This window comes from Paenibacillus sp. ALJ109b (assembly GCF_010747435.1).
Classification (GTDB): domain Bacteria; phylum Bacillota; class Bacilli; order Paenibacillales; family Paenibacillaceae; genus Paenibacillus; species Paenibacillus taichungensis.
In genome coordinates, this window is record NZ_JAAIFP010000005.1 from 56,878 (window position 1) to 114,548 (window position 57,671).

The window sequence follows — 57,671 nt, forward strand, 5'->3', positions numbered from 1 at the left end:
TTTCCAAGGAGGAATGTGTCTCTTACTATAAACAATATTATGAACAACCTTAGTCACATCCAACATGTGAGAAATGAGATGATCAATGATGACAAATGCTGATTCCATCCAGGAACAGATGCAGATGTGTCAGAAATATAATGCCGACTATGTACCGAGCGAACTACACCATAAGATCGGAATCGCCTGGAACGTCAAAGAGAAGTTGGAACCGATCCACGGCATGCGTATTCAGCCCGTGGGAGATACAACAGGATGGTATATTTGGGCGGATGAATACTCGGAGGCAGATGACTTTTTTGTCCCATTACATGTCACGCACATCGATGACTGGGACCCCAAAATTAAGAAGTACCTCGGACTTGCGACGGGATGGCGGTTTGTGATTGCAGAAGATTATGAGGATGTATGGTTTGACGAGCAGTTGCTTAACAGATCATAAGCAGAGCAACCAACGAGTTAAAATGGAACATTGAAAGGAGTCATACAATGCCAAGTGTGCACGATAATATCATATTAGGTTACGAAGTCGATTTGGAGTATGAACGCATTAGGATGCGTACCCGTTCGTATCACTCTGATTTGTCTGAAGATACGGATATCCTTTTCTCGGATGTATTGGCACATTCGTTTGATACACCGTTGCAAGGCAGCATTATCTTCGATATTGACGAAGTTGGTTTGGATTGTTTTATTAGTTACAATCGCGATTTGTTGGAGAAAGGGAAAGGTCAGGGCTGGCCTATCATGTATGAAACTGATGAAGAACTGGAAACCAAGTTGATCGAGGGGGAATATCTGTACTTGGTCATTACATCATCATATGGATTAAGTGGCTGGGTATTGGCTAAAAAGGTTGAGATGATAACGAAGATGCGGAATGAACAAGATGAAGAATAGATTTGGTCATGAACCGAACAGGATCCGTAAATTACCAGTAGTTATGGGTCTTGTCACTTTAGTTGTCATTATGATTATTACCAATCCAACCAGAAGTGATTTTTATACTTGGCTGGAAAGCGAGTATGGTATACATGTCTCCTACGATGTTAATGAAGGAACGACGTATACACAGATCACGAACGGCCAGGAAAAAAGTCTTAATTTCAGAAGCGGGCATATACAGCATGTGGGAATCTTTACTACGTATAATGAGACTTTTATGAATGCTGAGGGTAATGAGATCAACATTAAAGCCACTGGTGTAATGAACATGTTTTTTAAAAGATAGTTGGTTGCTGTTCAGATGTTGGAAAGGGGTTATACATACCACGCTTCTTTGTATGATGAAAACATGCAGAGCATCGTGGTTTTTGTGTTGAGCAAAATCCGTAAGGAGGGGGAGGATTACGTTATTTGGTTCATTCGCAAATTCCACATTATGGGTTATGATGTACCTACAGAGAAAATTTAACATACATAGGAAGTTTTTTGGGGATTGAGATTATTCCAGTAGGAGGAATAGAATGAAAGCTATTTTCCTTGATTTTTATGGGACAGTTGTTCATGAAGATGATGATATTCTACCCGTAATTTATAAACAAGTTCAAGCGACAGCGCAGGTGGAATGTACAACGGATGAGATCGGTGCTTACTGGTGGAAGGCTTTTTCTACATTGTTTTATGCAAGCCACGGCAGCCAGTTTACCACGCAAAGAATGCTGAATGTGCAATCTCTGGCAGAAACGCTTCTCCATTTCAAATCGGAGCTACAAGCTGAGTCGCTTAATCAGGAACAGTTGGCACATTGGCGTAACCCTGGCATATTTGCTGATTCAATTCCCTTCCTTCATTCTCTTAAAATTCCAGTATATATCCTGTCCAATATCGATACGGATGACGTGAAAGCTGCAATGAAGGCACATAACATTGAAGTGGCCGGAGTAATTACCAGTGAGGATGTTCGTTCTTATAAACCAAGGTCAGAGATGTTTGATGAAGCGATCAACAGGTATGGTTTGCAGCGAGATGAGGTGATCCATATAGGCGATTCTCTGGTCAGTGATGTACAAGGAGCGCAAAATGCGGGAATTAAGGCTATCTGGTTGAATCGAAAAGGAAAACTCAAACCGCAACAGATTACACCGGATTATGAGTGCAAAGATCTTGGCGAAGTTGTGCATATGTTGGAGGCTTGGATATGAAAAAGTTAACCGTGTTGTCGTTACTATTTCTATTCTTAATCGCCTGTCAGGATAAAACAACCCATGAAGCTGTGCAGAAACCAACGATTCCAGTGACGGAAAGCGTTACTGATGAAGAAATCGAGCAGAAGGACGATGAAGCAGAAGCACCCAAAGAAGACAAAGGCATTCCTCCTGTCTATCTTGATGAAACGAAGTATAAAGGTGATGAACTGGAAATCGTCAAACTGATGAACTTGCGCATGCGTTATATATGGGAAGAGGATGAGGAGGGCTATATGAGCCTTTTTGATCCACAATCGCCAGTCTCAGGCATGCCAGTTTCAAAAGTTCGCAAGGTGATCTCTATGAGCAAGATCAAGATTCGAGAGCAAAAGAAGCTCTATGAGGCACTTGTGATGGTTACTGAATTAAGAGAGAACGGGGAAGAGTTCGGCCCTAGCATGGTGTTTTGGAAGAAGAAAGCGGATGGCGATGCTGCGAAGTGGATTTTTGCAGACATCGATTAACAACAACTGAAGGAAATGAAGTAAAGGGTGATGAAATCATGACAAAACAATTGATACTTATTGAGGGATTACCGGGTTCAGGAAAGTCGACGATTGCCAAGATGGTTTCCGAGATTCTGACTGAGCAAGGCAAAAGGGTACAACTCATCCAGGAAGGGAATCTGGATCACCCTGCTGATTATGATGGTGTGGCCTTTTATTCTGCGGAAGAGTTCAGGTCTTTGGTGGATGCTCACGAGGCATATAAACATATATTGGAGAGCAAAGCTACAGCCTATCAGGATGGTTTCCTGATTCCGTATCGCAAAATGAAAGAGGAATTCGGAGTGGATTTCCCTGATTATGTGGTGCAGGAGATATTTAACAAAGATATTTATGAACTGCCTTTTGAACAAAATTTGAAGCTGATCACCGAAAAATGGCGGAGTTTTACCGAAAGCGTGATAAGTGCGGATGATGATTCCATCACCATATTTGAATGTTGTTTCATTCAAAATCCACTGACCATAGGTATGGTGAAAACCAATCAATCCAGAGAAGAAAACGTGCAATATGTTCTGGAATTGGAGCGCATCGTTCAACCATTGAATCCGCTCCTAATCTATATTCATCAGGAGGATCTTGCACATACCTTTGACAAGGCGATCCAGGAAAGACCCAAGGAATGGTCAGCTGGATTCGTACAATATTACACAAATCAAGGATGGGGACTCGCGAAAGGATATCATGGTGTTGAAGGCACGGTGAAAGTTCTTCAGGCAAGAAAAGAGTTGGAAACCGAGATTTATCAGTTACTGAAGATGGACAAGCACTGGCTGGACAATTCAGAATATAACCGCGCTGCTTGCCAGGAGGAACTGGAGAAGATTCTGAAAATTTCACTTTGAGATACTAAAGTACAAGTACGAGATTTCTTCGTGCGGTAATACAATACATAATGGAGGTTTATTTTCATGTTATTTCTCGAGGCAACACTAATCGTCATTACCGCTATATTGTTCATCATAGGTGTAAGGAGCAAACGCAAAACATGGATTAGATGGGGTATAGGGAGTTTAATTTTGTTGATTGTACTTTTTATTCCATCGTTTGTTAATGGATTTGTGGAGGGATTATCTTCGGGCTGGTCGGCAAAGTAACCTGGAAGCAGTTAAAATTATGGGAGCCTTAAGCATTACGTTCAGAAATAGGAGGAGTTTGTGGATATCACATTTATTCGTCATGGTCATGCTGAACATTTGCTTCATTATCCTCATCAGCTAAACCAGTTGCATCCGGGACTTACTGAACAAGGAAAGAGGCAGGCGACTGCATTGCAAAAGCAGATTAAAATGTTACCGGAAGACATAGTGTTGGTGAGTCCTACGAAACGAACGATAGAAACGGCATCCCTCTTAACATCAAGAGCTAAACTGACAGTCTGTCCACTCGTTGGCCCGAGAATGTTCCCTCAAAATCCGGAGTTCTCTGTTCTGCGCTGTGATCATATCTATTCGAAAGACGAATTAAATGCTCAGTATACAGGGTTGCGAATTCTTGATTTTGAACTTGACTGCTGGTTGGATGGGATTAATCGAATGGAAGAATATCTATTTGAGGTTTATGCTGGACAGCTAATTCAATGGTGCAGGGAGCAGAGCGGAAGAACTTTTATCATTTCACATGATGGTACGATAACAAGTTATAGAGCTTTTCTTGGAGAGCAGGGGTTAACCCGAAGTGACTTTCTAGGCGAAGCGGGTCATTACACGATTAGAGATCTGTAATATAGAAGGTCATTATATACACTAAGGGGGAGTTTTCGTGAGATTATCGGACTATGAATATTTAGTTTTGGCTCTGAAAGAGGCAGATCAGGCGCTAATAGAAGGAACCTATCCGATTGGAGCGATAATTGTGGATGCGGATGGGGATGTCGTGAGTAAAGGAAGAAACCGTGTCTTCTCCGAATGTGATCCCACTGCACATGCTGAAATCGATGCTATTCGTCAGGCAGGGCAACATTTGCTGGATGTAAGTAAGAAACGATACACGAAGAATGACCTGACCCTCTACACCACCTGTGAACCTTGCCCCATGTGTTCATGCATCATATTAATGTCGGGGATCAAAAAGATCGTATGGGCTGCGGATGATGAAGGGTATGGCGGGCTTAGACGTTTTAAGGAGGGCCCTCATTTTATCCATCTGTTCGACACACTTTCCTGTGTTGCAGCACCATATCTTGATTTGGAAAATAGACAGCGAGCATTGCTTGCCCAATGGAATATTGGTAGAGGTTTGCTTAATACAGAGTGGGAGACTCCCAAACAATGAAATCCATTCCGATCTCCATTTTACTAGCCAGTGTCATTTTGGGAATATCGTTCATAGTTGGTTGCCTGTTGCTATCAAATCAGGGGAGAGCTAGTGAATCGGCTCAGGCAGTGGAACAGGATGTGCCGAACAATAACAAAACATTAATGACGATCCAAGAAACGGCGGAGTATCTGAGTATGACTAAAGAACAGGTGATGGACATTATTAAGGCCGAACAAGGAAGTTTCTCGGCATCGGGTTTCTTTGAAGGAAAAATGTTTCCTTTCATCAAGGTTCAAGATCAATTTTTGGTTAGTAGAATCGAGTTGGAATTGTGGGCTCAGGACGCATCTTCAAGTCATAGAAGATATATTAATGGGCAGATGCAATAGTCCTAGGGGAACGACGGCCTAAACAAACAAAGGAGATAATTTGAAATGGAGTTCGCAGGACAGAAGATAAGAATAACACCTGTCACAGAACATGACCTCGACTTTATAAGCAAAATTGAATGTGATGCGAGTATATGGAGTTTTGAGGAGACCGTTGAAACGGATACGGAGAAAGTTCGCGATAAATATCGTAGTCATTTTTTTACTGTGGAGGAAAAGCCGTATGCCTATGATTTCATTATTCGTCGTTTGGAAGATCCAGAAGGTGAACCAATTGGCCTTATCCAAATGTGGAGCTATGTAGGTCATAGAAAAAGCTGGGAACTCGGATTCGCGCTGCTTCCGAATTATGTAGGGGAGGACTACGGAAGTGAGGCTACGAATCTTTTATTAGAATTTGCATTCAACGGGTTACACGCCCATAAAGTGATAGGTATGTGCAATGCTCAGAATGTCCGATCGGCTGCGCTGATGCAGAATGTAGGTATGACACGGGAAGCTGTGTTCAAGGAAGAACTTTGGTGGAACAATCAATGGACGGATCAATATTTCTTCTCCATTTTAGAAAAAGAGTTTAGTGAACAAAGAGGGAGAAATTCAGATGACCAAGTTGGTCTTGTTAAGTGATTTATATTTCAAATCTAACCACGAACTAAATCAGAAAATTTTGAGCTTGTTCAACTCTGACCAGCCTTCCATCGGTTATGTGCCTTCGTGTTCCGACCCGGAACGGAAATATTTCGAGCATACGAGACGTTACTATAATCAACTGGGAATCAAATCAATTGATTATTATGATCTAGACCTAGAATACGAGGAAAACAGATTTAATACGATTTTTGAAACCGACGCGATTCATTTATCTGGAGGGAATACATTTTATTTTCTAAGTTTATTGCAGAAGAGAAATACAATGGGATTGTTGCGTTCCTATGTGAACAAGGGCGGCATTCTGATTGGAGTTAGTGCAGGCAGTATTCTAACTACACCAACGATAGAAATGGCCGGATATGGTAAAGATGCAGACGAGAACCATGTTGGATTAATGGACAAGCAGGCTCTGGCGCTCGTTGATTTTGAATTTTCACCACATTGGGATGGAACGGAAGAAGCTCTGGAGTCATTACGAGATTACGCGCGTGCCAACTCTACAACAATCTATGCTTGCAAAGATGGTAGCGGGATTATTATCGATGGTGAAGTGGTAGAGTCATATAGCGATGCACATCGTATAAACTGAAAATAAGGTGGGTCTACAATGAGTGTAGTCATGGTGTATCATTATGATGCTTTTTCGACGGTTCCTGGTAAAGGAAATCCGGCTGGAGTCGTCTTTCATGCCGATTCGCTCTGTGAGGAAGCGATGCAGCAGATTGCGCATAAAGTTGGCTTTAATGAAACGGTCTTCGTGATGAGATCCAAGTTGGCAGACGTTAGATTACGATATTTCACACCGGGTCATGAGATTAATCTGTGTGGCCATGCAACAATGGCATCCATGTATGGGTTAAAGACTAGAGGGCTACTGGAGGATAAGCAGTCGATCACCATTGAGACTAATGTAGGCATATTGCCGATTCAGTTCCAGCAGGATGGCGATACGATCAACATTGAGATGAAACAGGATCAACCCCGTTTCATGCCATTCCAAGGTGACATAGAAAAGCTGGCAAATTCCATAAATCTAACTATGGATGATCTTGATCTATCCACACCCATCGTCTATGGAAGTACGGGAACCTGGACGTTATTGATACCGATTCGCAAACTGACTTCTTTCCAACAAATGAAACCGGATTCTTCTCTATTTCCTGAGATATTAGTTGAAAATCCGAAAGCTTCTCTGCATCCCTTTACTCTGGAAACTCGTGATTCAGATGCTCTAATGCATGCCAGACATTTTACTTCGCCCTTTTCGGGTACTACGGAAGATCCGGTTACGGGAACAGCATCCGGTGTAATGGGTGCCTATTATTTGGAGTATCTAAATCCTAAGATGAATCAGGCTCATTTTGTTGTGGAGCAAGGGCATGAGGTTGGTAGAGATGGGAAAGTTCATGTCAGTGTGGTCAGAAATGGACAGGACCTGGATGTCAGAATACGAGGAACGGCTGTTTTTGTGGAGGAAATGAAAGTGGAGTTGGATACATAACAACGTAAATAAAGGAGTGGATTTAGGTGGATGAACAGGCGGTACTACATACAGTTACCCATTTGTTTGAAGAAGAATGCTCGGATTCCTTGGTAGGAATTTATTTACACGGGTCCATGGCTATGGGGTGCTTCCATCCCAATCAAAGCGATATCGATATACTGGTGGTATGCCGGGAGCAGCTGTCTGCTGATACCTATCGAAGGATTGCGAAGAGATTGATGCAGACCGAAGATGAAATGCATATTGTCACAGGATTTGAACTTAGTATTGTTTTGGAGTCTACGGTTGCTAAACTAACGTTTCCGACTCCATTTGAATTTCATTATTCTGCGTATCACCGGGAAAAGTATAGAACTGATGATCAATATCTTTGCGGTGGATACGAAGATCCGGATCTGGTAGCACATCTGTCCGTTATTGTTGACCGTGGAATTATGCTTGTCGGCAAACCGATTAAGGAGTTATTCCAGCCCGTAAAACGTGAATATATGTTGGCCTCTATTACATCTGACGTTAGTTCAGCTATGGAAGAAATAACGGAGAATCCTGTCTACTATGTTCTGAACCTATCACGGGTTCTATTGTATGTGAAAGAGTCGGTTATATACTCCAAGCGAGAAGCAGGCGAGTGGGCACTCATTCATATTTTACCGAAGTACAAAGAAGTCATCTCACAATGTCTAGCAAAATATAACGGAGAGCTGGAGAGCGTGAATCTAAGTGATGATTTACTTCTGGATTATGCGAAGTACATGTTGGATGAAATAAAAAGGAGACATCATGATGATTATAACGACAGAGGATCTGGAACTGATTGAAGCAGCAAAGAACGTAATTTCGCGTTTGTATCAGGAGGGCAAGCATCACGTTGGGGCAGCAGTACGAACTCGATCTGGAAAAATATTTACGGCGGTACATCTGGAAGCCTATATCGGTCGTGTCTCAGTATGCGCGGAAGCGATTGCTATAGGTAAAGCCATTTCGGAAGGGGAACATGAATTCGAAACGATTGTGGCGGTAAGACATCCCGAAGTTGATCCTAATGATGCACCGAACGGAGCGGAAATCCAGTTAGACGTGGTATCTCCTTGTGGTATTTGCAGAGAACTGATTAGTGATTATGGGAAGGACACACAGGTCATTTTGCAGGGAGAAGAGGGTTATTCTAAAACAACGATTGGGCAGCTATTACCACAAAAATATACAAGAACATAATAAGGAAGGTAGAGTGTGATGTTTGAGATTGTTGATATTCGGCAAAAGCCGGACATGCTGCAGACAGCTGTACATTATTTTTGGAAGCAGTGGGGCTCGGAATCAAGTTATCATTTTTACCGGGATTGTATAGAGCGTTCCGTGGAAACCGAGAGTGATTTACCCCGATTTTATGTACTGTTGGATGGAGACAGGATTGTTGGAGGATATGCTCTGTTAAGGAGTGATTTGAATAGCCGCCAGGATCTATTTCCTTGGTTTGCGTGCCTTCATGTTGATCCAGAATACAGAGGCAAGAACCTTGGTGGGCAACTACAGAATCATGCGATTAATGAAGTGAAGACGAAGGGCTATAATAAGCTGTATTTATGTACGGATTTGACGGACTATTATGAAAAAAATAACTGGGCGTATATCGGTAAAGGATATTTGCTTGATGATGAAGAGACTCGAATCTATGAACATCAAATTTGATGAAGTTCTTCAACATTATTTCTGTGAAGCGAAGTATGTCTTAAAAGCCGTCCCATTTGGACTGACCAATACAACCCAAGTCCTTGAAATGAATGGGCAGAAGTATATCGTTCGAATCTATAATAAGTACATGAAAACGATCGATAGTAGTGAGCTCGAAACTCAGGTGACGACATTTCTTGATGGCAGACATTTATCGTTTCAGGTACCTGTCTTTCTTCATACCTTATCTGGAGAGAATTTCGTCGTTTTAAACGATGGGTCTCTTGCAGCTATTACTAATTTTATAGAGGGCTCTATACCTCCTTTGTCTGATCTGAAAAAAGCTAAACATTTTGGTAGATTGGTGGGAACGTTCTCTTCTGAGATGAGTAAGCTTCAACCAGAAAAAAACGGCTATCAGGGGATATCATTTAGCAAAATATATGATATTCATCCTTTAGCTAATCGTCAGTCAGTTAAGACTTTTTTTGAAAATTCACCTTTTGAATTATCAGATTCAATGTTCTCTTTTTACCAAAGGATGATTACTGATGTGGAGACATCCAACCTATCTTTGGAAGTGCTGCCGAGTCAACTCGTTCATCATGATTTGTTGATATATAATTTGCTCTCTCGTGACGATGAGATCATAGGCGTACTGGATTTTGATTTTATGGGGATGGATGCTGCGTTCATGGAATTGGCGATTAGCTTCAATCATACGATTCAGGAGTCCGAAGGGTCATTGGATATGATTGAGGCTTTTCTTCAAGGATATTCAACTGAACGTAAACATTCCACTCTGGAAATCAATTGCTTACCGTTACTTACCAAAATCTATTTTATAGCGGTGCTTCATTTTTATATTGGTCAGCATTATGCGGGAGTGACGATTGAGCAAAACTTTAACTTTATGCTTAATCAATTTGAGCGGAATATAAACTGGCTACATAAGCATGATTTAAAAATTCAAGAATTGTTTCATAGATATTTGGTCCGATTTGATAACGATTACTATGAGTCAGAGACTGAGGGTTTCCATAAAGGATCAACCTATACCCAATAAGAATGAAAACATACGCTCTAGCAGATCACCCGATGTACAGTCGGATGCCAAAAGAGCTTTGTCCAGAATGCGGAAAATACGGATCAAGTAACCGAACGGAGTGATAGTCATCGAACAAACCATTCGTTTAGCCCAAGCGATTGCCGAGAGAGTCATTCGAAGAGCCGGAAAAGTTGCCAAAGATCATTTTGATCAGATCACCTGTGCAGAGGAGAAGGGCATCTTTGGCGACGTAGTTACTGAAGTAGATCATGAAGCAGAGCGGATAATATGTGATGAAATTAGCATTTGTTTTCCCAATCATGAGATCCATAGTGAAGAGCGGGGGCATAACGGACAGAAGAGTGACTGGCTGTGGATGATTGATCCGTTAGACGGAACAAACAACTTTGCCATTGGCCTACCGATATTTTCTGTTTCCATTACACTAATGTATCGTTCAGAACCCGTTCTCGGGGTTATTTATGAACCTCTGGTGGATCGTTTGTTTGTGGCATCACTTGGGAATGGAGCAAGCTGTAATCTGAACCCCATGAAAGTTCAAAAGAAAGAGCATATTCATAAAGGGACCATTGGATGGATCCAGGGGCATCAGGTGCAAAATGAGGAGAAGGCTGTACGGCTACGTCAACATCTGGATGTTCGTTTCAAACGAATGATGCGATTATGGGCTCCAACCATACAGTGGTGCATGTTAGCTAAGGGGGATATTGACGGTATTGTGCTCTACAATTCGGAAGGAGACGATTTGTATTCAGGCATATTAATAGCGAAAGAAGCAGGTGCCATTGTTATGGATTTTGAAGGGATTCCCTTTGAAGGCATGAATTCAGAGCCATATTTGATTGCCTGTCATCCGGATCATCGTGAGTATTTCCTGAGTGTCGTTCGGGAGGGAATGAACTGATGATTAGCGAGCTTAATAAGCATGAATTCTATAAGTTGAGGCACTTCACGGACTTATACAGAAATATTGAGGTGAAGGCCGTGGTATCTGGGTTGAATCCTGGCCGAATCTACGTTGATGATGCAGCGAATATCACAGCAGCGTTAATTTGGGTGACGGGACAAAACGGTTTTCAGTTGATCGGAGACGCTCGAAGTGAACCCTTCCTGAACGAATTGGAAGAATTCATGAAAGAACACATAGAACCTGAGTTATTAAGATTAAATATCCACACAGTTGAGGTAGGTGTGGCGGATGAAAGCTGGGAAGATGTACTTCATCATATGGCCGCGAATAAAGAGCTCCATAGCGATATTCAGCATGTATTCACATTGGATTCAGACCAAGGTATGACTGAACATCTAAGTCATCCGGGTATTCATGAAGGGTATGCTTCTCAGAATGAGGTTGTCAGGCTTCTCAAATTAGACGAGGCATTACTGAAATCTGGGAAGTTCAACAATCTATCTTTTCTGAAGGACAAAGTCTCACGCTTTTGGGATAACATGGATGAGTTCTTGGAACATGGCTTTGGATACATTGCAGTACAAGGCGAGGATATCGCGAGTGTTTGCTTTTCGGCGTTTATATCAGATCAGTGGCATGCAATTGATATTGAAACTATCGAAGCATACAAGAGAAAGAATTACGGTGCAAGGGTAGCGCGAGCATTTGTAGAAGAATGCAGGATTAAAGGTATTCATCCGTATTGGGATTGTTCCCCAGATAATGAAGGTTCAATCCGTTTGGCAGAGGGTGTGGGTATGTCTCTGAACTTTGATTACAGAGTTTACTGGTACAATCTCTCTTGATGGGGTTTGGAAAAAAATGCTGAAAGGAGACTTAAATGAACGAATCATTACAGAGTCAGATTCAATTTCTTATTGAGATTGATAAACTGAAAACGATTGAACGAAAAACGAGAATCATCCATGGCGACAGACTTGAAAATGATGCAGAGCATTCCTGGCATCTGGCAATGATGGCCTTGATTTTGCAGAGTCACTCCAACAAGGAGGTGGATATTCTCAAAGTCATTAAGATGCTTCTTGTTCATGACCTCGTTGAGATCGATGCCGGAGATACATTTGCCTACGATACGGTAGGGCATGCGGATAAATATGACCGAGAGATCAAGGCTGCGCATCGACTATTTGGGATTTTACCGGAGGAACAGGCCCAAGAACTGTTGAACCTGTGGCTAGAGTTTGAGGCAAAGGAGACCCATGAAGCGCAGTTTGCTTCGTCGATTGATCGGTTGCAGCCGTTGATCCACAATCATCAGAATGAGGGAGATACGTGGCAGAAATACAATATTACAAGTGAACAGGTGTTAAATAGAAATCGGGAGATTGAGAACGGTTCCGAAACATTGTGGACGTACGCACAGCAGATTATCCAAAATTCCGTAGACAAAGGAATCTTGACTAAATCCAAGTCTTAGAGCACATTGCTGAACTTATCTGATTACAGACGGGGGAAAATCTTTATGGGATATATCATGGAGTTGAGAAAGCTGGTGGGTTCGCGTCCTCTAATCATGGCTGGTTCATGTGTGTTGGTCTTCAATGAGCAGGGCCATCTGCTGTTGCAAAGACGTACAGATAGTCTGGATTGGGGAACCCTAGGCGGATCATTGGAACCGGGAGAATCTTTGGAGGAAGCTGCTGCCCGTGAATTATATGAGGAAGCTGGACTGAGAGCGGGTGCATATAAACTCATTACCGTTTTCTCAGGTCAGGACATGTATTACAAGTATCCGCATGGAGATGAAGTGTATAATGTAATGGCAGTCTATGAAGCTACTGAAATTCAGGGCGAACCAACCGTCATGGATGATGAAGGACTGGAACTGCGTTATTTTGATCTGAGTATACCAATCCCAGAGATTAATCCGTTCACAGAATATGTGCTGAAAAAAGCGGGATATATTAACTAAGTAGTGAAAGGAGATCGTATATGACACAGGATTTTTATTGTGATGAAGTGCTTAGTGGTAATACCAAAGTAAATATCGTTATGGAAACAGACAAGGTGCTGGCTTATCATCATACCCGACCATACTACAAGCATCATATTGTTGTTATTCCAAAGATCCATATCCAATCATTCATTTCACAGGAAGAAGATAATAATGATGAACTATTACTGGAGATCATGCGGGTTATCAAAAAGGTTGCTGCGGACATGGTTGTCCAGACGGGTTCTTCCAAAATTGTAACCAACCTGGGCACTTACCAGGATTCGAAGCATCAACACTGGCATGTGGTAAGCGGTGAACGTATCCAATAAAATAAGTCTTAAGTAGAGTCTTCCTGCCGGATGTTCGGGGGAAGACTTTTTGAATTTAATGATTAGAATTCACTCTATCAAGAATGAGGAATTTGATTGGAGAAAGTAAATGGAGGTAAAATATGCTAAAATAGTTTGGTGAATTAATAAATTGAACTATTTATCAATCATGATGATCATATGAATTATGAATTCAGTACGTTGATAAAAAAGGAGGAAGTGTGATGAGCTTTTCATTCATTTCAACATTCGCAGTTTTATTTAACTTGGTGTTATTCGGTTTGGGTGTATATGCCCTCATTTTATATATCAAACTTGCTAAACGCGGGATTCAGGCGTTGGACATTTATCTATATGAGAAACGAGGAGAACGGTTCTAAGCTGTAGAAATATCACTCAACAATAGAATTATCATTTTTCTCTCAGTGTTTTATTGTTGTTCTATTGATATGATTAATTCATCATTCAACTAAAGAGAGGGTAAATGACATGGATACTTTTTTAGAGCAAATCAACGAATTGCAGGAGCTTCAAAAAGATTTGGTCAGTATACATCCTTTATTCGCAGACTATTATCCCGTGGTTGTGGCATTTGAAACTTTATTATATATCTATGATTATTCGTCCAAGACGCAGCAATATGAATGGGTGAAAACCGTCCCGGATGACCTGAATATTCCCGAAGGATGCCTTGCGGCGTTTCGAGTGCATCACATTGATGAGCGGATGTGCGCAGTGGTGACGGATGCGGCGTTCCAAAATTTTGAGCAGAAAGTCTACCTCTTTCATGAATTTGTCCATTGTTACGTAAATGAGCATTACACCGACATGGGTGACCGACTTGAGATCAAACATAAGATGGAGCAAATCAAACGTGTAACATGGGAACTGGATTATGAGTTTCCTTATGACAATGAGATGGTTGTCCAGCGGATCACTTCGTTGCTGTCAGCCTTGAAGAGTAAGGATCTCTTGCAAGTGAAAGAGGCGAGAGTAGCCCTGTTCAGCTCTTTGAGTGAAGAACAAGGGGAGTACTTCAACTGGCTGGAATGGAACGAAGGTTACGCGCGCTATCTGGAGAATCGAATTCGGGAGAAATTTGGACTGGAAATCAATCATATTGGGGATACAGCTCCGTTTAATCGTCTTGTTTTCTATGAGTGCGGGTCGGAATACATAAGCCTGCTCGTTAACGAACAGCCGGATCTTCATACGGATTTGGAGCAGTTATTTGTGAGGATACAAACAGAGCGAGTGCAGGCTTGAACACTGGTTATATTTACCAAATTCATTACAGACATAAAGATAAGTGCTTTCGTGGCCGATACCACCCAGGGTTTAAAAGTGTTGCTCTAAGGATGGGACACCGAGTTGCAGCATGCCAACATAAGAATCTAGAGCTAAATACAGATGATTACGTTGAGAGTGAGTACTAAGTGTTAGTTGAGCCGGGAGGTATATATGCTAATGAAAAAAGCAGGGATTCTCTTAGGTCTCTTTGTAGTGTTACTTGCAGGTTGCAATCCTCCAAATGGAACTAATTCTATTCCGAAAGAAGCTCTGCCTTCGCTCATTACATTAACCTGCAACCCCAACTTCACGATTGAAGCGTGTGAGGATGTGGAATTCGAAGATCCGGTTGAGATTGGAATCGTAATCGAGGCAATAAACAAAGCGGAGCGCATAGCGGGAAGTCTTGATTATAGCGCGGAGTACAAGATGATCTTAACAGATGCAGATGGGTCCTTAACCAAGTATGATTTTTCCATAGGCAAAGATCCCAAGCAGTCAGCCCTTCTGGTTAACCATGAGGATACCCACGTAGGATACAGCATACCCATAGAGGATGCAAACCGAGTGAGGAAACTGATTCAAAGTTATACGGACTGACATAGAAGATTACAGATTACATCGGTAAGTCAGTTTACTATATAGATTCAACAAAAAATTACACGATAACGGAGAGGACAGAAAAAACCTAAAGAAGCGAAGCGTTCGCCTTTATTCCCGGATTTTACCCTTTGAAAATAGGAATCAAAAAAATCTGGGGATAACAGCGATCGGAAGGTTGTTCTGTCATCGGAGTGGCAAGTGTAAATATTCTTTGGTTTAATTTATATAGCTATTGAAACGGAGAGACGGTCATATGAGTCACCTGATTACCATTCAACCTTTAACATCATCGGATATGGAGGGTGCCTGGCGGGTATTCGAGACATCCATAACGAATGCATTTACACAGGAAGGGCTGGGTTCCCTGCACGAAGACATATGGGATGAAATTGAACACAAAAAAGCGATGCTTCACTCAGCTTTGCATCCTGACAACAAGGAATCAAGTGTCTTCTTTCTGCTGGCCAAAAGGGAAGATACCGTCGTAGGCACTATTTCGTATGGACCTTGCGGCGAGGAGATTCAAGAATGCACAGACCACCAACTGAACCACGTAGGGGAATTGGGTAGTCTCTACGTTCTGCCAGAGGTTCAGGGTCGGGGAATTGGCTCTGCTCTCATTCAGGCATTGGCTACTGAACTTCAGAGACGTGAGATTACGCAATTTTGCCTGGATAGTGGGTACCGGACAGCGCAGAAGAAATGGCAGCGGAAGTTTGGAGAATCCTATGCCGTGGCAAAGAACTACTGGGGTAAAGGCACGGACCATATGGTGTGGTTGTGTAATGTGAAGGATTTTGCTGCAATAAATGACTAAGAGATGACGACCTGAACTGAACAGGGGTCATCTCTTTTACTAAGTCAATCTTTCTGCATCGATAGAGGACTATTCTTCGTACAGTAAGAAAAAGGAGTGAAGATATGCAGTACATACAGAGTACACCCGAGCAACGTTTATCGCCGGATGCCATAACCATATGGAGAATCAGTGCGATTATATCGAACGGAATAGGGTTGATTGTGCTTGCAGCACTGCTGGTTCTGGATTCCATCTATGGATGGAAGGCGTGGATTGGTTGGTTGCTGTGGGGAGTGACTGCCATATCAGTGCTGTATGCGGTGTGGGAGATTATTATCCGGCCTTCATTGTTATACAAGCATTGGTATTACGATGCGAATGAGGAGTTCTTGCAATTGAAACATGGGGCTTTGAAAAAGGTACATCAGATCATTCCCATGGCCAAAGTACAATCCGTCACGACGAACCAAGGTCCCCTTTTGAGAAAATATGGCCTATATTCTGTATCGGTTGGCACGATGGGTTCATCTCATACGATCCCGGCGCTGCCAGAGGAAGTGGCGCTTGAACTGCGTAATCAGATTGCGTCGTATGCAAGGATTAATGAGGTGGATGAATGAACGAGATGAAAAGACAACACCCGTTAGCCATGCTCTGGAGTTTGTGGAAACTGGTGAAAAATTCTTTTGCATTTATCGTTTTTTTATTTATTCTCCGTCATGGCTCGGCGTCCACGTGGATTATGTATGGCAGAATCGTCTTTTATGTGGCTATCGCGTTTAGTGTGATAAGCATTATCTGGAGTTGGTTTACACTACGTTATACCGCAGATGATAAGGCTTTTCAGATCTACAGTGGGGTGTTTAATCGCACAAGAAGAACGATACCCTATACCAAAATTCAGAACGTAAACCGGCATACGTCGCTGTTTCATCGTTTGTTCCGAGTCACATCCATCCGTTTTGAGACGGGCATCAAGGGAGAAGATTCTACTTTTCAGCTGCAAGTCGTTTCACTTACGGAATCGGATCGGCTTGAAAAGGTTGTAGCAGGGCATATGTCGAAAGCGAATGTCGTCAGTGATGCTGTAGAACCAAATGAGGAACTAGTGACGCGACCTGAACACGTAACACTGGAAGAAGATATTCAACTACCTGTAAAAGAAGAGGTTGAACGGAATGTCCATTACAAGTCCACTCGAAAAGATATATTCAAAGCTTCGTTTACGTCGCTCAGCTTTCTGGTGCTTATTCCGATTCTTGGATCGCTCTATTCGTCGATAAAAGATTTCTTTCCCGATGAAAAAGTGACGGAAAGCATCCTATTGACATGGCTGGATACCTGGTGGATTACCGCATTGATCATTACTGGACTTATTGCTGTTTCCATTATGCTAGGTATTGTCAGAACCTTTGTGAAGTATGGTGATTTCCAAATATCCTCTGATCGCAAACGTATCTACATTACGAAGGGTATGTTGGAACAGACCGCATTTTCGATCCTGAAAGAACGAGTACAGGCGGTGAAAATCACACAGTCTCCGATGAAAAGACTGCTAGGATTGGCAGAAGTGGAACTAACGACAGCAGGTGGTGTGGGAGAATCCGAACAGGAAGTTAACTCGCTCTATCCTTTTCTGCCTGTGAAGCAAGCTTACGATATGATCTCAGAGATTCTGCCATCCTATCAGGTTACGCAGGAGATGCAAAAGCTTCCACGCAAATCATTATGGCTGCGCATGCTGACACCAAGCTGGGTGTGGATCATTGCAACAGGGTTACTGTTTTATTTCAAACCAGTGATTCTGGGACAGAGTCAGGCCTGGTGGATGATTTCCGCTATTCTGTTACTGTGGATTGGCATATGCAGAATAACTGATTTTCTCCATACTCGATACGTCCTGAATCAGAACTTTATCCAATTGCGAACGGGTGCATTAACCTCGACACTATACATCTCCAAGCGAGAGAAAGTCATTGAGGTACAGATCACCCGGAATCTACTGCAACGTTGGTTTGGAGTTGCTTCGATTCAAACCGTGAATCGTGCCAAACCTGTTCTGCATCATACGCTAAACGATATACCGCTTGAAGCGGTAGAGGCGTTTCAGCTGTGGTATATGGAGCGGAGCCAGAACGTCCAGACTCGATAATGTAAAGGCAAGTGCAGGAAGACTACTAAGTTTACTGTGCACTTGCCTTTTGAATTGAAATTTTTAATTTCTATATCAATTGAACTAAACATTTACAAGAGAACGGAGAGGACAGAAATAACCTGAAGAAGCGAAGTGTTCGCCTTTATTCCCGGATTTTCCCCTTTGAAAATAGTAATCAAAAAAAATCTGGGGATAACAGCGATCGGAAGGTTGTTCTGTCATCGGAGTGGCAAGTGTAAATATGCTTTAGTTCAATTGATATAGCATAGGAGGTGTTCCATTGATTAAAATCGTATTTATGGACGTGGACGGTACATTACTCAGTGAGAAGGATCGAAGTCTCTCTCCAAGTACAGAGGAGTCGATTCGACAATTGGTTCGTAGGGGCATACAGGTCGTGCTGGTCACTGGAAGACCGTACAATTTATGCGGAGATTTCAGGAAACTCGGTATTGATACCATGATTTCGGCTAACGGGGCATTGATCAAGAGTGGTGAAGAAGTGATACATAAATCGGTGCTTTCTGCACGAATGGTTAAAGAATTCAGTGAATTTGCCGAGCTGAACGGCAGCAGTATTTCTTATTTTACAGAGTCATTCGAAATGAATGGCTTATGCACAACGGATGTGCGTGTCACCGATGCATTGAGAGATACACTCGGTCTGATGGAGTCCCCCTTGAAAATCAGTTCTTTGGAACAGGAAGTGTATTGCATTTGTTTATATGCCGATCAAGCCGAAGCGGAGAAATTCCATTCCAGATTTCCAGCATTAAAATTCGTGAGGTTTCATCCTTACGTGTCTAACGTACTGGAAAAGAATGAAGTATCCAAATCGATAGCGGCAGGGAAAGTGCTCGACCACCTGAATATATCGAAAGAGGAAGCAATGGCTTTTGGCGATGGTGATAATGATATTGATTTGCTAGAGTACGTGGGTCTTGGCATTGCGATGGGAAACGGAGGAGAACGCGTCAAACAAAGTGCCGACTATATCACACTGCGAGCAAGTGAGGATGGCATCACACATGCGTTGAGGAAGTTTAAAATCATAGAATAAGCAAAGTTTGGAGTAATAAGGATATCCTAATTATGGGTTTTCATGTAGAATGATGGAGGATGAATTAAGCCCTAAAGCATAGGGTGTAATCGAAGGGTGACTTATGAAAAAGGCTGTCATTGTAATCTTGTCTTTTGTCGTACTTATTGGTGTATCTTCTTCAGCTTATGCCCATCCAGGTAGACTGGACAAAAATGGTGGACATAATTGTTCCGCGAAATCCAAACAAAAGGGCCTTTGCACAGGCTACCATTATCACAAAAAGAAGAAATGAAAATGAGTTTTACAAGGTAAACCCAGCCCTGGTCTGATCTAAGGTTGGGTTTGCATGTTTATAATTCATGGTAGTCGCAGCTAACAGAATAGAATAAACATTACGTTAGAGGTGAGTAGTATTATGGGGTTTATTGGGATCATTTGTGTAATTATTATGACGGTCACACTCATCAGCATAGAAAGTAATACGAAACGGTTAATTCAAGAGCAGGCCGAAACCAATCGGAAACTGGAGCAACTATTAAGGAAAGAACGTTTTTAAGACCAGACAGGAGGAGTATGACGATGAATCATATTAAAGCAATTATTTTTGATCTAGACAATACGATTCTCAACAGAACAAGTACCTTTGAAGGCTTCAGCCAGAGCTTGATCAACACTTATTTTGCTCATCTTGAGACTACGGATGATATTCTTAAACGAATTATTGAGCTGGATGAGGACGGTTACAAGGACAAAGATGTGTTGTTCAACGAGTTGCTCCATGAATTACCTTGGGCTGAGAATCCGCCTCACGCGGAGCTTATGGAGTTCTATGGCAGAGAGTATGTGAGAAGTGCTGTATTGATGGAGCAGGCGCGAGAAGTGGTTCAGCATCTAAGAGGAAAATATAAAACAGGTTTAATCACCAATGGTAAAACCGAGATTCAGTACGGCAAAATCGATCAACTTGGTATCCGGGATGATTTTGATCATATTATCGTTTCGGAAGAGGCTGGAGTCAAAAAGCCCGATCCTCGTATTTTCAAATTGGCATTGGATCATTTCAACCTCTCTCCCGAGCAGTGTATCTACATTGGAGATCATCCCGTCAATGATGTTGAAGGAGCGGCAAAAGTAGGCATGAGCACGATCTGGATGAAGGTCAATCAGCCTTGGCAGGACAGCATTACAACCAAACCATTACATGCTATTGAGCATCTTGGTGAATTAAAAGGCCTACTCTAAGGGGAGAGCTTCAGGTTAGTTTCAAACAACACTACATAACAGAACAGTGAGGTAGGTGCACATGGAGATCAGACAAATGGCTACGGCATTTTTGAGTAATGGCAACGACATGTTAATGATGAAGAAGACAGGCAGCAGGCTGCTCGATTTTGAGTTCTGGGGTGGTATTGGCGGGCATCTGGAGCACGGCGAGCTTAACTCACCAATGACCGCCAGTTATCGGGAGATCGAAGAAGAGACGGGGTTCAAGCAAGCGGAAATTGAGAATTTCCGTCTTCGATATGTTTTGATGCAGTATAGCGACGGTGAAGTTCGGCAGCAGTTTGTATATTTTGGTGAGACGACACATCGAGCCTTTATTCCATCAGATGAAGGGGATTTATTTTGGGTACCTTTGGATGAGCTGCTGGATTTACATACATCCATTCTGATTAAAGCTGCGATCCGGCACTTTTTGCAGAATCAGGAGACCGACGAGATATGGATCGGTAATGTCCTAAAGGGGGAAGGGGCAGCGGCTAGACCGAGGGTAGAATGGAGTATTATGCAAGACACGATATCCTTTGAACCAGTTGTGTAATGTTAGACGTCTTGACCGGGAAAGGGACCTATCTCTGATCGAAAAAGCTATACGTTTAAACGTCTGTAGGCGACTGTTATAAAGAGCGAGGATATTAACCATCCCCGCTCTTTTTTAATACCTCGTATTGAATATAAATTTCCTCATTGGAAGGAGGAAGGATATGAATATCCAAACTTCAATAGGCGGATCTTGGAGCAGCAGTGATCATCCATTATTCAATTCGGTTATTTTATGAAAATCAAGCTATAATGATTCGATCTTTCGTGCGTCTTCTCCGATTCTCAATGGCTTCCTCATAATCTCCAACTAACCTGTCAAAAATGTGATCCCACGAACGCTGTTCAGCAAGTTTTCGACCTTCAAGACCCATAGTCCTCAGTTGATCCATATGATTTCCCCAGAGGCATATCTCTCGAATCAATGCATCCGCATTACCCGGCTCGAACAGAACACCGCTTCGATGATGTGTGACCAAGTCTTTGACACCGCCACCATTCGCAGCGAGAACCGGCAATCCCGAAGCCATCGCTTCCAGCACCACATTGCCAAATGTTTCTGTTGAGGAAGGAAACACAAAGAGATCTGCCGAAGCATACATAGCAGCAAGATCTTCACCATGTAGATACCCCGTAAAAGTGACATTGGGTGGGGATTGCATACGCATTTTGGGAAGCAATGGCCCATCGCCTACAATGATCCAGTGTACACGGGCTTGCATATGTTCTGGCAACTGCTGCATGGCAAGGGTGAGGGTAGCGATATCTTTTTCCGGGGCAATTCGTCCAACGTAGAGTAAAATTAGAGGAGCCGTTATGTTGTAGCGAGTACGCATATTGGAGCTTCGTTTATCAGGTGAATACAGGCTGCAATCGATCCCGCGGGACCATAACTTCAGACGTTGAATACCTTTTGATTGCAATGAGTTTAAGGTCTCCTGAGACGGTGTCAATGTTGCATCACAGGCTCGGTGGAACCATTGGATATACTTCCAGTACAGAGGAATGACACTTTTCAACTTGTAGTATTCGAGGTACCGATCGAAGTGAGTATGGTAGGAGATGACATGTGGAAGCTGATGCTTGAGCGCATACCTGAGACCGAAAAGACCCATATTGAATGGAGTGGCGATATGCAGCAGATCTGGCTGAAAAGTCTTTAGCTCCCTATGGATGGATGCTCGATTAGGTAAGGCAATACGACATTCCGGATAGAGGAAAAAGGGGATGTTGGTCACCGAACGGACCGGAGCGGCATCGTTGCCTTCAATAACAGACTGCGGTGTGAATAACAGATGCTCAATTCCTTTGCGGTTCAAGTGATTACTCAAGCGGTGCAGCGTACCGGCAACACCATTGGTTTCCGGAACATAGGTGTCGGTGAACAAGGCCAGGCGCATCATAACCCCTCCCAAGACTCTTGATGACAAGATCATAACAGCGGATCATTTTCCAAAGGTCAAGTGCAGGTTAACTTTATCCATATTCCGTGTAAAGTGTGCGGGAAAGTGAATTGATGCAAACTTACATCGGATAAACTTATATAACATATTCTGCTATGATGTATAGGCGTTTAGTTATAGTGGACCCGTGTGAAATCATTCGTCCAACTTATATAGATAGAGAGATACAGGAGGCAGAGAGATGAACAAATTACAGGAAGAATTGCAGCAATTATTACCCTTGGATCAGCTTGACAGCATGTCGGGTGAGGAAGTGGTGGGGAGTGTTGCCATGGATCTGTATCGTGCGGAATTTGCGACCATTCGGGAGTGTGGACCTGAACTTCCACAAGTATTGCGAGATACCATCCTGATCATAGATCTGGATACAGAGCTATCGATGAGTGGCATTACTGGTTTTCTTGAAAATGCGAGTGGGCAGTTTCTGGGTGAAACGACGGAAGCGATGCAGCGCATAGGCAACGATGCAGATGCAGAGATTCTGAAGAACATCCAGCATATGTTATCCGAAAGTGGTGTAACACCTGAGCAGTTAAGAGAAAATGTGAATGCACTCTCCGAGCAGGATGTAACGACGACCCTGAATACGCATGGACAGCAGATCCATGAGGTTTTGCAACGGGTGGAGCTGGAAGCGGGTAATTTAAGCATGCAATCGGATAATGAAGAGGTATTTGAACTCCTTTATCAATATGTGGATACGAACAAAGATCGCCTGAAACAGGAGTTGGAGCACCTCTTGTCTAATTGAATATGATACGCAGGAGGGCGTCACTATGATTGTGATGATTAATGGGGCATTTGGCTCGGGTAAAACCTCTGCTGCAACCAAGCTGCAGCCGCTAATTCCGAACAGCATGATCTACGATCCTGAAGAGATTGGATACATGTTAAGAAACGTGATTGCGGATGACGTCCGAATGGAAGTGGAAAAAACGGACGATTTTCAGGATATGGAGCTGTGGAAAGTCCTTACCGTGAAAGTCGCCCGTGAAATCAGGCAGAAGTATGACAAACATCTGATTGTTCCAATGACCATCTACAAGTCAGAGCAGTTCAGTTACATCCATCGAGGTCTGAAAGAGCTAGATACTGACCTTTTTCATTTTACCCTGATGACATCCATGGAAACATTACATGAGAGATTGTTGAAGCGCGGGGATAAGCCTGATGGATGGACTTTTCAACAAGCGGTTAAGTGTGTCGAAGCATTCCATGGATCACGCTTTGAAGAGTACATTCAGACGGATGGGCAAACAACAGATGATGTAGTGAATTTTATAACTTCCAAATTGTTGTCAAACCGTAAATGAGGAGGCAAAATGATGAGTATCAACAAACGATTAGGTGTGGAATCCCTGTTGGTAACTTTGCTATTCACACTGGGTTTTATGGCTTGGAATGTCGTTCAAGGAATGTTAATGACGCTGAATCATACACCTGAAATGATGAACACCGATTCATCCGTTATGATGTTGCGGTCCAAGGTTGCTTTTGGCACCATCGCCCGTTGGGATTCTACTTCCATTCTAATCGCTGCTGTTGGATTTCTCTTGCTTGCTGCTGCATACTATGGACTTCGATCGGGGATACAGCGCTGGACACAGCGTTCCTGATTGTTTATTAATAAAAGAAAAACATAGCCAAAAACAGTTCTACACCAATGAAAGTTGGTAGGAGAACTGTTTTTTGTTTTTGAATCTATTATCAATAGATTATAGATGTTTGGAGATGACTTCTTCCAGACCTTGGGCAACCGAATCTGCACCCCGTGCAAGGTGTCTCTCGTAGAGATGCAGCCGGACAAAGCTCTCATCCGTCCCCATCGCCTCCGAGAAAATGCCACCGAGTCCACGTGCGCGGCGGTCGATCTGAAGCAACAGTTCCAGTGAATCTCCCATCGGGTAAAACAATACTTCCAACTCATCCAAATAACCGCGGAATTTACTCGTTGGCACGAATTCAAATTCCTGTACAAATGGAAGATTGCCACCAAGCTTTGGAGCATAGTCATTGGTCACTTCACGCAGTTTGAAACCAAGGAGATCAATCGCATCAAGCACAGTGTTCATATCTTTTGTAGGAACTACATGGAGTCTGTCCCGGTCTGAGGGGTCCATGGCGCTGGAGATATCGAGCCCAGTTTCAACCCATACCTCTGCACGATGCAGTGTAATTGGAAGATTTTCTGGTAGATCAAATGAGAAGGATTTCTCCAGTTTGACGCCAGGCTGTAAAATAAAACCTTCGGTAAGCAAGTATTTGGCTACAACGGCAGTTTCATTTACTTTTCGATCATTGTGCTCCCGTATGTAATGGGTTTTGATCGTAAGGTAGATTCGGTCTACATTCTGTTCCACGTCTCCACCCTCGATGTACACGATCCCAGAGATGACTCCTCCAGGCGTAACCTCAGGTGTATGTAATTCTGTATTTACTTTGGCTGCTCCAACACCTACACTGGCTAACATTTTCTTAAAAAAAGACATTCATTCAACCTCCACATCCTATTGGTTTATCCAAGTGGCAAAATACGACTTCGAGCTTAATACGGAGCCTACGAGAGAAGCGTTTCAAATTTTAACAAGCACAAGATGAGAATAGATAAAACTCTTTTAGTGAGAAAAAAGTTAACCTGTGGACAGGAAAATCGACTTGTCTGTGTCGAATGTTGTTTAATATGGGATTTTCTTCTGGAGGGATATCTATTGGGCGTGGAATGGTATGCCATGAACAGCTTTAAGTTAAGCTGAAGGAAAATCAGATTGATGGGAGACTTGCTGTGCGTGAGCACAAATATATCTGGAAGGCCGTAAGGCGTTAAAGAAAGATTATAAAATATGAATGCCTGACTTCGTATTTCAGATCTGGAGGTTGTATTTTGGATAGAGAAACTTTAGAACGAAATTTAGGACCAGATAATGTGAATACCAGCTTCGAGCAGATGGTTAACGGGGAACGGAAATACAAGATGGTTTCAGAGGATGGCGGTTATTATTGCAGAACGATAGCTTCATCTCAGGGAGCATGGCAAAATAGTCATTTTCATAACCATATAACCGAGTTCTATGTTGTGCAGTCTGGTTGGATTGCTTATGCAAATTTTGTAAAAGATCAGACGCTTGAAATCAGAGTTATGGGCGAAGGAAATCACATCATTGTGCAACCAGGAGTACACCATAATTTATATATGTCAGCTAATAGCGTTATCCATACGATTAAATATGGTTTGAATACACATAGTGATTGGTCTGCTTCTCCTGAACTGGACAGCGTTACACAGAAGCTAATGGAGAGTGAATTACTTCAGACTTACGGTTAATCAGCTTGGGGGTTGAATACATGCGAAAAAGTACGATATTTTGGCTAACAGGCATTGCGATTATTATTGTAGCAGCTTTCATTGTATATAATAATCTGGCTCCAAGCATTACAGCGCAGGATGTTAACATGAAGGGCACGATTCGGCAGACAGCTACGGATGAATACGAGGTGCAATTAGCCATTACACGCACAAAAGAAGATAAAGGTCAGCACACTATATATCCCCTTGTAGCTGGCTGGGGTTCAATATCTTTTTATGACAAACAGGACAACCGATTTATTCGACCTACTTCCGTCGGCAGCACAGGTGCAATGGAAGAGATTCTTCGTCAAGTGTTACAGAGGCAGTCATCAACAGCGATTACTGAATTTGCGGGGTTCTCCATACCTGATGCAGTGGGCACGTACAAGGTTCGTTTTACCATTCATCCTTTGGGTGAGGAGGCAGAACTGATTCGGCAACCGATGATCTATTATGTTCATCAGGAAAAATTACTGGGCAAAGACCTGAGCTGGGTCTCAGGAGAGCCTCTGGAAATCATTAAGGAGTATGCAGAGTGATGCTAATCTATCAATGGAATGAGATTACGGTACGTTTACTGGATGAAAAGGATGAACAGCGCCTTGCTCAATGGTTGTCTGACCCAGCAGTACTTCAATATTACGAAGGCCGTGATCGGCCGCATGATCTGAACTTGGTCAGAGAGCACTTTTATAGACAAGAGGATACGGCACATCGTTGTATGGTTGAACACGAAGGTAAACCGATCGGCTATATCCAGTTCTATGAACTGGAGGAGGAAGAACGGAATGAGTATGGTTATGGAGACACCGATGAAATCATCTATGGAACAGATCAGTTTATTGGAGAAGCTGATTATTGGAACCGCGGTATTGGTACACAACTAGTAAAATCCATGTTGGTCTATCTAGTCAACGAAAAGCAAGCTCGGAAAGTGGTCATGGACCCGCAATCCTGGAACGAACGAGCCATATCCTGTTACGAGAAGTGTGGATTCAGGAAGGTCAGACTGTTACCAGAACATGAGCTGCATGAAGGGCAGATGAGAGACTGCTGGCTGATGGAGTATACCCCATAGGCAGTACGCGGTGCTATATAAACCATTTAACCAAGGAGGAATGATCGATGGATTTGAGATACCCGATTGGATCATTTGAACATACAGGCGAGGTCACATCAGAGCAGCGGAAGCAGTGGATTCAGGATATTGCGGAGTTGCCGGAGCGCGCCCGCGAAGCGGTCAAAGGATTGAGTGAAGACCAATTGAGGTTACCCTACCGGGAAGGTGGCTGGATGCTCAAACAGGTCATACACCATATGGCAGATAGCCATATGAATAGTATGGTTCGTTTCAAGCTGGCACTGACGGAGGATAATCCCACGATAAGACCATATTACGAGGAGCGATGGGCTGAACTGAGTGATTCGCGGGAGCTGGATGTCGAGTTTTCCCTGCAAATCCTGGATGCGCTGCATCGACGTTGGGTAGCGCTACTGAACACATTAACAGATGTAGACTATGCCAAAACCTTTTATCATCCCGCTTCCAAAGAAACGACCAGACTGGACTACAATTTGGGCGTATATGCATGGCATGGCAGACACCACGTTGCCCATATTACCTTGCTTAGAAGCAGGTTGGGAATCTAGTGGTGAAATATGTGAGGTGTAATTTCTGATGATAGAGAAACAGTGGCTGGATCTCAGTAAATATGATGAATTGGAACAAGAGATTCAGTATGTCATCATGGTTACTCAGTTTCAGGAGAAATACGTCATTATCCATAACCTTAAACGCCAAGGCTGGGAATTCCCAGGAGGTAATCGTGAACCTGACGAGTCAGTTCTTAGGGCTGCAGAAAGAGAACTGTTCGAAGAGACAGGAGCATTGAGGTTCATGCTAGAACCTTTCGGAATTTACCAAATGAATGGAACGTTTGGTATGGTTTATTATGCGAATATTACAAAATTCCGTGCTCTATCGCTGGAACCTAACTCCGAAATAGGTGCAATGAAAATGGTAGATACACTACCAGAGGGCATGAATTTTGGTGATATGTTTTATTCTTTTTTGCATCAGTGGAAGGTATATTCTGGAAAAGGAATAAACGAACACTTTGTAGATCTGACTTTTTGTGAAAATAACATGTAAATCAATTTCATAACTCACTAAAATGAAGTTTTGTAACTAGATATAGACAAATTGAAACGTTTTGATCTATATCTAGCCTTGATTAAAGCAGCTAAAGGTATTATGAAATTGATTCTTTAAGTATCTAATAATATTAAGGAGATTACATCGATGAATATACATATCAGACTTTTGGATGAGAGCGATCCGGTCATAATTTCACAGGCGTTTCAGGAACAAGGTTGGGCGAAATCGGCGGAGCAGTACATTCAATATCTTACAGAACAGCAGAATGGTGAGCGGGTGACTCTGGTAGCGGAGCTCGCTGGAGCTTTTGCCGGTTACGTGAATGTATTGTGGAATTCGTATTACCCTTCGTTCAGGGAACAGGGTATTCCGGAAATTAATGATTTCAATGTGCTGATCAAGTATCAGCGTCAGGGAATTGGATCACGTTTGATGGACCGGGCAGAAGAAGTTATTCATGAGCGAACCGATACTGCCGGGATTGGTGTCGGGGTGTTCTCCGATTATGGCAAAGCTCAAATTCTGTATGCCCGTCGTGGATATATACCGGATGGTCAGGGCATTCACAAGCATGATCGTTATCTAAAGTGGGGCGATGAAACGATTATCGATGACGATGTGGTGCTGTATCTAACGAAGAAGTTAAGCTGATCGAGTCATGAATACAAATGATTCAAACGACGTCTGGGAGACAGGAAGTTCCTTCTTCTAAACGTCGTTTTTACATGTAAATAGACCATTTTTGGATCGGAATCATACAAGAAAAATAGAGTTGGATTGGGTGAAAATGTTATAATGGAGGGTAGTTGATTTAGCGTATAAACCGTGATGAAGCGGGCAAATGGTGAGCACAGAGATCGAAACATAAGAGGGAATATGAAAGATAATTTATATGGATTTGAGGAGGAATGTAGTTATGGAAAAGACGATTAAAAATGTCCAGGATCTATATGACATGCTTGACGCAGAATTCAGATCAGCGAAGCAATTTTGGGAGCCTTTTTACAAGGATCGAGACCGGCCGATTCCCTTTTTTCCAAACAAACCGGATGAAAATCTGGTAGCACATGTGAACTCAGGAATATTACCTGGGGGCAAAGCATTGGAGCTCGGTTGTGGCCCGGGAAGAAATGCAATATATCTAACACGTCAGGGTTATAAAGTAGATGCTTATGATCTTTCAGAGACAGCCATTGCCTGGGCCAAGGAAAGAGCTGTGGAGGAACAGCTTGAAGTGAATTTTGAATGCAAATCAGCATTTGAACTCACGCCACATGAAGAGTACGATCTGGTTTATGATTCGGGCTGTCTTCACCATCTGCTGCCACATCAGCGAATTCCCTACATACAGATGATTCAGAGTGGACTTAAACCTGGAGGGTATTTTGGAATGACCTGCTTTGCTCCAGGATTTGGCGGTCAGGGTGGACCGGAGAGCGTTATGGACGATTGGGAGGTATACCGTGAGAAGTCGATGAAAGGTGGTCTGGCTTTTACGGAGGAAAAGCTTCGCTATTTGCTTGAAGATCCTTTTGAATGCGTGGAGCTGCGACCGATGAAGGCGATGGATCAGGATGAAGATTGTTTTGGCTTGCCCATCCTGTGGGTGACATTGTGGAGAAAACCAGACGTGTAGTCATAGATGAAGGGTCATAGATTTGATGTTTAACCAATATTGCACAGAGTGAGAGAAAGGCGGGGAAATATGGGACAAAGGTATTTTATCATTACAGGTACATCCAAAGGAATCGGCAAACAGCTTGCGGAATTGTTATTGGAAAAGGGAGATCACGTCTACGGTATTGCACGCGGAACGTCTGACTTGGAGGAAGCCTACGAGCGTTACCAGCATGTTCAGTTTGATCTGGCAGATATTCATAGCATCGACGATCTTGTCTCAGGCATACTCGAACAGATTCCACCGCAAGAAGTTGAATTCATCGGGCTCATTAACAATGCAGCGATGCTGGAACCGTTGAAATCGATAGATCGGTGCAGTGCAGAAGAGATCAGTCTTAATCTGAACATCAGTTTGGCAGCGCCTATGATTCTGACTTCATCATTTATACAACATACCAACCACCTGACCACACGCAGAAAAATAGTCAATGTATCATCAGGGTCAGGAAGTTATCCGGCACCTTCAATGGCATCTTACTGTACCTCCAAAGCTGGGATAAACATGTTCACCCAGTGCGTAGCGATGGAACAATCCGGGCAACCCAATCCCGTTGAAGTGATTGCATTCGATCCAGGGATGGTAGATACTGAGCTACAGGCTGTGGCAAGAGGCAAAAGTGCAGAGGAATTTGCACTGTCTGAGGTATTCGGTCAGGTCTATGAAGCAGGCCAATTAAGATCGCCAAAAGATGTCGCAAAGCAATTAATTGAACGGATGGAAGAAATCAGTGATCCAAGCAAGGTCCTCCATACTATGGAGGGATAACAGTATTCACTAATTTGCGTTCAGTTTGCTCCCATGTCTCCAGAATTCTAGTGATGAATCTGGAGCATGTGCTTTGTTTTGGCTCTGCAACGTAGTGAGAAGTAATTATTTTACTTGGTTCGACAATTTTTATTGTTCAATAAGCAGCGAAAGTAGTGGAGGGGACGAAATCGATTCTGAAGAAACGGAGTGCTCGCCTTTATCCCCGGATTTTCACCTATGAAAGGTGGAATAAAAAAATCTGGGGATAACAGCGATCGAAAGAACGATTCGTACCCGTAACGGTTATCACGCAGAAGTCGACCTTAATAACTTAACTGCCCAAGAAGAACAGAAACGTGGTGAAGATATATGTTTAAAATTATGCTCATTGAAGACGATGAATCGTTATTCAGTGAAATCAAAGAACGGTTATCCCAGTGGTCATATGACGTGTATGGCGTGCAGGATTTTGGCAAAGTGATGCAGGAATACAGTGCCATTCAGCCACAGCTGGTCATCATTGATATCCAGCTTCCCCAGTATGACGGATTTCATTGGTGTCGCATGATCCGAGCCCATTCCAATGTGCCGATTATCTTTCTGTCCTCACGGGATCATCCTACGGATATGGTCATGTCAATGCATTTGGGCGCAGATGATTTTATCCAGAAGCCCTTCCATTTCGATGTGCTGATAGCCAAGATCCAGGCGACCCTGCGTAGGGTATATAACTACAATACAGAGCGGATTGAGCTGCGCACATGGCGTGGGGCTACCATTGAATATTTGAAAAATATCCTTACCCATGACAATGAATCGGTCCTTTTGACCAAAAATGAGATGTTCATTCTCAAAGTATTGGTTGAGCACAAAAATCAGATTGTGACCCGGGAAGACCTGATTCGCAGTCTGTGGGATCATGAACATTTTGTGAGTGACAACACACTCACGGTCAACGTCAATCGCCTTCGCAAAAAGCTAGAGCCGCTAGGTATGGATGGCTATATCGAAACGAAAGTTGGTCAGGGTTACATGGCAACGGAAGAGGCGGAAACATGATTGGTAAGTACATACGGGAAAAGCTGAGCTGGTTAGTGTTGCTTATAAGCATGCAGCTCATCTTTTTATTTGTAGCCTATATCGACACGTCCATTCCATTCCGATCTGTATCATATATCGTCGTGCTGAATGTGGTCGTATGCATCGTTTTTATCTGGGCGAGATATCCAAGAGAGACTCGTTTCTACAAAAGATTAAGCGCCTGGGATCATACCTATGATCCAGGAGATTTGGATATCGCTGAAAGCCCTTATGAACGGATTGTGCACAATGCTATGACTTCCCAGACCGAACGTTATCGGAAGGAGTCATCGTCTCATTTTATTTTGCTGGAGCAAGAAAAGGATGAGATGCTGGCTTGGATTCATGAGGTGAAGACGCCCTTAACCGCGCTGCAATTAATGATCGAGCGAATGCCGGATGACAGGCTGCAGGGCCAGATGACGTATGAATGGCTGCGAATTCACCAACTGCTCGATCAGCAGCTTCACCAGAAGCGTATTCCATTTATGCATAATGATTTGTTTGTGGAAGAAACAGAGCTTGAACCGATTTTGAACGGCGAGATTAGAGCTTTGAAGTCGTGGTGTATATCCAAACGGATTGGCTTCGACGTGTCATTAGATGTGACAAAGGTGCTGACCGACAGCAAATGGTTAGGTTTTATCATACGGCAGCTGCTTAGTAATGCAGTGAAATACAGCCATTCCTCTGACATTGTCATTGAAAGTAAGGAACAGGATGGGCACATCATATTGACCATTCAGGATTATGGAAGAGGGATCGAAGCGCAGGATTTGCCACGTATCTTTGATAAAGGCTTCACTTCAACTCAGGGGAGACTGGAAGGAACGGCAACGGGAATGGGCTTGTATTTGACCCGACAGGTGGCACAAGCACTTCGTATAGACGTTAAAGTACAGTCTGCTCCCGGAGAGGGCACTAGTATCAAGCTAACCTTCCCGAGAAAAAATGACATGATCCACCTAGCAGGCGTGTGACAACATTGTCACATGCTTTTTGGTTTTGTTCGGTGAATCGCACGATAAATTGGAGCATCCCGCCTATGATAGAGATATACCAAAGAGGAGTGAGTGGGATATGTTGATACTGGAAGCCAAAAAAATTCATAAAGTCTATGGCAACAAATTAAATAAACAGGAAGTCCTCAAGGGGATTGATCTCGGGGTAAGTAAAGGCGAATTTGTTGGTATTATGGGGCCCTCGGGTTCGGGGAAAACGACGCTGCTGAATGTTCTTTCTTCGATCGATCGGGTCAGCCAGGGCACGATCGACATTGAGGGTCAGGAGTTCACCGGTATGAAGGAGAAACAGCTGGCTGAATTCCGCAAATTTCATTTGGGCTTTATTTTTCAGGATTATAATCTGCTGGATACCCTCACGGTGAAGGAAAATGTATTGCTGCCGCTCTCGATTACGAGTATTCCAAAGCATGAGGCACACCTGAAGTTCGAACAAATCGCCCGTGAACTGGGCATATATGAGCTGAAAGACAAATATCCGTCCGAAATCTCGGGTGGGCAGAAGCAGCGGACTTCGGCTGCGCGTGCGTTTGTGCATGATCCGAGCATTATTTTCGCTGACGAGCCGACAGGTGCACTCGATTCCAAATCGGCTTCGGACCTGCTTGGCAAAATGAGTGATATGAACAGGAAGCATCAGGCTACGATTATTATGGTCACACATGATCCGTTTGCCGCAAGTTATTGCAGCAGGGTGATTTTCATCCGAGACGGTCAGATCTACACCCAATTAAATAAAGGAGACGAGTCCCGGCAATCCTTCTTCAACGATATTATCAAAACTCAGGGCGTGTTGGGTGGTGTGCAGCCATGAGCCTGAACTACATCATCTTTCGCAATCTGAGGAAAAACCTGAAAAATTATTATCTTTACGTCTTTGCCCTGATTTTTAGTGTGGCGCTGTATTTTTCCTTTGTGACATTACAGTATGATCCCTCCATGGATGAAGTTGCTGAATCAACAAAAGGAGCGGCTGCGATCGGCGCATCCTCCGTGTTACTGATTGTCATTGTGGGCATTTTCTTGCTCTATGCCAATACGATCTTTATCAAGCGGCGCAGTAAGGAGATCGGTTTGTTTCAGCTAATCGGACTGACGAAGGGGAGGATATTTGGCATATTGAGTGCGGAAAATTTCATTCTCTACTTTGGTTCTATGGTAATCGGTATTCTAATTGGGTTTCTGGGTTCCAAGCTGATATTGATGATTTTGTTCAAAATTATTGGCGTTGATGTGATCACGAAGCTATACTTCTCACCGATGGCGCTAGTGCAAACGCTGATTGTCTTTGCCGTCATGTATCTGCTTATCATGTTGATGAATTACACGTTTATCCGAGCACAGAGTATTCTATCACTCTTTCGGGTGTCTTCTACAACAGAGCAGCAGGTAAAGAAGTTATCTGTGGGGCAGATTCTGATGGGCATCTTAGGTATTGCTCTGATCGTGTTCGGTTACATACTGTCTGCACGGCTGTTCAGCGTCGAGAAATTGGATATGCAGCAGTTAATGTACACAATGATTTTGATTTTGTTCTCGGTTATTTTGGGGACATATCTATTCTATAAAGGTTCCGTCAGTTTTATTTTTAATATGATTCGCAAAAGCAAAAAAGGCTACCTCTCCATTAACGAGGTATTGTCGTTATCCTCCATCATGTTTCGTATGAAGTCGAATGCCTTGCTGCTGACCATTATTACTACTGTATCGGCACTCGCCATAGGTATGCTGTCGCTCAGTTACATTTCCTATTATTCGGCAGAGGCACAAGCTAAGGAAAGCTTGCCGGAAGATTTTTCATTTGCTCAGGCTGAGGTAAAGGATCGTTTTATAGCGGAGTTGGATAACAAACAGATTCCATACGAAGAAAAGCACAGACAACCTTTATATATTGAAATTGATGCACATAAGGTGATGAATGACTCCACAATGGAGGAGCTGTTGTTCAGCAGCGTAGTAAGTGACAGCATGGTGGATAACATTGATCTGAAACCAGGCGAAGTCATTTTCATGGGATATGGCAATGTGATTCAGCAATTCTTTTCCATTCGGGATGAAGGTCCCATTGTTCTGCACGGATTGAAAAATACGATTGACCAGCATTTGATTGGAACCGTCAAACAGGGCGTGCTTCCCGTGTATTACACCAAAGGAACGCCTGTAGCGGTTGTGGATGAATCGGTTTATGCGGAGCTTGCGCAGGATCTTGATCCGAAAATTCAGGAGGTGGAAAGGACAGATTATTACGGTGTGCAAATTACAGATTCGGGGCAAGACGAGAATGCGTATGCCATTTTTGCAGATCTGCAATTGCAGGCTCCAAGCTTCTCCCAGATTGAATTCCGAAATAATCAACGTACCAGTATGGGCCTAATCATGTTCATTGTTGGTTTCCTGGGACTGACTTTCTTGATTACATCCGGGTGTATCCTCTATTTCAAACAAATGAATGAGAGCGAAGAAGAGAAATCAAACTATACTATTCTGCGCAAACTTGGATTTACTCAAGGCAATCTGTTACGCGGAATTCAGTTCAAGCAGTTGTTTAATTTTGGCATTCCACTTGTTGTGGGACTGAGCCATAGTTATTTTGCCGTGAAATCAGGCTGGTTCTTCTTTGGCACCGAACTTGCCACACCTACTGTAATCGTCATGATTGTGTATACGTTGTTGTATTCAATCTTCGGCCTGTTGTCCATATGGTATTACAAGCGAGTGATAAAAGAATCATTGTAGATCAGGGATTGGTCGGATAGCCGAATAACAAAATACAATTTATAGGGGCAGCTGTATGGAATACAGGTTGTCCTTTCTTTTTGTGGAAATAAAGGCGGATTACGGAATGAGGGAGAAATGTGGATAGAGGATAAAAACAGTGACTGTTACCGAGGAGGGGAAAACATGCCTGGTCCGATATATGCATCCAAACAAGAACTGATCGAAACCATTCAACGTTTATATCTGCTGTTTGCAGACGAGTTTAGTGAAATCAGCGATAGTGACAAAGATAAACTTGTAGATGGCGTGGATCGTACACCTGCACAGATGATCGCCTATCAGCTCGGGTGGATGAACCTTCTGATGGGATGGGATCGGAATGAACGGGCGGGAGAGGTTGTCATTATGCCGGCACCAGGTTATCAATGGAACCAACTTGGGGCATTGAACGCATCCTTTTACGACAAATATGCTGACCTCTCCCTTATACAACTGCGGTCCTTGTTTCGGGAAACGGAGCAACAGTGGCTAAACTGGATTGAATCACTTAGTGAAGAAGAGTTATTTGTGCAGGGGATGAGGAAGTGGACGGGGATTAAGCCTGGGTGGGCCATGGTGAAGTGGATACAGATTAATTCAGTTGCTCCATTCAAGTCGTTTCGTACCAAGATTCGTAAATGGAAAAAGGTCCATTCCAAAGAGAAGGGTGCTAAGGGAGGGTATGTCAATGAACCTGGCTAACAAAATTACCCTGGCGAGAATGGCATTGATTCCTTTGTTTATGTTATGCTTTATCCCGTTGCCGTCATGGATACAGGAGTCGAGTGAACTTATTCGTTTTCTGGATCAGCATGGTCTGGTGATTGGCATTATTATTTTCGCAGTGGCTGCAGGTACGGATAAGCTGGATGGGTATGTGGCGCGAAAATATAATCAGATCACCAATCTGGGGAAATTGCTTGATCCACTGGCAGATAAACTATTGATTTCGGTTGCGCTGATTATGATGGTTCAGGAGAATCTGATCGGTTCATGGATTGCTGTGATCATCATTGGACGTGAAATTGTCATTACGGCGCTGCGCATGATTGCGAGTGAACAGGGGATCGCACTTGCGGCCGACCGGTATGGCAAGCTCAAAATGGTGCTGCAGGTGGCAGCCATCATTGCTGTGTTATTGAATAATATTCCGTTCAGTTTGTTGACAGATGTGCGAGTTGATGTGATTTTATTGTGGCTGGCGGCAGGAGTTACGCTGTTATCGGGATTGAACTATATTGTAGTGAACTATAAGTTGCTTCAGACAGGAAAATAGAAGAGCCATTCGGATAATGGTTCGATAATCCAATTAATACCCTGCATTCAGTGTGCAGGGTTTGTTTGTCATTGATTTAGTTCAAAAATGTGTGGGGCATGGCCGTGGTTCCTTGTATACTTAGGGTATCTGAATGTACATACAATGAATCGGAAAACGGGCACCATGGTGCTGATTCAGGAGGATCTCATGCAACAGGAACATACCGCTGGTCCCCACGGAGACTGGCTTCAATTTATGATTTTAACAACCAAACTGGAACTGCCACCCTTGCCAGCGGATACAATGGACCGTCCACGGCTCAGTTTGCAGCGCAAAGAATTGTCCCAATCCAAAGTCACTTTATTAACTGCCCCAGCCGGTTCAGGGAAATCCACACTTCTAGGTAGCTGGGTGAGAAATGAAGCAGTACATGCGGCCTGTGTCTGCCTGGATGATAAAGATCAGGACCCACTTCAGTTTTGGCTCTACATTATTCATGCACTGGATCGAGTGAGAGAGGGGCTCTGCGGAGACGTTCTGCCACACTTTTTGCAACGATATCCGATAGATCCAAGGTCAGCTTTAATATTATTGTTGAACCGTGTTGCCCAGGCCAATCAGCATGCACTGCTTATTCTGGATGACTATCATGCAGTAACCCAGTCTGAGATTCATGAGCAGATGCAATACTTTATCGAAAATCTTCCCCTGTCCATTCATCTGGTACTGTCAAGTCGCACCTATCCTCCATTCAAGCTTGAGAAGCTGCGTCTGAGAGGTGAATTGAAGCACTTCACGCTTCAGGAACTGGCGTTTACGGCAGAGGAGGGCATTGAATTTTGCCAGGAGATCATGCAATTGGATATTGCTGGGGAGGATGCACGTGGTTGGGTACAGCAGACGGAGGGATGGGCTGCCGGATTGAAGCTGCTGGCTTTATCTCACGCATGGGGTGCAGACTCGTTGGTCAGCCCATCCACTTCCCTGTCTCGTGAAGATCACGGGCAGCCTGGGGAGAGGACGATTTCGGATTACCTGCTTGAAGAGGTGTTCCAGCGTCAGTCACCCGAAATGCAGCAATTTCTGCTCCGGACAGCGATCACTAGAAGAATGAACAGCAGTTTGTGTCAGGTATTAAGTGATATGCAGGAAGCTCCGCACTTGTTAAGGCAGCTGGAAAAGGAACATCTCTTCCTTGTTCCACTGGATCGGGAAAGGCACTGGTATCGGTATCATCATTTGTTCTCTGCATTTCTAAAGCGTGAGCTGGCTCGTTATGGCACAGAACAGGTGAATGAATTACATGCCCTCGCTGCACATTGGTATGAGCAGCAAGGATACCCGGCTGAAGCACTGGATCATTATATTCTCGGACAGCACATGCAGGACGCAGCCCGACTGCTGGAAGAGCTGTTTGCCCACTTTATTATGGGAGAGTGGTGGACGCTCCGGCGATACTTCGATGTTTTGCCACTGGAGATCGTGAAAGCACATCCAAAATTATATATGTCCTACCTGTTTCTAGTTGCGCGCGAAATGCCTTATGGACAGATGGTGAAGCAGCTTGATGAACTGGAACACGTGATCGGGGTGCATCTTCAAGGGCAGCTTGAACCTGAGATCGTCGGGTATTTGCTACAAGTCATTTGTGTGATGCGAGCCTACATGGCTTATCTGAACAGAGATTTGGATGGGCTCGCTCATTATTTGGTGTCCTATATCGATCAGGGATATCCCGATGATATTGCCTTTCAGTATATGGATTATGATCGGAGAGAGAGCATGCGCCTACGCAGCTTTCATGGCGTTAATGGCTATTTACGGCGTGGGGAAGCTTGCTTTGGGGCGATTACGGAACGTTGGTTTGCTGAACATGCCTATGTAACGTCCTACTATGGTGTCGGATATGGTGAAATTTTAATGGAACAGGATCGGTTATCAGAAGCGGTAAGTTATGCGGATCGAGCACTTGAAGTGGCTTTACAGATTAAAGTGGCTGCACTGCTCGTTCCTGCGTATGTACTAAAGGCCAGACTTGAACTTACATTGGGTCGACCTGAGGAAGGCATGAAGCTGCTTCAACAGCTCACAGGTTTGTTATCTGTGAAGGATATGGACTACTGGCAGCCAGCACTGGAAGCACATCAACATCGAATTTTACTTGAAGTGAGTCCCGTGGAATCGGCTCAAACCATTCTGGTTAAACCAGCAGGCGAAGGCTGTATGGCAGCTGAGACCAGCTGTGATCAGATCTTCCACTCCATGGTTCGCATACGTGCGATGATTATCCTTGAGCAGTATGATTTTGCACAAGAGGAACTGAGACGAATCCGTAACCAGGCTGAAGAACGGGATTGGCTGACTGAACAGGTAGAGTGTGCTCTGCTAGAATCCATCATGCTGCAAAAGCAAGGATTCACAGATGCTAGTGTTGCAGCATTATCCCGTGCCTTGGTGTTGGGGGGACCGGAAGGATATATACGTTCATTCGTTGCAGAAGGTGAGCAGATTAGGCGGTTGTTGCAGGACTACCTGTATTTACGCCGTACGAAGGCGATACAGGATGATGGTGTGAAAATGGCTTATGTGAAGCAGTTATTATCGGCATTCGCAAGAGACAAACGGGCAAGGGGCCTTTCCTCTGTAGGGGAGGCAAACCTGGATACGAAGGAAGTGGGTCTCAGCCCGATGGAGCAAAAAATATTCGGTTATATCGCTGAGGGCCTGACCAGCAAACAGATTGCTGCCGAGTTTGGTATCTCACCCGGCACTGTTAATACACACATTCGCCGAGTGTTCGCGAAGCTGGGTGCGAGTAGTCGCACTCATGCTGTACAAATTGCTGAGCAGCGGGGATTGTTATGATGAGCTGAAACGCTGTCTACTCTTTTGTAGACTGTTTTCCAACTATAGTCTCTCCTACAATGAAAATAATCAAATAACGCTGACGAGTCTTTGCTGACTCCAGGGTGATGTTCATGTAGGAGGTAACGTTAAGAGATGACAACACGTATATCCAAACAAAAATTTTGTTCTAAAAATAAGAACCGTAGGGTCTCGCCTTATTTGGCGGCCCTTCTGTCTTTATCAGTCATTACTGTTCCCGGAACAGTGAGCGCAGCGGCCGATGCATTAAACATTCGTGACTTGCAGCAGGCAGCACCGTGGGCAAGGCAAGCCATTGAAAGGGCTGCTGAGCAACAGATGATTCTGGCGGACGAAACAGGGAATTTCAACCCGAGTGCAACGTTGACAAGAGGGGACCTTGCATACACACTGGCACAACTATTGGAAATGAACGTGCTGTCGTCAGCTCAGCTTCCAGATCCATTATTTAAAGATCTGGACAGTAACGCTGAGAATGGATCCTATATTCATGCTCTCCAATTGGCCGGAATCATGAATGGTTATCCGGATGGTACGTTTCGACCAGGCGGTCTGGTGACAAGGGAAGAGCTGGCAACGACGATTATCCGTGCTCTGAAGGCTAAGGGATATGATGAAATATTAAATTTGACCCAAGAGTTGTCATTTAAGGACACGTCCAGCATCAGTACCTGGGCTTTGCCAAGTGTACAACAGGCCGTTGAATTGGGGGTTTTGAAAGGGGACAATGGAAACTTTGCTCCGAAGCGCCCCACTTCCAGACAGGAAATGGCCGTGATCGCACTACGCACAACTGAAGTTATTAAAGCGCTTGAAGAAGCTGCGAGTCAAGGGGGTGCCAATCCGGAATTCCATGCTAATGAGCCAGGAAAGGTAACTGAGGTGCAGGGTACAACTTCAGGTGGCAATGATGCAGGAAAAGGTACCGGAAACACAAACGGTAATTCCGTGGCGACGCCAGGGAATGGAAATGGAAGTTCGGGTGGGGGAGGTGGATCTGCACCAACGACACCGACGAATCCTTCCACTCCGTCCAATCCAGGTACGGGAAATAGGTCTCCAGTGATCGTTAGTGGCGGTTTGCCTGATCAGGAACTTACATTGGATCACGCCTCCCTGGACTGGCAAGCCTCCTCTTATTTTAGTGATCCAGATGGTGATAAATTGCAGTTCAGTGTCATAGCAGGAGATGAAACCATCGTTTTCTCCACTCTGGTGGGCCAAGTAATTCGACTTGTACCACAGGCTGTTGGAGAAACAACGCTGACGATCAAAGCTATCGATGCTCGGGGAGCAAGCGTTACGGCAGAACTTAAGATCAAGGTACAGGCCAATACGATAAGTCGCCAATTCCTTGATCCAAATTTGGCTGGAGCCATTGCATATTGGTTGCAAAAGGATGTGGATGATCCACTGACCAAAGATGAATTGGCGGAAGCTCTCGTTCAGACGAATGGGGGATTGTATGCGAGGAATGCAGGCATTTCCGATCTGACAGGAGTCGAGATATTCAAGGGGTTGAATATAACCGAAATAGATCTGTCCGGAAACGAAATAAGCAAGGCGGATGCCTCTGGATTCGATCGCTTGAATTGGCTGGATTTATCCGGTAACCAACTGACGGAAATCAATGTTACGGGACTGGATCAGCTGGAATCTCTGAATCTCGCGAATAATCGACTTGCTTTAGTGGATGTGGGCGGATTACATTCCTTACAGAAACTTGATGTGAACAGTAATGAGCTTGTTCATTTACCCATTGGAATTGCTGAACTGTCTGATCTGCAATACTTGGATGTGAATAACAACTCTATATCCCTGAGAGAAGAGCCTGATTTCACACTGCATCACACGTTGCTGCAACGTGTGGACATGTATGATTTTGATGATGCTCCCCCTGTACTGGTGGAGGCACCTGCGGGTAATACCGCTTATGTTAATGGAGATGAGATTGAGATCGACCTGTCCTTCATGTTTGAGGATGAAGATGACGCTAGGTCAAGCCTCAGACTTATGGCTGACTCACCTGATCCACAATTGGCAGATGTCAGAATGGTTGGACAGAAATTATACGTTACAGCATTGGGGACGAGTATTGAGCCTATTCGGATTGAGGTGAAGGCCATGGATCCCCTGGGCAGAATTGCCATAGGCCACGTGTACGTTGATCTGAGAGAAATAGAGTAGAGCATTTTAACATCAGGTATAAGTGAACTATAGTAAGTTAAACTAACGCACCTTCCTATATGGGAGGTGCGTTGTTTCTATTTTGTATGGGATAAGATCATGTTAAAATATGCAAGAAACGAATGCGGTTGCGAGTGACATCGTCAAACGATGATCAACTGGAAAGAAGGAAATAATCTCATGTTATCGATTCATCAAGCGGAGTACCAACAGAAATCAACTTTGCGCAATCTGATGGAATTGTACAAATACGATTTTAGTGAGTATGACCCGGAGGATGTTAACGAAAACGGGTTATATGAGTATGTGTACCTGGACCATTATTGGACAGAAGCGGGCAGACATCCTTTTTTGTTTCGAGTAGAAGGACAATTGGCGGGATTCGCACTGATTCGTGAAATTGAGAGTAAACAGGGGACGAGTGTATACGAAATGGCAGAGTTTTTTGTAATGAAAAAATACAGAAAGCTGGGAGTGGGTGCGCAAGCCGCCATTCATGTGTTCAATCTTTTTCCCGGAACATGGAAAGTAGCGGAGATGGAGACGAATGAGCCTGCTCAGATTTTCTGGCGTAAGGTCATTGCACGCTATACCGATAATAAATACCAAGAGGTTAGAGAGCCTGACTGGGAAGGTCCTATTCAGATATTTACTACGAAGTAAGAACGAGAAGGGGAGAAGATGATGACCCAAAACAATATCAATCCAAGTACTCCGGAGGATTCAGAATATGTTCGCCAGCAACTTATCGCATTTAATGCTGCGCATGTGAGCGAGGAAAAGGCATCGTTACGAAGAACTGAATTTCAATATCAAAAATGAGACCGGCGAGATTGTTGCAGGTGTGCTTACTACACTTTGCTGGAACTGGCTGGAGGTTGATATTCTTTGGGTGGATTCTGAACAACGGCATCGGGGATATGGTTCTCAGTTGTTGCTTGAAGTTGAGCGAATTGCGCGAGAGAAATTTTGTGATTTTGTCATGTTGAACACATTCTCATATCAAGCACCGGAATTTTACAAGAAGCATGGCTACCAATTGATCACAACGATCGAGAATGCACCGACCGGACACAGTCATTATTATTTTAAGAAGGACCTAACTTAAGCAATGTATGCGAAATAGGACAAATCAGGAGGATTATTATGGTTACTATTAAAGCAATCGAACTTGAGGATTTACCGGCGCTAAGTCAGTTATACAACGAATTGATGGGTACACCGACTAATGAACAGCAGATGCAGAAGATGTTTCACTATATCCAGCAAAATGGACACTACCATGTACTCGGTGCATTTTACAACGGTGAACTGGCCGGATCGGTTATGGGTATTGAATGTATGGATCTGGCAGGTCAGTGCAATCCCTTCATGGTTGTGGAGAATGTGATTGTATCCGATCAGGTACGCAGACAGGGAATTGGTCAGAAGCTTATGCTTCAGATTGAGCACATTGCGAGAGATCTTGGATGTGAATACATGATTCTGGTGTCTGGCGATCAGCGCAAAGAGGCTCATATTTTTTATGAAAAGCTGGGCTTTAAAGATGAGAAAGTTCAGGGTTATCGGAAGCATTTTAATTAATCAATATATCACGGAAAATGTCTAATAGGTAGAAGGACTACTTAAGGAGCAGGGCGAATAAGGCATAGTCTTGAAATATAATGAACTGATATGAGGGAGGCACTCTCGTGTTCAAAAAATGGGCTAATGTCTTGATGATTCTGAGTTTGGTATTCGCTGTATGTTCCCCAACATCCTATGCCGCTGCCAAGACGGTTAAAGTGACCGTGACGCTTGTCAGTGCAGAACTGGTGGAGAACAATTCCGTTGGTAATGAATGGGCCATAGGGGCAAGTGTGAACGGCAAGAGTCTGGAGGAGGGTTCGTCGGTCAAGTTGAATCTGAAACCTACAGATACGCTGAAATTACAAGCGAATGCCGAAGAGCAGGACAAAATCCCTGATCTGGGAAGCAAAAGTATGAACGTTAAGGTTTCCTCCATTTCCAAATCAATCAACAAGACTCTATCGGTTGTTGTGACGGAGAACAGGGGCCGCTATTCGGGTAACACAGCGACGTGGGAGTTCAAGTTTAAGATCAGTAAGAAGTGAAATAGGGACTGATCATGTAAAAGAGAGCCTAGCTCTCTTTTTTACTTTATACTGATAACTTTGAACTGAAGGAATGTATAGTTTCAGGAAGGTTATCTCTTTGGTAAAATAAAGAAAGTTATGGGCAGGGACGTATATATATCAACGTATATATTTCATTGGAAGTTTTAATGAAAACAAAGGGAGGTTAACCAGATCATGCGTATCGTAGATAACATTAAAGTCTGGGGGGAACCGCTGGAGAATGCGGTAAGTCAGGCGGTGACTTGCTCGCAGTATGGAGATGTATTGGGCGTGGCTCTAATGGCAGACCATCACAAAGGATATTCACAGCCCATCGGGGGCGTGGTTGCCTACCGGAACATGATCAGTCCGTCAGGGGTTGGATATGATATTGCCTGCGGCAACAAGGCTGTGCGCACCAACCTGATGTGGGATGATATTCGGGATCAGATTGCTGTCATTATGGATGATATTAATGCGACCATATCCTTCGGTGTAGGACGCAACAATCCAAATCCTGTGGAGCATGAGCTGTTCGATGATGCCAGCTGGAAGCTGTTTGATTCCATTGAGCCTGGACTACAGCACAAGTTGAAGACACTCGCACGCAACCAGCTTGGGACGGTAGGCAGTGGCAATCATTTTGTCGACATTTTTGTGGAAGAGGCGACGGGTAAAGTATGGATTGCAAACCACTTTGGCAGCCGCGGCTTTGGGCTTAAGGTCGCCAGTGGTTTTCTGAATCTGGCTGCCGGACGTGCGTTTAGTGGCAAAGCGCCGGGAGAATCGATGGACCAACCACCAACACTGTTTGACCTCAAGAGTGAAATGGGTGATATGTATTGGGACGGGATGACTTTGGCCGGCCGGTATGCATACGCAGGGCGTGATTATGTGATTGAACAGGTGCTCGGCATTCTCGGGGCGAGCGCAGAGTATTCGGTTCATAACCATCATAACTTTGCCTGGAAAGAACAGCATATGGGCGAAGAAGTGGTGGTGGTCCGCAAAGGAGCAACGCCGCTGGCACCGGGACAGCTCGGTTTTGTGGGCGGAAGCATGGGAGATATCTCGGTGATCGTGGAAGGAATCCACAGCGAAGAGAATACCGAGTCTTTCCGCAGCACCGTGCATGGTGCAGGTCGGATTATGAGCCGAACCCAAGCGGCTGGCAAAATGAATTATAAGCTGCGTACACGCATGGGTGGCGAGATTAGCGAAGAGCAGATGCAAGCGGCAATTCGTGCATATGGTGTGGAGCTTCGGGGTGCAGGAACGGATGAAAGTCCTTTTGTGTACAAGAAGCTGCAGGACGTGCTGAATGCGCATGCGCATACCTTGAAAATCAACCATACCCTTCGCCCCGTAGGTGTCGCGATGGCCGGAGGCAATGAATTCGACCCGTATAAGGACTAGTTAGATATGTTCAACTCAACATTTACACAACAACGGAGAGGACAGAAATAACCTGAAGAAGCGAAGTGTTCGCCTTTATCCCCGGATTTTTCCCTTTGGAGAAGGGAATCAACAAAATCTGGGGATAACAGCGATCGGAAGGTTGTTCTGTCATCGGAGTGCCAGTGTAAATATTTATTAGTTGAACTTATATAGAAAGAAGAAGGTGAACCTCATGAGAAATTGTGCGATATACAGCTCCCAGTTTGACCTGGATCAGCTGTTTGAAATGATTCAATCCATATACCCTCAGGATACAATTGAGCGTAAGGAAGACAAAACCTATATTCAAGTCACACGCAAGAAATTATTTAGTAAGAAGACAAAGGGCTTCAATATCATGACGAGCCAGACCCACCCTGAAGAATTTACGGCAATGATTCAGGGGATGCTGGGATTTTTAAGTCAGATTGAGGGAAAGAATGCTTCGCTACAGGAAAAGGTATTGATTAAATGCTCTACACTGAATATGGTTGTTGGGATCGAGACAGAAGAAGACATTTCCGAAGAATTCTTTAATGAATTATTACATCTGGCCGATGCCCTGGATGCAGTCATCTTTTGGGGAGGTGGCTCCTTGCTGAATGCGCAAGGTCAGCTGCTGCTGGATGTCAACGGAGAATCCGAAGTAGAGGATTACAAAGTGACAGCGCACACCAGTTTTCTGGACGATGTCAGACCCCCGTCGGAATCTGCAATGCTGCGCAAAGAGCGCTCCGAGCAGCTTCTAACCGAGCAAGGAATCCCATTCAATGTTCATTTGCCAGCAAGAGCGGGAGATGAGCATACTACGATCCGCAGTGTGGAACAAGTCGCAGAGCGCGCGGTAGCCCTCTGTATTGCAGCACTCAAGGGCGAATGCTTGGGAGCGGGGGAGAGTGCAGAAGATACAGCAGCTCTGGTCCAGGAAGTGATCGACAAGTATGATGCGACTTCATTCTTTTCACCTGTGGAGAGAAGATTTGTGGAACAGCATGGGGCAGAGCATCAGGAGGTTATCTCCTTTTCATGGGGATATGAGGCTTATCATGTGATGTTATGGGCGCTTGGCTACGTCAAGGAACTTGGAGCACCAGTAAATCTTTGTAACGTAGGACAAGATGTAGGATATTTGCAGCAATGTGACGATGTTGAAGCCTTTGTAGCCGGGGCACAGCTTCGCTCCAAAAGCGAGATTTTGGATGCAGCGGATCTAATCTACCGGTACAACTGGGTGTGTGTAGACAGTCGTGTGAAGGAGCAATCACCTCCGGGGGAGCTGAATGGCGGAGTAGCCTACGAACGTCATCGTGCGCTCAATTGGCTGATCTGTTATCTGGATCAGGATTGGGATGATGTCCGGACAGATACGTAGAATGGACTTTTAACATCAACTATTTTTTATATTGGCATTCAAATTCAAATACCCCCAAGCCAGTCGAATACTGGTTATGGGGGTGTTTTGCTGCCTATGGGTACCTTATCTTTTATCCGCTATGTCTTCCGTACTGTTCCCGAATCATCACGTCAGCAAGAATCAGCTTTTTCTCTACATTACTCTCCGGGTTCACAATTCGCCATAACATCTGGTCGACCGCACGCGCACCAAGCAGTTCCTTGTTCACATTAACTGTGGCGAGTACAGGGATATTATCATACACATTATCGAAACCGGTGACTACGCACTGATCGGGTACACTAATCCCTATGCTCTCCAGAGCCTCGATGGTGTATAGCGCATAGAAGTCATTGGCACATACAAAAACCTCAGGCAAATTCCCCTCATGAATGACCGAAGTGAATGTCTTGTGAAAATCATCCACATCCGGGCTGCTTAGTTCGGGGATCTGATTCATTTCCAATCCATGACCCATCAATACCGAAGTATAGGCGACCCATCGTTCATAGAAGCTGTGAGCGTCACTGGTATTTCCAACAAACTGAAACCGCTTGAATCCCTTGCGTAGAAGGTAGAGCATAATGTCACGCATGGAAGTAAAGTTGTCTGTGAAAATACTGTCACTGTGAAAGACGGGGTCCAGATGATCCACCATGACAACAGGAATGCCCAGACGCTTGATTTCAAGCAGAATGGGTGTGGAGATGGAGCCAACCGTAATAATGCCCCGAATGGCATCCGGATTCAGCAACGTGAATAATTGATCCGCAGAAGGCTCTGTCAGAGTAAGAATATTGATGCCTTTCTGGTTCAGTCTGGAGGATATCCCGTTAAAGACAGGCCCCCAGTATACGGATTCCTGATTCTGATAACGAACATTAGGAAACAAAATTAAAATGGTGCCACTCCACCGCGTGTTTTGCGGGTCCTGAAGTTCATTGCTGCTATACATATCACCAGACAACATGCTGTTATCTTTGAAATATCCAAGTTTGCCAGCGGCCTTAAGAATAACGTCCCGTGTCTGCTCACTAACACCTGATTTTCCAGACAGAGCTCGTGAGACCGCAAATTTCGACAGACCTGTAAAATGTGCAATTTCCTGAATTGTTACCTTCGTCTTCATCATACCATCCTTACACTCGTAGTTCTGCCGTATTCCTTACATTGTGCAATAAAGCTGTTTCTAGTATATCATGATGTATTTCTCTTAATCTAATAACGGCTGTAGAAGTGAAAATGTTAGTGTCCCATACATGTAACGACGGAAATAGACCTCGGCGATGGACATGTTGCAGGAGAAAAAGGCGAATTTTTGAATGTGTTATTATCTTTTTGTTATTTTATAAAATAACAAAATAATCAAAATGACTTTCGTTTTGGATATAGGAGTACTCAGAATGGCATTTGGATAATATGCTGTTTCATAAGGTTTTAAAGCGATATAACAGCATTTTATCAGAATAATTAGAAAATGTTAACAATAAAAATGTTGACGCTTACATTGTGCTATGTTAAATTTTGTTTGTCAAAACCAAACGGACAAATAACAAATGGTGGTGGTCATCGAATTTCATTAGGGAAAATGGAAGTCAGGGAGTTATGCCGGACCATGATTTGTATACACATTCGGGGAGGTTGTTAAAATCGTGACTAGAAAATGGAACGTTTTGCCGCTCATGTTATTGGCCGTAATGCTTTTTGTATCCGCTTGCAGTGGTGGGGGGACGGCTCAGCCGGCTGATGATGCTCCAGCGAATTCGGGCAATAGCACTGGAACCGTCGAGACAGACAAAGAAGGCGGAACAGAAGAAGTGGCAGTCGATGTACCTGATTTGGGTGGGCGTATCATCAAGGTTGCGGCCTGGTGGGATCTGAAGCCAGCGGGGGAGACCGCATCGGATAAGGCTAGACTGGATAAAATTGCTGAAGTCGAGAAGAAATACAACGTGAAAATTGAGTTTGTAAACGTGCCATTCGAAGAGTACATGAACAAATTTACAACGACTGCGCTTGCTGGCGAACCGTTCGCTGACATCGTTCAGATGGAGTACAAATCCGCATTACCCGCCATCCTCAAAGGGCAACTGCTTCCGATCTCCGAATTCACCACAGCTGAGAATAACATCAACCAAGAGGCAAATCTAATCGCAAAATACCCTGCCATTGCAGGCAACTACTACGCCTTTGAATCTCCTACCAGCATCGGTCTGGGACTTCACTATAACCGTGACTTGTTCAAGAAGCTGTCGTTACCTGACCCTCAGGAGCTTTATAACAAAGGCGAATGGAATTGGGATAAGTTCATGGAACTGGCGAAACAGGCGACCAAAGATACGGATAATGACGGAAAAATTGACGTATACGGGTTCTCCGGCTGGGCTATTGACGTGCTTCGTCACTTTACTGCAGCCAATGGCGGCACGATTGTAGATGACGAACATTCAAAAGAAGGATTGTCCGATCCGAAAACGATTGAAGCTGCCGAATTCGTCAAACGCCTGTATAACGTGGAGAATGTTGTAAAAGTCAAAACTGGTGACAAAACGAACTGGGAGGAAAGTAACACGTTTAAGGATGGAGATGTGGCTTTGTTCACTGCTGCGGAATGGCAGTTGGGCGATATCACCTTTGCTGCCGGAGTCGTACCAATTCCGAACGGTCCTCAGGGCAGCAAGGATGTAACATACGCCAACAACGCTGCCTCAGCAAAATTCATTCCTAAAGGTGTGGAAGATCCTAAAATTGTATACCAAATCTATGAAGAAACCTTCGACATTCCGCAGATTGAAGAGTACCCAGGTCAGGATTACCTGGAAAGCCGTTATACCGACGAGAAGGACATCGCCATGATTCGGGAGCATATCGCGGGAACGGGCCGCATCCTGCTGGATGACGCCTACGCGGGTTATCCAATCGGTGACTATGTAAACGACATTATCAAAAACAATGCTTCCGTTACAGCAACAGCCGAGAAGTATAAAGCGCAGGCACAAGCGGCAGTCGATAAGCTTGGCAAACAGTAATACCTGCATGATTCAGACAGGGGTGCCTCGTGTCCGGGCTCGCGCACGGGTACCTCTTTTCCTGTATCACCAATTAAGCATTGCTGGCATCAGCCTTGATGAGGAGGGCTCGTAGGATGGCTGGAATTCTACAACGAAAGAAATGGATCCTGCCCATAGTCATTGCAGCAGCGGTAGCCTGCGTCATACTTTTGCTTACTTCCGGTGCAGGTGTAAAGAGTGCAGTTGTGCCTTCTGGCAGTTTGCCTGCTATTAAGGTGGATGCCATCTTGCAGCAGACGAGGCAGAAGAACGGATATGAACAATATCTGTCCCAAGCAGGTAAGGCCTCAAGACCGGATGTGGATATGACCATCGAAGCAGGAGACTACATACGGGCAGAGGGTGAAGAGGTACGTAAGCTGAAGGATTATGAGGGCAGGCCGGGTGTATCGCTACATACTGGGGAGACAGGCGAGATCGACTGGGTAGTTGACGTGCCGGAAACCGGGCTGTACAACCTCTCTGCTGTCTATTTTCCCGTAGAAGGAAAGAGTTCGGCCATTGAGCGTGCGTTGTACATTGACGGTGAACTTCCGTTTGCGGAAGCCGCCTATTTGCAGTTTGACCGGGTATGGGGCAATGAGAAACAAGCTGTTGAACAGGATAATCAGGGCAATGATCTTCGTCCAAAACAAGTGGAGAAGCCCCGCTGGATGGAGGAAACATTTCAGGACTCGGATGGGTATGAACAGGCTCCATTCAAATTCTATCTGGAAAAGGGAGAGCACACGTTAACGCTGAAATCCTCTCGCGAACCCATGGTAATTCGATCCATACGACTATTCAACGAGAAGCCAGCCGTTGCTTATGCGGAAACCGCAGGAGCCGAGCAGACGGATTCTTCCGGTCAGCCTAAGGATGTGCTCATCCGAATTGAAGGGGAAGCGGCTGTTGCCAAATCTTCACCTACGTTATATCCAACCAGTGAAAGATCAAGTTCAGCCGTATCCCCTTACAGCGCTTCCCAGGTGCGTATTAATACGATTGGTGGCTTTAACTGGCGTCTGCCAGGACAGTGGATCGAATGGGAAGTGGACGTGCCGGAGAGTGGACTTTATCATATCGGTTTTACCGCTCAGCAAAATTTTGTCAAAGGCATCTATTCCACGCGCAAGCTGACCATCGATGACGAGATTCCGTTTGTGGAGATGACAAAGGCGCCGTTCCGTTACCAAAGCGACTATCGCATTGATGTGCTGGGCGGTGAGGATGCTTACAAGTTTCAGTTGGATAAAGGCAAACATGTCATTCGGCTGGAGAACAGCCTGGGCGACTTCGCACCACTTATTCGCAATGTGGAGGACAGCCTGTACAACCTGAACTCCATGTACCGGAGAATTCTGATGATTACAGGCACCAAGCCGGATGAATTCCGGGATTATCGGGTGGAGAAGCAGATTCCGAATCTGCTGGGGGTGTTTAGCGGAGAAAGCAAACGTCTGAAGGAAGTGGCAGGGCAACTTCGTCTTCTGTCAGGCCAGTCCAGCGATCAAGAAGCGTTGATCAAAACGATGGCCCAACAGCTGGATGAGATGATCGACAAGCCCGATACCATTCCAAGAAGACTTGCCGCATACAAAACGAACACGGGCGGACTCGGGACTTGGGTGCAGCAGGCTCGCGAGCAACCGCTTGAAATTGATGCACTCTATGTAGCTTCATTAGACAGCAGCATTCCTGGAACGGGTATGGGGCCGCTGGCGAAGCTTGGTCACGAAGCGAAGACATTCTACCATTCGTTCTTCATTGATTATAACCAGATTGGGAACGTTGCCACGTCAGAGGATCAGCGCACAGTGACGGTCTGGATCGGCAGTGGTCGTGATCAGGCGAACACGATGAAAGCGATGATTGATGAGACATTCACACAGGAGAGTGGCATCAACGTCAATCTGAAGCTGGTTAACATGGGTACGCTGTTGCCAGCCACTTTATCGGGTGAAGGACCGGATGTAGCGATGCAGATCGGCAATGATCTGCCCGTGAACTTTGCGATGCGGAACTCGGCGGTGGATCTCACCCAGTTTAGTGACTATACCACGGTGGAACAGGAGTTTAGAGACAGTGCCATCGTACCGTACGCCTATGATTCAGGCGTGTACGCCCTGCCGGAGACACAGACCTTTAATATGTTGTTTTATCGAAAAGATGTGCTTGCAGAGCTGGGGCTTGAAGTTCCTCAAACGTGGGATGATGTCGAGAGCCTGCTGGCGATTCTGAGCAAAAATCATATGGAATTTGGCATGCCGGTGGTGGCCCAGGCCAACATGCAGGGGGTCAATATCCCGCCTAATTCGCAGTATGCAACGATGCTGCTGCAGAACGGCGGCTCCTTCTATCGGAATGACGACAAGGAATCGGATCTGGATTCGCGCATCGGCATTGAGACCTTTAAGAAGTGGACAGAGTTTTATACCGATTACAAGCTCGAGCGGGAGTATGACTTTGCCAACCGTTTCCGGACCGGACAGATGCCGATTGGTCTGACGGATTACACGATGTATAACCAGTTGTCCGTATTTGCACCGGAGATCCGTGGATTATGGGGATTTGTTCCTGTTCCGGGGACTGTGCAGCCGGATGGAACATTGAATCGGGACGTTCCGGGTGGCGGCAGTGCGGTCATGATGCTGGAAAGTGCCAAGGATCAGGAGGCGGCGTGGGAGTTCATGAAATGGTGGACCAGTACACCGGTTCAGGCTGAGTTTGGCCGCGAGATGGAAGGGCTGATGGGTGCGGCTGCGCGTTATCCGACGGCCAACATCAAGGCACTCGATTCACTTCCATGGCCGGCTGAAGATTATGCGAATCTGAAGGCACAATTCGAGACAGTAAAGGGCATTCCCGAAGTACCTGGTGGTTATTTTACCGGACGTCATCTGTTCAATGCATTTTACAAGACGGTTGTTGGCCAAGTGGAAGCCAGGGAATCCATCATGGATTACACCCAGTATATTCAGGACGAGATTCGAGTCAAGCGTAATGAATTTGGTCTTCCGTAAGCAGAGGGAGGGTTAACAGTGTCACAAATATCACTCCGAGACGGACAAAACAGTCCTCCTGAGAAAACACCAGGCATGGGCATGAAATCATGGTGGTCCTGGAAGCTCAAGGAAATGAAGGCCAGCAAACATTCCTATGTACTGCTAGCTCCTTATATGATCCTATTCATCATGTTTACTGTGATTCCGGTGGTCATCTCCATCATACTCAGCTTCACCTATTTCAACATGTTGGAGTTTCCGGGTTTTATTGGCTGGCAGAACTATACCCGGCTGTTTCTGGAGGATGACGTATTTCTGATTGCCATCAAAAACACGTTGCTGTTTGCCATTATTACCGGACCCATCAGTTATATTGCCTGTTTCGTATTTGCGTGGATCATTAATGAATTAACGCCCAAATGGAGAGCGTTCATGACGCTGATCTTCTATGCGCCATCCATTTCGGGGAATGTCTATTTTATCTGGTTGATGATTTTCTCGGGGGATCGCTACGGTATAGCCAATGGATTACTGATCAAATGGGGATTTCTGCTGGAGCCAATTCAGTGGTTGAAAACGGAAGCCTACATTATGCCAATCCTCATTCTGGTGCAATTGTGGCTCAGTCTTGGCACAGGCTTTCTGGCTTTTATCGCCGGTTTGCAGACCGTAGACCGGACGTTATATGAAGCAGGTGCGGTAGACGGGATCAAAAATCGCTGGCAGGAGCTCTGGTATATTACCCTGCCTTCGATGCGTCCGCAATTGATGTTCGGTGCGGTCATTCAACTTACGACCTCATTCGCCGTGGCCGATGTATCTATTGCGCTGGCGGGGTTCCCAAGCGTGAACTATGCGGCGGAGACGGTGGTGACCCATTTGATCGACTTTGGTACAACGCGGTTTGAGATGGGTTACGCCTCGGCGATTGCAACCGTACTGTTCATGATTATGGTGGGCACCAACCTACTGGTACAGAAACTGCTTCGAAGGGTGGGAGAATAGCTATGGCTGCAATTGCGTCAGGCAAAAAGCGGGTGAACCGCTCTTTATCGGGAAGCATCTCCCTGTTTGCCCTTCTGCTCGTATTTGGTGCTTTCATGGTGCTGCCGCTGATCTATGCGATTAATAATGCGTTCAAACCACTGGATGAGATTTTTACTTTCCCACCAACGCTATTTGTCAAAAATCCAACGTTCAGCAATTTCACGGATCTGTTGAATCTGCTGAGTGACTCGTGGGTTCCGTTCTCACGATATATATTCAACACGGTATTTATTACAGGCATTGGCATCGTGGGCCATGTGCTGCTCGCATCGGCAGCGGCGTACCCACTCGCCAAGCACAAATTTCCGGGCAAAGTGTTCATGTTCCAGGTTGTTGTGCTTTCCCTGATGTTCACGCCTGCCGTTACGGCCATTCCCAATTATATGATCATGTCATGGCTGGGCTGGATTGATACGTATTGGGCTGTCATTATTCCGGCATTTGCCTATTCATTGGGTCTGTATCTGATGAAGCAGTTCATGGAGCAGATCCCGGATGCGTTGCTGGAAGCAGCCAAAATTGACGGTGCCAGTGAATACCGAATTTTCTGGTCCGTTGTCATGCCCAATGTAAAGCCAGCCTGGCTCACATTGATCATTCTGCTGTTCCAGATGCTGTGGGGCAGTGATGGCAATGGGTACATTTACAGTGAACAGCTCAAGACCTTGCACTATGCGGCGGGTCAGATCATTCAGGGCGGGATATCCCGGGCCGGGGCAGGTGCTGCGGTAGCACTTATTTTGATGAGTGTGCCCATTACGCTATTCATTTTCTCCCAGAGCCGCATCATTGAGACGATGGCGAGTTCGGGCATGAAGGAATAAGGGGGAACGATATGGCACGCACAGTGAAAAGATGGCTTGTTCTCCTGGCGGCAGTATCGCTGCTGCTGGTGAATACCGTGCCTGCGGCGGCCTCCCCGGCGCCGTATGAGAGTTATAACTACAACTACTGGAAAGAGGCCGTTCCGTCACCGGATGCCTATCTGCCCAAGCAAGCCATCTCGGGCAGCGACCTGGGCATTGGCGAATTCAAAGACCCCGGTGATGTAAACGTCTCTCCCTCCGGGCAGATTTATATTTTGGACAGTGGCAACAGCCGAATTGTTGTCCTTGACGCGCAGTATAAGCTGTTGCGGGTAATCGAAGGATTTATGATGGACGGCAGCAAGGAGAGTTTTAATACGCCAGGTGGATTATTCGTGGATGAAGAGGATCGAGTATACATTGCAGATACGGGGAACAGCCGCGTAGTTGTCCTGGATGCGGAAGGTCAGCTGGTCCATACGATTACGAAGCCAGAGTCTGATATCCTCGCGACCAATTTTCAGTTCCAACCGCTGAAATTGACTGTGGATCGGGTAGGCCGGGTGTATGTGGTGGCTCAGGGTGTCTACGAAGGAATTATGCAGTTTGACGAGCACGGTCAGTTCATTGGATACGTTGGTACGAACAAGGTGGAACGCGACTACGGCGAATACATTTGGCGGATGCTCTCAACCAAAGCCCAGCGGGCGCAGATGGTTTTGTTTGTACCGACCGAGTTTTCCAATGTGGATATCGACTCCAAAGGGTTCGTATATGCGACCAATATCGACCCGGGTTCCAGCGAACCGATTAAACGTCTCAATCCATCCGGTGAGGATGTGCTGAAGAGATTTGGTTATTTTGAAGTCAAAGGAGATATCAGATTCCGCAATAACCCGGGTCCGTCCAAGCTGATTGATGTGAAGGTACTGGGCAACGGTATGTACAGTGTGCTGGATGCGACGCAGAACCGGGTGTTTACTTACGATGATGAAGGTCATCTGCTCTACGTATATGGAGGCAAAGGAAATCAGGTGGGAACGCTCAAAACACCAGTCGCCATGGAACAGTCCGGGAATCATCAATTAGTGCTGGATCGGGGGAAAAACAATCTGGTTATCTATGAGCCAACACGGTTTGGAGCCAGCGTGAATGAGGCGGTTGCCCTTCATTATCAGGGCGAGGATACAGAGGCTGTTCATATCTGGAAAGAAGTGCTGAAGCTGAACGCCAACTATGATATCGCCTATATCGGTATCGGCAAGTCCTTGCTGATGGAGAAGAAAAACGAGGAAGCTCTGGGTTACTTCGAACTGGGAATGGATCGCAAAAGTTATTCTGTCGCGTTCAAAAGATATCGGCGAGAGATGATGAAGGAACATTTCGGCACCTTTCTGACGCTTGCGATCGCACTGATTTTCATTCTGATCCTGGTCCGAGTGGCGGTTAAATGGAGACGGAGGAGGCAGATTGACCGTGAAGCAGGATTACATTAAGTTTCCGCTGCATCTCATTTTTCACCCCATTGATGCATTCTGGGATCTCAAGTCGGATCAGCGGGGCAGGTTGACCGTTGCTTTTGGAGCACTGGCGCTTACCATTATCATGATGATTTTGCAAAAACAATACGCCGGGTTTCTCGTGAATTACATCGATCCTCGCACAATCAACAGCATAGGGGAGATCGCAACGGTTGCAGTGCCGTTCTTTCTTTGGTGCATAGCCAATTGGGCTGTAACCACCCTGATGGAAGGTGAAGGAAAGTTCAAGGAGATTTTTCTGGCAACAGGATACTCGCTTATTCCGATTATTTTGATCTATGTCCCGATGATTATCATCAGCCGGTTTATGGTACAGGAAGAGACGGCTTTTTATTATTTGTTTAATAGCATCGCGTTCTTCTGGTTCGTGCTGCTGCTCTTCATTGGCACGATGACGGTACACCAGTACACCGTGATCAAAACGATCCTGACGATGCTGCTGACGGTAATTGTCATGGGCATAATCGTGTTCCTCGGAGCATTGGTGTTCAGCATGTTGCAGCAGTTATATGAATTCGGTTACAACATCTACCGCGAGTTGATTTTTCGGACCTAAAGGAGGCGGCATCCGTGAACAAAAGGCAACGAATATATACGGTGCTGGCCAGTGGTGCTGCTGTGATTCTGCTTACAGCCGGACTGCTGTATATCAATAACAGGGGAGTTCCAGCCGTGGAGGCAACGGCTTATCTTGAAGCAACAACAGAGGGTGTGCCAACCGAGACGGAATCATTGCAATTCCTTACCGATTCTTCAGAGGGTGTGCCGGGTATGCGACTGGTCGTCGAAGACCAGGGACTGGCGCTGTATTACAACGAGGAAACGACGGAAATTGCTGTTCGTGATGGAGCGAGTGGACAGATCTGGTACAGCAATCCGAACGAACGTAATCAGGATGGCCTGGCTTCTGCTTATGAAAAGGAGGTGCTGTCCTCCCAGCTGAACGTGTCATTTCGGGATGCGATCGGTACGCTGGAGAACTTTCCGAACTTTAGCTCCAGTATCAGCAACAAACAGTTCGCAGCTGCCAATGTGGATCAGGGCATTCGCGTTACATACACGCTTGGGGATACCTCGCTCGGCATTGATGCCCTGCCCAAACTGATCAGCAAACAGCGTCTGGAGGAGAAGGTCCTTTCGAAATTGGATGCCACAGTCGCAAGATATACATCTGCCCGCTACTATCCAACCAAGAACAATCCGGATGTGCTGGAACGATTGGATGGACAGATATCAAAGCAGCTTGTGTTGAACAAGATGCTGGATGCCTTTGAAGCGGCGGGTTACACCGCTGACGATCTTGCTTTTGACAATGAGGAGAATGGAGTCGAAGGCGGGGGCACATCGGATAAACCAAGCTTCGTCATTCCGGTGGAATATCGGCTGGATCAAGGATCGCTGGTTGTAACTGTGCCGCTAAGTCAGGTGAAAGAGAGTGGTCAATACCGTATTCGTAATATCGATCTGCTCGCTTACTTTGGTGCCGCGGATACGAAAGGTGAAGGTT

At 44.8% G+C, this 57,671-nt stretch carries 69 protein-coding genes (2 of these 69 only partly in view); 66 read left to right on the forward strand and 3 right to left on the reverse strand.

The features are described 5' to 3' along the window. From G3352_RS05860 to G3352_RS06015, 33 genes are all read left to right on the forward strand, one after another. Positions 1–53, forward strand: partial view of a hypothetical protein gene (locus G3352_RS05860; RefSeq protein WP_163754903.1) — the final stretch only. 349 nt of this gene lie to the left of the window's left edge; the window shows 53 of its 402 coding nt (coding positions 350–402); its start codon lies beyond the left edge, outside the window; it ends in the stop codon at positions 51–53. Between the two features lie 32 nt (positions 54–85). Beyond that, positions 86–442, forward strand: coding sequence for an immunity protein Imm33 domain-containing protein (locus G3352_RS05865; RefSeq protein ID WP_240342956.1), 357 nt, complete (start codon positions 86–88; stop codon positions 440–442). 47 nt (positions 443–489) lie between these two features. Beyond that, positions 490–900 carry a hypothetical protein gene (locus G3352_RS05870; protein WP_163754907.1) on the forward strand — a complete coding sequence of 137 codons (411 nt, stop codon included), beginning with the start codon at positions 490–492 and terminating at the stop codon, positions 898–900. After that, complete coding sequence (locus G3352_RS05875; RefSeq protein ID WP_163754911.1) at positions 881–1,231, forward strand: hypothetical protein; 351 nt, start codon at positions 881–883, stop codon at positions 1,229–1,231. Before G3352_RS05870 ends, G3352_RS05875 begins: the two co-directional genes overlap by 20 nt. A 235-nt stretch (positions 1,232–1,466) precedes the next feature. Continuing rightward, entirely contained in the window at positions 1,467–2,144 is a 678-nt protein-coding gene (locus G3352_RS05880; RefSeq protein WP_076290034.1) for an HAD family hydrolase, read from the forward strand. Further along, positions 2,141–2,653, forward strand: coding sequence for a hypothetical protein (locus G3352_RS05885; protein WP_163754913.1), 513 nt, complete (start codon positions 2,141–2,143; stop codon positions 2,651–2,653). Before G3352_RS05880 ends, G3352_RS05885 begins: the two co-directional genes overlap by 4 nt. 38 nt (positions 2,654–2,691) lie before the next feature. Further along, positions 2,692–3,540: an adenylyl-sulfate kinase gene (locus tag G3352_RS05890; RefSeq protein WP_163754915.1), complete on the forward strand. Its 849-nt coding sequence runs from the start codon at positions 2,692–2,694 to the stop codon at positions 3,538–3,540. A 66-nt stretch (positions 3,541–3,606) separates the two neighbouring features. Continuing rightward, positions 3,607–3,792, forward strand: a complete 186-nt coding sequence (locus G3352_RS05895; RefSeq protein ID WP_076290031.1) for a hypothetical protein — start codon at positions 3,607–3,609, stop codon at positions 3,790–3,792. A gap of 60 nt (positions 3,793–3,852) precedes the next feature. Further along, positions 3,853–4,419 (forward strand): histidine phosphatase family protein, encoded by a 567-nt coding sequence (locus tag G3352_RS05900; protein ID WP_163754917.1) that lies wholly within the window; start codon positions 3,853–3,855, stop codon positions 4,417–4,419. Positions 4,420–4,456: 37 nt separating this feature from the next. Then, positions 4,457–4,969, forward strand: a complete 513-nt coding sequence (locus tag G3352_RS05905) for a deaminase (RefSeq protein ID WP_163754919.1) — start codon at positions 4,457–4,459, stop codon at positions 4,967–4,969. Beyond that, a complete protein-coding gene (locus tag G3352_RS05910; protein WP_062320427.1) occupies positions 4,966–5,343 on the forward strand; it encodes a MerR family transcriptional regulator in 378 nt (125 codons plus the stop codon). The genes G3352_RS05905 and G3352_RS05910 overlap by 4 nt, the downstream gene beginning before the upstream one ends. A 45-nt stretch (positions 5,344–5,388) precedes the next feature. Then, complete coding sequence (locus G3352_RS05915; protein WP_163754921.1) at positions 5,389–5,970, forward strand: GNAT family N-acetyltransferase; 582 nt, start codon at positions 5,389–5,391, stop codon at positions 5,968–5,970. Further along, positions 5,945–6,583: a Type 1 glutamine amidotransferase-like domain-containing protein gene (locus tag G3352_RS05920; RefSeq protein WP_163754923.1), complete on the forward strand. Its 639-nt coding sequence runs from the start codon at positions 5,945–5,947 to the stop codon at positions 6,581–6,583. Before G3352_RS05915 ends, G3352_RS05920 begins: the two co-directional genes overlap by 26 nt. A gap of 18 nt (positions 6,584–6,601) precedes the next feature. Continuing rightward, a complete protein-coding gene (locus G3352_RS05925; protein ID WP_163754926.1) occupies positions 6,602–7,495 on the forward strand; it encodes a PhzF family phenazine biosynthesis protein in 894 nt (297 codons plus the stop codon). 26 nt (positions 7,496–7,521) lie between these two features. Further along, positions 7,522–8,316 (forward strand): aminoglycoside adenylyltransferase domain-containing protein, encoded by a 795-nt coding sequence (locus tag G3352_RS05930; protein WP_163754928.1) that lies wholly within the window; start codon positions 7,522–7,524, stop codon positions 8,314–8,316. After that, positions 8,279–8,713: a cytidine deaminase gene (locus tag G3352_RS05935; protein ID WP_076290025.1), complete on the forward strand. Its 435-nt coding sequence runs from the start codon at positions 8,279–8,281 to the stop codon at positions 8,711–8,713. Before G3352_RS05930 ends, G3352_RS05935 begins: the two co-directional genes overlap by 38 nt. 18 nt (positions 8,714–8,731) lie before the next feature. After that, entirely contained in the window at positions 8,732–9,187 is a 456-nt protein-coding gene (locus G3352_RS05940) for a GNAT family N-acetyltransferase (protein ID WP_163754930.1), read from the forward strand. After that, positions 9,171–10,235, forward strand: a complete 1,065-nt coding sequence (locus G3352_RS05945) for a phosphotransferase (protein WP_163754932.1) — start codon at positions 9,171–9,173, stop codon at positions 10,233–10,235. Before G3352_RS05940 ends, G3352_RS05945 begins: the two co-directional genes overlap by 17 nt. A gap of 109 nt (positions 10,236–10,344) precedes the next feature. Beyond that, positions 10,345–11,142: an inositol monophosphatase family protein gene (locus tag G3352_RS05950; RefSeq protein ID WP_163755047.1), complete on the forward strand. Its 798-nt coding sequence runs from the start codon at positions 10,345–10,347 to the stop codon at positions 11,140–11,142. Beyond that, a complete protein-coding gene (locus tag G3352_RS05955) occupies positions 11,142–11,993 on the forward strand; it encodes a GNAT family N-acetyltransferase (protein ID WP_163754934.1) in 852 nt (283 codons plus the stop codon). The genes G3352_RS05950 and G3352_RS05955 overlap by 1 nt, the downstream gene beginning before the upstream one ends. A 35-nt stretch (positions 11,994–12,028) precedes the next feature. Next, positions 12,029–12,625 carry an HD domain-containing protein gene (locus G3352_RS05960; RefSeq protein WP_163754935.1) on the forward strand — a complete coding sequence of 199 codons (597 nt, stop codon included), beginning with the start codon at positions 12,029–12,031 and terminating at the stop codon, positions 12,623–12,625. Between the two features lie 45 nt (positions 12,626–12,670). Further along, positions 12,671–13,120 (forward strand): NUDIX hydrolase, encoded by a 450-nt coding sequence (locus tag G3352_RS05965; protein WP_076290022.1) that lies wholly within the window; start codon positions 12,671–12,673, stop codon positions 13,118–13,120. 20 nt (positions 13,121–13,140) lie between these two features. Next, positions 13,141–13,473: an HIT domain-containing protein gene (locus tag G3352_RS05970; RefSeq protein WP_163754937.1), complete on the forward strand. Its 333-nt coding sequence runs from the start codon at positions 13,141–13,143 to the stop codon at positions 13,471–13,473. A gap of 224 nt (positions 13,474–13,697) precedes the next feature. Continuing rightward, positions 13,698–13,853 (forward strand): hypothetical protein, encoded by a 156-nt coding sequence (locus tag G3352_RS30840; RefSeq protein WP_205524728.1) that lies wholly within the window; start codon positions 13,698–13,700, stop codon positions 13,851–13,853. Between the two features lie 109 nt (positions 13,854–13,962). Further along, positions 13,963–14,739 carry a hypothetical protein gene (locus G3352_RS05975; RefSeq protein WP_163754938.1) on the forward strand — a complete coding sequence of 259 codons (777 nt, stop codon included), beginning with the start codon at positions 13,963–13,965 and terminating at the stop codon, positions 14,737–14,739. 201 nt (positions 14,740–14,940) lie between these two features. Next, complete coding sequence (locus tag G3352_RS05980; protein WP_163754940.1) at positions 14,941–15,363, forward strand: hypothetical protein; 423 nt, start codon at positions 14,941–14,943, stop codon at positions 15,361–15,363. 256 nt (positions 15,364–15,619) lie between these two features. Continuing rightward, complete coding sequence (locus G3352_RS05985; protein WP_163754942.1) at positions 15,620–16,183, forward strand: GNAT family N-acetyltransferase; 564 nt, start codon at positions 15,620–15,622, stop codon at positions 16,181–16,183. Positions 16,184–16,287: 104 nt separating this feature from the next. Beyond that, positions 16,288–16,785: a PH domain-containing protein gene (locus G3352_RS05990; RefSeq protein WP_163754951.1), complete on the forward strand. Its 498-nt coding sequence runs from the start codon at positions 16,288–16,290 to the stop codon at positions 16,783–16,785. Then, positions 16,782–18,317 carry a PH domain-containing protein gene (locus G3352_RS05995; RefSeq protein WP_163754958.1) on the forward strand — a complete coding sequence of 512 codons (1,536 nt, stop codon included), beginning with the start codon at positions 16,782–16,784 and terminating at the stop codon, positions 18,315–18,317. The genes G3352_RS05990 and G3352_RS05995 overlap by 4 nt, the downstream gene beginning before the upstream one ends. 283 nt (positions 18,318–18,600) lie before the next feature. Beyond that, positions 18,601–19,380 (forward strand): Cof-type HAD-IIB family hydrolase, encoded by a 780-nt coding sequence (locus G3352_RS06000; RefSeq protein WP_163754960.1) that lies wholly within the window; start codon positions 18,601–18,603, stop codon positions 19,378–19,380. Positions 19,381–19,483: 103 nt separating this feature from the next. After that, the gene (locus G3352_RS06005; protein ID WP_163754962.1) at positions 19,484–19,654 is read left to right on the forward strand and encodes a YHYH domain-containing protein; all 171 of its coding nucleotides are present in this window, start codon (positions 19,484–19,486) and stop codon (positions 19,652–19,654) included. A 287-nt stretch (positions 19,655–19,941) separates the two neighbouring features. After that, complete coding sequence (locus G3352_RS06010; RefSeq protein ID WP_163754964.1) at positions 19,942–20,604, forward strand: HAD family hydrolase; 663 nt, start codon at positions 19,942–19,944, stop codon at positions 20,602–20,604. A gap of 61 nt (positions 20,605–20,665) precedes the next feature. Next, a complete protein-coding gene (locus G3352_RS06015; protein ID WP_240342957.1) occupies positions 20,666–21,184 on the forward strand; it encodes an NUDIX domain-containing protein in 519 nt (172 codons plus the stop codon). Between the two features lie 241 nt (positions 21,185–21,425). On the opposite strand, the gene G3352_RS06020 is transcribed toward G3352_RS06015, so the two are convergent. Next, positions 21,426–22,586, reverse strand: a complete 1,161-nt coding sequence (locus tag G3352_RS06020; protein ID WP_240342958.1) for a glycosyltransferase family 4 protein — start codon at positions 22,584–22,586, stop codon at positions 21,426–21,428. A gap of 241 nt (positions 22,587–22,827) precedes the next feature. On the opposite strand from G3352_RS06020, the gene G3352_RS06025 reads away from it, so the two are divergent. Genes G3352_RS06025 through G3352_RS06035 form a run of 3 tightly spaced genes read left to right on the forward strand, consistent with a single transcriptional unit; the run spans position 22,828 to position 24,262 of the window. Next, positions 22,828–23,397, forward strand: a complete 570-nt coding sequence (locus tag G3352_RS06025; RefSeq protein WP_163754968.1) for a DMP19 family protein — start codon at positions 22,828–22,830, stop codon at positions 23,395–23,397. A gap of 25 nt (positions 23,398–23,422) precedes the next feature. Further along, positions 23,423–23,959, forward strand: a complete 537-nt coding sequence (locus G3352_RS06030; protein ID WP_163754970.1) for a DEAD/DEAH box helicase family protein — start codon at positions 23,423–23,425, stop codon at positions 23,957–23,959. Between the two features lie 12 nt (positions 23,960–23,971). Further along, complete coding sequence (locus G3352_RS06035) at positions 23,972–24,262, forward strand: hypothetical protein (protein ID WP_163754972.1); 291 nt, start codon at positions 23,972–23,974, stop codon at positions 24,260–24,262. 99 nt (positions 24,263–24,361) lie between these two features. Here G3352_RS06035 and G3352_RS06040 read toward each other — a convergent pair whose 3' ends face one another. Beyond that, positions 24,362–25,135 (reverse strand): sporulation protein, encoded by a 774-nt coding sequence (locus G3352_RS06040; protein WP_163754974.1) that lies wholly within the window; start codon positions 25,133–25,135, stop codon positions 24,362–24,364. A gap of 392 nt (positions 25,136–25,527) precedes the next feature. Between G3352_RS06040 and G3352_RS06045 the strand changes: the two genes are divergently transcribed. The 23 genes from G3352_RS06045 to G3352_RS06150 all read left to right on the forward strand — a co-directional run bounded on the left by G3352_RS06045 (position 25,528) and on the right by G3352_RS06150 (position 46,694). Continuing rightward, positions 25,528–25,968: a cupin domain-containing protein gene (locus G3352_RS06045; RefSeq protein WP_163754976.1), complete on the forward strand. Its 441-nt coding sequence runs from the start codon at positions 25,528–25,530 to the stop codon at positions 25,966–25,968. Between the two features lie 20 nt (positions 25,969–25,988). Next, positions 25,989–26,531, forward strand: a complete 543-nt coding sequence (locus G3352_RS06050; protein WP_163754978.1) for a hypothetical protein — start codon at positions 25,989–25,991, stop codon at positions 26,529–26,531. Next, a complete protein-coding gene (locus G3352_RS06055; protein WP_163754980.1) occupies positions 26,531–27,070 on the forward strand; it encodes a GNAT family N-acetyltransferase in 540 nt (179 codons plus the stop codon). Before G3352_RS06050 ends, G3352_RS06055 begins: the two co-directional genes overlap by 1 nt. A 47-nt stretch (positions 27,071–27,117) precedes the next feature. Further along, the gene (locus G3352_RS06060; protein ID WP_163754982.1) at positions 27,118–27,642 is read left to right on the forward strand and encodes a YfiT family bacillithiol transferase; all 525 of its coding nucleotides are present in this window, start codon (positions 27,118–27,120) and stop codon (positions 27,640–27,642) included. Between the two features lie 28 nt (positions 27,643–27,670). After that, entirely contained in the window at positions 27,671–28,144 is a 474-nt protein-coding gene (locus G3352_RS06065) for an NUDIX domain-containing protein (RefSeq protein WP_163754983.1), read from the forward strand. 150 nt (positions 28,145–28,294) lie between these two features. Continuing rightward, positions 28,295–28,801, forward strand: coding sequence for a GNAT family N-acetyltransferase (locus tag G3352_RS06070; protein WP_163754985.1), 507 nt, complete (start codon positions 28,295–28,297; stop codon positions 28,799–28,801). Positions 28,802–29,066: 265 nt separating this feature from the next. Then, the gene (locus tag G3352_RS06075; protein ID WP_163754988.1) at positions 29,067–29,786 is read left to right on the forward strand and encodes a class I SAM-dependent methyltransferase; all 720 of its coding nucleotides are present in this window, start codon (positions 29,067–29,069) and stop codon (positions 29,784–29,786) included. 69 nt (positions 29,787–29,855) lie between these two features. After that, entirely contained in the window at positions 29,856–30,596 is a 741-nt protein-coding gene (locus G3352_RS06080; RefSeq protein WP_163754989.1) for an SDR family NAD(P)-dependent oxidoreductase, read from the forward strand. 351 nt (positions 30,597–30,947) lie between these two features. Beyond that, complete coding sequence (locus tag G3352_RS06085) at positions 30,948–31,637, forward strand: response regulator transcription factor (RefSeq protein ID WP_163754991.1); 690 nt, start codon at positions 30,948–30,950, stop codon at positions 31,635–31,637. Continuing rightward, entirely contained in the window at positions 31,634–32,638 is a 1,005-nt protein-coding gene (locus G3352_RS06090) for a sensor histidine kinase (protein WP_163754993.1), read from the forward strand. The genes G3352_RS06085 and G3352_RS06090 overlap by 4 nt, the downstream gene beginning before the upstream one ends. A gap of 100 nt (positions 32,639–32,738) precedes the next feature. Continuing rightward, positions 32,739–33,494, forward strand: a complete 756-nt coding sequence (locus G3352_RS06095; protein WP_163754995.1) for an ABC transporter ATP-binding protein — start codon at positions 32,739–32,741, stop codon at positions 33,492–33,494. Further along, positions 33,491–35,416 carry an ABC transporter permease gene (locus tag G3352_RS06100; RefSeq protein WP_163754997.1) on the forward strand — a complete coding sequence of 642 codons (1,926 nt, stop codon included), beginning with the start codon at positions 33,491–33,493 and terminating at the stop codon, positions 35,414–35,416. Before G3352_RS06095 ends, G3352_RS06100 begins: the two co-directional genes overlap by 4 nt. Positions 35,417–35,581: 165 nt before the next feature. Continuing rightward, positions 35,582–36,139: a ClbS/DfsB family four-helix bundle protein gene (locus G3352_RS06105; protein ID WP_163754999.1), complete on the forward strand. Its 558-nt coding sequence runs from the start codon at positions 35,582–35,584 to the stop codon at positions 36,137–36,139. Continuing rightward, on the forward strand, positions 36,126–36,713 hold the full coding sequence (gene pgsA / locus G3352_RS06110) for a CDP-diacylglycerol--glycerol-3-phosphate 3-phosphatidyltransferase (protein ID WP_163755001.1): 588 nt from the start codon (positions 36,126–36,128) through the stop codon (positions 36,711–36,713). The genes G3352_RS06105 and pgsA overlap by 14 nt, the downstream gene beginning before the upstream one ends. 144 nt (positions 36,714–36,857) lie before the next feature. Next, complete coding sequence (locus G3352_RS06115; protein ID WP_163755003.1) at positions 36,858–39,560, forward strand: winged helix-turn-helix domain-containing protein; 2,703 nt, start codon at positions 36,858–36,860, stop codon at positions 39,558–39,560. A 135-nt stretch (positions 39,561–39,695) separates the two neighbouring features. Beyond that, positions 39,696–41,768, forward strand: coding sequence for an S-layer homology domain-containing protein (locus G3352_RS06120; protein WP_163755004.1), 2,073 nt, complete (start codon positions 39,696–39,698; stop codon positions 41,766–41,768). Between the two features lie 150 nt (positions 41,769–41,918). After that, positions 41,919–42,431, forward strand: a complete 513-nt coding sequence (locus G3352_RS06125) for a GNAT family N-acetyltransferase (protein WP_240342959.1) — start codon at positions 41,919–41,921, stop codon at positions 42,429–42,431. Between the two features lie 18 nt (positions 42,432–42,449). Then, the gene (locus tag G3352_RS31550) at positions 42,450–42,590 is read left to right on the forward strand and encodes a hypothetical protein (protein ID WP_345940727.1); all 141 of its coding nucleotides are present in this window, start codon (positions 42,450–42,452) and stop codon (positions 42,588–42,590) included. A 22-nt stretch (positions 42,591–42,612) separates the two neighbouring features. Further along, positions 42,613–42,876, forward strand: a complete 264-nt coding sequence (locus G3352_RS31555; protein WP_345940728.1) for a GNAT family N-acetyltransferase — start codon at positions 42,613–42,615, stop codon at positions 42,874–42,876. A gap of 38 nt (positions 42,877–42,914) precedes the next feature. Beyond that, positions 42,915–43,352, forward strand: coding sequence for a GNAT family N-acetyltransferase (locus G3352_RS06135; RefSeq protein ID WP_076289992.1), 438 nt, complete (start codon positions 42,915–42,917; stop codon positions 43,350–43,352). Between the two features lie 107 nt (positions 43,353–43,459). After that, positions 43,460–43,882, forward strand: coding sequence for a hypothetical protein (locus tag G3352_RS06140; protein WP_345940729.1), 423 nt, complete (start codon positions 43,460–43,462; stop codon positions 43,880–43,882). 198 nt (positions 43,883–44,080) lie between these two features. Next, positions 44,081–45,301, forward strand: a complete 1,221-nt coding sequence (locus G3352_RS06145) for an RtcB family protein (RefSeq protein WP_163755006.1) — start codon at positions 44,081–44,083, stop codon at positions 45,299–45,301. Positions 45,302–45,515: 214 nt separating this feature from the next. After that, entirely contained in the window at positions 45,516–46,694 is a 1,179-nt protein-coding gene (locus tag G3352_RS06150) for a DUF4272 domain-containing protein (RefSeq protein ID WP_163755008.1), read from the forward strand. A 112-nt stretch (positions 46,695–46,806) separates the two neighbouring features. Here the strand turns inward: G3352_RS06150 and G3352_RS06155 are convergent, their stop codons facing one another. Continuing rightward, positions 46,807–47,847 carry a LacI family DNA-binding transcriptional regulator gene (locus G3352_RS06155; RefSeq protein WP_240342960.1) on the reverse strand — a complete coding sequence of 347 codons (1,041 nt, stop codon included), beginning with the start codon at positions 47,845–47,847 and terminating at the stop codon, positions 46,807–46,809. Between the two features lie 520 nt (positions 47,848–48,367). On the opposite strand from G3352_RS06155, the gene G3352_RS06160 reads away from it, so the two are divergent. The 7 genes from G3352_RS06160 to G3352_RS06190 all read left to right on the forward strand — a co-directional run. Then, the gene (locus G3352_RS06160; protein ID WP_345940730.1) at positions 48,368–49,744 is read left to right on the forward strand and encodes an ABC transporter substrate-binding protein; all 1,377 of its coding nucleotides are present in this window, start codon (positions 48,368–48,370) and stop codon (positions 49,742–49,744) included. A gap of 116 nt (positions 49,745–49,860) precedes the next feature. After that, entirely contained in the window at positions 49,861–52,788 is a 2,928-nt protein-coding gene (locus G3352_RS06165; protein ID WP_163755012.1) for an extracellular solute-binding protein, read from the forward strand. Between the two features lie 75 nt (positions 52,789–52,863). Then, a complete protein-coding gene (locus G3352_RS06170; RefSeq protein WP_163755057.1) occupies positions 52,864–53,775 on the forward strand; it encodes a carbohydrate ABC transporter permease in 912 nt (303 codons plus the stop codon). Positions 53,776–53,777: 2 nt separating this feature from the next. Continuing rightward, positions 53,778–54,641: a carbohydrate ABC transporter permease gene (locus G3352_RS06175; protein ID WP_163755014.1), complete on the forward strand. Its 864-nt coding sequence runs from the start codon at positions 53,778–53,780 to the stop codon at positions 54,639–54,641. Positions 54,642–54,652: 11 nt separating this feature from the next. Continuing rightward, on the forward strand, positions 54,653–56,119 hold the full coding sequence (locus G3352_RS06180) for an NHL repeat-containing protein (protein ID WP_163755016.1): 1,467 nt from the start codon (positions 54,653–54,655) through the stop codon (positions 56,117–56,119). After that, a complete protein-coding gene (locus G3352_RS06185) occupies positions 56,100–56,720 on the forward strand; it encodes a YIP1 family protein (protein WP_163755018.1) in 621 nt (206 codons plus the stop codon). The genes G3352_RS06180 and G3352_RS06185 overlap by 20 nt, the downstream gene beginning before the upstream one ends. 14 nt (positions 56,721–56,734) lie before the next feature. Beyond that, a protein-coding gene (locus G3352_RS06190) for a DUF5696 domain-containing protein (protein ID WP_163755020.1) crosses the window boundary here: on the forward strand, positions 56,735–57,671 show its 5' end (the start). It continues 1,649 nt past the right edge of the window; the window shows 937 of its 2,586 coding nt (coding positions 1–937); it begins with the start codon at positions 56,735–56,737; its stop codon lies off the right edge, out of view.

Coding starts and splice junctions, on each gene's coding strand:
- G3352_RS05990 (WP_163754951.1), top strand. CDS start 16,288: ATGCAGTACATACAGAGTACACCCGAGCAACGTTTATCGCCGGATGCC.
- G3352_RS05885 (WP_163754913.1), top strand. CDS start 2,141: ATGAAAAAGTTAACCGTGTTGTCGTTACTATTTCTATTCTTAATCGCC.
- G3352_RS06085 (WP_163754991.1), top strand. CDS start 30,948: ATGTTTAAAATTATGCTCATTGAAGACGATGAATCGTTATTCAGTGAA.
- G3352_RS05870 (WP_163754907.1), top strand. CDS start 490: ATGCCAAGTGTGCACGATAATATCATATTAGGTTACGAAGTCGATTTG.
- G3352_RS05935 (WP_076290025.1), top strand. CDS start 8,279: ATGATGATTATAACGACAGAGGATCTGGAACTGATTGAAGCAGCAAAG.
- G3352_RS06025 (WP_163754968.1), top strand. CDS start 22,828: ATGAACAAATTACAGGAAGAATTGCAGCAATTATTACCCTTGGATCAG.
- G3352_RS05980 (WP_163754940.1), top strand. CDS start 14,941: ATGAAAAAAGCAGGGATTCTCTTAGGTCTCTTTGTAGTGTTACTTGCA.
- G3352_RS06035 (WP_163754972.1), top strand. CDS start 23,972: ATGAGTATCAACAAACGATTAGGTGTGGAATCCCTGTTGGTAACTTTG.
- G3352_RS05960 (WP_163754935.1), top strand. CDS start 12,029: ATGAACGAATCATTACAGAGTCAGATTCAATTTCTTATTGAGATTGAT.
- G3352_RS05875 (WP_163754911.1), top strand. CDS start 881: ATGAACAAGATGAAGAATAGATTTGGTCATGAACCGAACAGGATCCGT.
- G3352_RS06050 (WP_163754978.1), top strand. CDS start 25,989: ATGCGAAAAAGTACGATATTTTGGCTAACAGGCATTGCGATTATTATT.
- G3352_RS06180 (WP_163755016.1), top strand. CDS start 54,653: ATGGCACGCACAGTGAAAAGATGGCTTGTTCTCCTGGCGGCAGTATCG.
- G3352_RS06135 (WP_076289992.1), top strand. CDS start 42,915: ATGGTTACTATTAAAGCAATCGAACTTGAGGATTTACCGGCGCTAAGT.
- G3352_RS06100 (WP_163754997.1), top strand. CDS start 33,491: ATGAGCCTGAACTACATCATCTTTCGCAATCTGAGGAAAAACCTGAAA.
- G3352_RS05920 (WP_163754923.1), top strand. CDS start 5,945: ATGACCAAGTTGGTCTTGTTAAGTGATTTATATTTCAAATCTAACCAC.
- G3352_RS05915 (WP_163754921.1), top strand. CDS start 5,389: ATGGAGTTCGCAGGACAGAAGATAAGAATAACACCTGTCACAGAACAT.
- G3352_RS06115 (WP_163755003.1), top strand. CDS start 36,858: ATGAATCGGAAAACGGGCACCATGGTGCTGATTCAGGAGGATCTCATG.
- G3352_RS06070 (WP_163754985.1), top strand. CDS start 28,295: ATGAATATACATATCAGACTTTTGGATGAGAGCGATCCGGTCATAATT.
- G3352_RS05965 (WP_076290022.1), top strand. CDS start 12,671: ATGGGATATATCATGGAGTTGAGAAAGCTGGTGGGTTCGCGTCCTCTA.
- G3352_RS06125 (WP_240342959.1), top strand. CDS start 41,919: ATGATCAACTGGAAAGAAGGAAATAATCTCATGTTATCGATTCATCAA.
- G3352_RS05880 (WP_076290034.1), top strand. CDS start 1,467: ATGAAAGCTATTTTCCTTGATTTTTATGGGACAGTTGTTCATGAAGAT.
- G3352_RS05895 (WP_076290031.1), top strand. CDS start 3,607: ATGTTATTTCTCGAGGCAACACTAATCGTCATTACCGCTATATTGTTC.
- G3352_RS05925 (WP_163754926.1), top strand. CDS start 6,602: ATGAGTGTAGTCATGGTGTATCATTATGATGCTTTTTCGACGGTTCCT.
- G3352_RS06030 (WP_163754970.1), top strand. CDS start 23,423: ATGATTGTGATGATTAATGGGGCATTTGGCTCGGGTAAAACCTCTGCT.
- G3352_RS05910 (WP_062320427.1), top strand. CDS start 4,966: ATGAAATCCATTCCGATCTCCATTTTACTAGCCAGTGTCATTTTGGGA.
- G3352_RS05865 (WP_240342956.1), top strand. CDS start 86: ATGATGACAAATGCTGATTCCATCCAGGAACAGATGCAGATGTGTCAG.
- G3352_RS06075 (WP_163754988.1), top strand. CDS start 29,067: ATGGAAAAGACGATTAAAAATGTCCAGGATCTATATGACATGCTTGAC.
- G3352_RS05945 (WP_163754932.1), top strand. CDS start 9,171: ATGAACATCAAATTTGATGAAGTTCTTCAACATTATTTCTGTGAAGCG.
- pgsA (WP_163755001.1), top strand. CDS start 36,126: ATGAACCTGGCTAACAAAATTACCCTGGCGAGAATGGCATTGATTCCT.
- G3352_RS06145 (WP_163755006.1), top strand. CDS start 44,081: ATGCGTATCGTAGATAACATTAAAGTCTGGGGGGAACCGCTGGAGAAT.
- G3352_RS06095 (WP_163754995.1), top strand. CDS start 32,739: ATGTTGATACTGGAAGCCAAAAAAATTCATAAAGTCTATGGCAACAAA.
- G3352_RS05955 (WP_163754934.1), top strand. CDS start 11,142: ATGATTAGCGAGCTTAATAAGCATGAATTCTATAAGTTGAGGCACTTC.
- G3352_RS06165 (WP_163755012.1), top strand. CDS start 49,861: ATGGCTGGAATTCTACAACGAAAGAAATGGATCCTGCCCATAGTCATT.
- G3352_RS30840 (WP_205524728.1), top strand. CDS start 13,698: ATGAGCTTTTCATTCATTTCAACATTCGCAGTTTTATTTAACTTGGTG.
- G3352_RS06090 (WP_163754993.1), top strand. CDS start 31,634: ATGATTGGTAAGTACATACGGGAAAAGCTGAGCTGGTTAGTGTTGCTT.
- G3352_RS06055 (WP_163754980.1), top strand. CDS start 26,531: ATGCTAATCTATCAATGGAATGAGATTACGGTACGTTTACTGGATGAA.
- G3352_RS06020 (WP_240342958.1), bottom strand. CDS start 22,586: ATGATGCGCCTGGCCTTGTTCACCGACACCTATGTTCCGGAAACCAAT.
- G3352_RS06005 (WP_163754962.1), top strand. CDS start 19,484: ATGAAAAAGGCTGTCATTGTAATCTTGTCTTTTGTCGTACTTATTGGT.
- G3352_RS06150 (WP_163755008.1), top strand. CDS start 45,516: ATGAGAAATTGTGCGATATACAGCTCCCAGTTTGACCTGGATCAGCTG.
- G3352_RS05995 (WP_163754958.1), top strand. CDS start 16,782: ATGAACGAGATGAAAAGACAACACCCGTTAGCCATGCTCTGGAGTTTG.
- G3352_RS06015 (WP_240342957.1), top strand. CDS start 20,666: ATGGAGATCAGACAAATGGCTACGGCATTTTTGAGTAATGGCAACGAC.
- G3352_RS06065 (WP_163754983.1), top strand. CDS start 27,671: ATGATAGAGAAACAGTGGCTGGATCTCAGTAAATATGATGAATTGGAA.
- G3352_RS05890 (WP_163754915.1), top strand. CDS start 2,692: ATGACAAAACAATTGATACTTATTGAGGGATTACCGGGTTCAGGAAAG.
- G3352_RS05940 (WP_163754930.1), top strand. CDS start 8,732: ATGTTTGAGATTGTTGATATTCGGCAAAAGCCGGACATGCTGCAGACA.
- G3352_RS06170 (WP_163755057.1), top strand. CDS start 52,864: ATGGGCATGAAATCATGGTGGTCCTGGAAGCTCAAGGAAATGAAGGCC.
- G3352_RS31550 (WP_345940727.1), top strand. CDS start 42,450: ATGATGACCCAAAACAATATCAATCCAAGTACTCCGGAGGATTCAGAA.
- G3352_RS05985 (WP_163754942.1), top strand. CDS start 15,620: ATGAGTCACCTGATTACCATTCAACCTTTAACATCATCGGATATGGAG.
- G3352_RS06120 (WP_163755004.1), top strand. CDS start 39,696: ATGACAACACGTATATCCAAACAAAAATTTTGTTCTAAAAATAAGAAC.
- G3352_RS06010 (WP_163754964.1), top strand. CDS start 19,942: ATGAATCATATTAAAGCAATTATTTTTGATCTAGACAATACGATTCTC.
- G3352_RS06080 (WP_163754989.1), top strand. CDS start 29,856: ATGGGACAAAGGTATTTTATCATTACAGGTACATCCAAAGGAATCGGC.
- G3352_RS06175 (WP_163755014.1), top strand. CDS start 53,778: ATGGCTGCAATTGCGTCAGGCAAAAAGCGGGTGAACCGCTCTTTATCG.
- G3352_RS06155 (WP_240342960.1), bottom strand. CDS start 47,847: ATGATGAAGACGAAGGTAACAATTCAGGAAATTGCACATTTTACAGGT.
- G3352_RS05970 (WP_163754937.1), top strand. CDS start 13,141: ATGACACAGGATTTTTATTGTGATGAAGTGCTTAGTGGTAATACCAAA.
- G3352_RS06040 (WP_163754974.1), bottom strand. CDS start 25,135: ATGTCTTTTTTTAAGAAAATGTTAGCCAGTGTAGGTGTTGGAGCAGCC.
- G3352_RS06105 (WP_163754999.1), top strand. CDS start 35,582: ATGCCTGGTCCGATATATGCATCCAAACAAGAACTGATCGAAACCATT.
- G3352_RS05975 (WP_163754938.1), top strand. CDS start 13,963: ATGGATACTTTTTTAGAGCAAATCAACGAATTGCAGGAGCTTCAAAAA.
- G3352_RS06060 (WP_163754982.1), top strand. CDS start 27,118: ATGGATTTGAGATACCCGATTGGATCATTTGAACATACAGGCGAGGTC.